Source organism: Streptomyces sp. NPDC001056 (assembly GCF_053598955.1).
Genome location: NZ_JBSFLI010000035.1, coordinates 1 through 55,631 on the forward strand (window position 1 = coordinate 1; position 55,631 = coordinate 55,631).

The window sequence follows — 55,631 nt, forward strand, 5'->3', positions numbered from 1 at the left end:
CTCCACCGAACTCCAGTCGACCATCGGCATGCAGCGCCTGACCAACTACGCCTGCCAGCCCATGGACCAGGACACCTTCGTCCGCCTCGTCACCGACGGCCAGTCCGCCGCCCCCGGCTACTTCTCCTACGACGCCGACCTCAACCGCCGCAACCGCGACCTGTTCGAGCCGCAGGAGGGCGCTCCCGCGCTGGACGCGACCGAGTTCGCCCGCCTGCTGACCGCCGGCGCCGTCGTCCTCGACGCACGCGACCAGTTCGAATTCGCCGCCGGTCACCTGGCCGGCTCGGTCAACGTCCCGCTCGACGGCCGCTTCGCCGAACAGGCCGGCAGCGTCCTCACCCCCGAGGACGAGATCCTCATCGTCGCCCCCGAGGGCCGCGCCGAGGAGACCGTCACCCGCCTCGCGCGTATCGGCTTCGACCGCGTCCACGGCTACGCCGCCGATCACGAGCAGCTCTTCCTCGCCCTCCCCGACGAGACACGCCAGGCAGGCCGGCTGACCGCCGAGGCACTGCGCGAGGAACTCACCTCCGACCAGCCGCCGCTGGTCCTGGACGTGCGCAACTGCGGCGAGCGCGCGGACGGCCGCTCCATCGAGGGCGCTCTGCACATCCCCCTGGCCGAACTGGCCAAGCGCCTCGACGAGGTCCCGGCCGAGGGCCGTCTGGTGGTCCACTGCGCCGGCGGCCACCGCTCCTCCATCGCCGCCAGCCTCATCCGGCACAGCGGCCGCACCGACGTCTACGACCTCCTCGGCGGATACGGCGCCTGGGAAACCGCCGCCTGACGCATCCGAGCTGCCGCGGGTCCGGGCGACAGAGCGGCCGCCCGGGCCCGCGGCGATTCCATGTGTGTGCCTCCCCGCCGCGCCAGCGGCGCCACGGGATCACACCGCGCCGGTGCGACTGCCGGCCGGCCCTTGGCGTGCGGGCTCGGTCCGTGATCGTCGCCGATGGTGGAGGGGCGCCCCTGACGGTGCGCGAGAGGCCGGCCCTCCCCCACCGACGTACCCGCTCTGCCCGCGGCGTGCGCGGGCGGAGCCGTTCAGCCGGAACGCCGTCCGGGGTCCTCCGGGCCGGCCAGGGACTCCGGCGTCCGCGGGCATGGGTGACTTCGGGGCTTGCCGGCCTCCGACGATCTCGGCCCCGGCAACTCGTCGACGTGGTCGGCCGGTTCAACGGTCCGGCGCAGTGCTCCCCCGACGGGACGCACGTCCGGCCTCGTCGTCCTGCCCCCGGTGACCCGCGTGGCCTCAGGAGGCGCGGTTCCCGCGGAGCGCGCGCGCGTGGTTCATGAAGGCCGCCAGGCCCACCTCGAAGGCCCGGTCGGCGCGGTGGTCGCCCACGGCGGCGAGGGCCGCGGCGAGACGGGGGGTGGCGGCGCGGTCCGTCACCCACATGGTCTCGGGGGCGGCGAGGTCGAGGGCCGAGCCCAGGACCAGGTTCTCCAGCGCGGTGATCAGCGCCATGATCCCGGCCGGCTCGAACCCGGCGTCCAGCAGCCGGGTCACCGCCCGTTCGTACTGGTCCAGGACCCGGGGCGCACGCACCGGTGAGGTCATGAGCAGCGGGATGGCGCGGGGGTGCGCGGCGAAGGCGGCCCGGTAGGAGCGGGCCCAGGCCTCGACGGCCGCGTCCCAGGGTTCGAGGTCGAGGGTGGCCGTCTCGATCGCGGAGGCGACCCGTTCGCGCAGCAGCTCCACGATGCCGTCCCGGCCGTCCACGTGGTGATAGACGGACCCCGTCTGCGCGCCGAGCCGCCTGGCTATCTGCGGGACGCTGAAGTCGCCGCACTCGTCGACGAGTTGGAGCGCGGTCGTGGTGATGCGCTCGCGGTCGAGGAGCGGGGTGCGCGGCCGTCCCATGATCGGTGTTCTCCCTGAGGTCTTCCCGGATACCCAACGGCAGGTTACATTGCGGAAACCGAGAGCCTTTAGGTTTACGACGCCGGGCGCCCCGCCATCCCCTCCGGGCACCCGGAAGCCCCGTACGTCCGGGCGCGCCTGCGCGGGTCGCCGATCCCGGTCCGGACCGCCCGCGCCCCCGTCCACCGATCGCCCCCATCGCCGGGACCCCCTCCCCTCCGCTGCCAGAAGGGCTCCCCTCGTATGTCCGTCACCACCTCCGAACTGCCCGAGGAGAAGGCGCCGTCCGACGCGGCGACCCTCCGCTCCGGTTCCCTCGGCACGGCCGACATCGCCTTCTTCGTCGTCTCCGCCGCGGCCCCGCTGACCGTCATGGCCGGGGTCGCGCCGCTCGCGATCCTGCTGGGCGGCATCGGTGCCCCGGTCGGCTATCTCCTCGCCGGGCTGACCCTCGCTATCTTCGCCGTCGGTTTCACCACCATGAGCCGCCATGTCACCCATGGCGGCGCCTTCTACGCCTTCATCACCCGGGGCCTGGGCCGCCCGGCTGGCATCGGCGCCGCCCTGCTCGCGCTGCTCGGCTACAACGGCATGGAGATCGGCGTCTACGGCCTGCTCGCCTCCGCCTGCCGCGACACCCTGCACGCCCTGTCCGGCTTCGACGTGCCCTGGCTGCCCATCTCGCTGGCCGGGCTGCTGCTCATCGGCTACGGCGGCTTCCGCTCCATCGACTTCGGCGCCAAGCTGCTCGGCGTCCTGCTGGTCGCGGAGACGGGAATACTCGTCCTGCTGGCCGGCGGGGTGCTGCTGAAGGGCGGCGCCCATGGGCTGTCCCTGGCTTCCCTGGCCCCCTCGCATGTGTTCGTGCCGGGCACGGCCGCCGTGCTCGCCTTCGCGTTCGCCGCGTTCACCGGCTTCGAGTCGACCGTCATCTACCGCCGCGAGGCCCGCGACCCGGGGCGCACCGTGCCGCGCGCCACCTATCTGGCCGTCGGATTCCTCGGCCTGTTCTACGCGTTCGTCGTGTGGATCGCCATTCAGGCGTTCGGCGACGACCAGGTGGTGCGGGCCGCCGGGAAGGACCCGGTCGGGCTGTTCTTCACCGCGATCACCACCTACGTGGGCGGCTGGGCCGCGGATCTGATGCACGTCTTCATCGTCACCAGCGTCATCGCCTCCCTGCTCGCCTTCCACAACGCCATCAACCGCTACGCGCTCGCGCTGGCGGAGGAGGGCGTACTGCCCGCCCGGCTCGGCCGGATCCACCCGCGCCACCGCTCCCCGTACGTCGCCGGCATCGCCCAGACCGTGCTCGGCGCGGTGGTCGTCCTCGCCTTCTGGGCCGCCCACGCCGACCCCTACCAGCAGCTGCTGCTGTGGGTGAACACCCCGGGAATGATCGGCCTGTTGCTGCTCCAGCTGCTCGCCGCGCTCGCCGTGCCCTGCTACTTCCGGCGGGTTCGGCACGGCGAGGGGAGCCTGCGCACGGTGGTGGCGCCGGTCCTCGCCACGGTGCTGCTCGCGACCGCGATCGTCCTGGTGGTGGGGCACATCGACCTGTTCACCGGTGCGTCCCCGGCCGTGAACGCCCTGCTCGTGCTCGCGGCGCCGGTCGTCTTCCTGCTCGGGCTGCCGTTCGCGTGGTGGCTGCGGCGCAGCCGACCGCGGGTGTACGAGGCCTTCGCCACGGAGCCCGCGCCGCCGACCGAGCCCGTCGGATGACCGGACGGGGCCACCGAAAGACCACCGAACGACCACCGCAGACAAAGGAGTTCATGGCATGCCCGCCGCAGACCTCGTCCTCACCGGTGCCCGGGTGCGCACCCTCGACCCCGACCGTCCCACCGCCACCGCGGTCGCCGTGCACGAAGGGCTGATCACCGCGGTCGGGGAGACGGCGGACGTACGGGACTGGCGCGGCCCCGGCACCGAGGTGGTCGAGCTGGGCGGGGCGCATCTGGTGCCCGGCCTGGTCGACTCCCACAGCCACCCGGTGTGGGGGCTGGAGATGGCGACCGGCGTGGACCTGTCGGGCGTACGCGATCTGGCCGGACTGCGCGCGGCGTTGGCGGGGGCCGAGCGGCTCGGGGGCTGGGTGCTCGGGCACGGCCTGGACCACAACGCCTTCGAGGGCCGCCCGATCCACCACGACCTGGTGGCCGACCTTCTCGGCGACACGCCCGCCCTTCTCCGCCTGTACGACGGTCACTCCGCCCTCGCCAACGCCGCCGCTCTGGCCGCCGCCGGGGTGTCCGGGCCGCGCTCCTTCGAGCAGCGCGCGGAGGTGGTCTGCGACGCCTCGGGCCGGCCCACCGGGCACCTGGTCGAGCATGCCGCGATGGACCTGGTGACGGCCGTCGCGCCCCGCCCCTCGGACGCCGAACGCCGTTCGCGGCTGCGGGAGTTGCTGTCCGCGATGGCGGCCACGGGACTCACCGGCGCCCATGTGATGGACGGCGGGGACCCGGAACTGGTGGCGGCGGTGGCACGGGAGACGGTCCTGCCGGTACGGCTGCGGTTCGCGCCCTGGTGCATGCCGGGCGCGGACGCCGGTGCGCTGCGTGAGCTGATCGCGCTCCAGGGCCGGGGCGGGCGGCACTGGCGGGTCGGCGGAGTGAAGTTCTTCATGGACGGCACCGTGGAGGGCGGCACGGCGTGGCTGGAGCACCCCGACTGTCACGGCCGGGGCACGGACGCGTTCTGGCCGGACCCGGAGGCCTACGCCGAGGCCGTACGCACCCTGCACACGGCCGGGGTGCGCACCGCCACGCACGCCATCGGGGACGCGGCCGTACGACACGTCCTGGACACCGTGGCCTCGCTCGGGCCGGGCGGGCACGGGGCGCACCGGATCGAGCACATCGAGACGGCGCCCGACGAACTCCTCCCCCGTTTCGCCCAGCTGGGTGTCGCGGCCTCCATGCAGCCGCCGCACACCGGGTACACCCGCGACGACGGCAGCGACGAGTGGTCCCGCCGCCTCGGCGGCGAACGGGCCGCCCGTGCCTGGCGGTTGCGGGAGCTGCGGGACGCGGGGGCCGTCGTCGCGCTCGGCTCGGACTGGCCCATCGCGCACTACGACGCCCGCGCCGTACTGGCGACCGCGCGCCACCCCAAGGGCGCCGCCGCGCGCCGCGCGGGCCTGACCCCGTTGCAGGCGCTGGAGGGCTGCACGAGCCACGCGGCCGCGGCCGCGGGCGAGTCCACGGTCGCCGGCCGTGTCGCACCCGGTTTCCGCGCCGACCTCACGGCTCTGGGCGTGGACCCCGTGCACGCGCCCGCGGACGAACTGGCCGATGCCCCGGTGGCGTTGACGGTGACGGGCGGGCATGTGGTGCACCGGGCCGCCGCCCGGTGACCGTTGGCCGAGGTCAGCCGTGCGTCAGTCCCCGGTCAGCACCTCCTGGCACTGTTGTTCCTGTGAGCGGCACGGGAAACCGGAACCGGTCACAGGGAGAGGTGCCCGGAGTGGCTGATCGGGGACCAGCGAGCTCGGCTCACGGTCGGGCCCTTCGGGGCCCGCGCAGGTTCGAATCCTGCCCTCTCCGCCCGCCACCGGTCTCCGGCGTGCTCGGTGCGGTGCTCAGTTGTGCGGGACGACCGCGACCGGGCACTCGGCGTGCTGGACGACCGCGTGGGCGACATGGCCGAGGCGTTCGCCGAGCCTGCTGCCGGTGACGCGGCGGCCCACCACGACGAGTCCGGCGCCGTCCGTGGCCCGCACGAGTTCGTCCCCGGCCCGGCCCTCGGTGACGGTCGTCGCCACGGACACGTCCGGGTACTTCTCGTGCCACGGCCGCAGGAGCGCGATCACGGCGTGTTCGGCGGCGGCCGCCCCCTCGGGACCGGCGTCGTCCTGCTCGTACACATGGCACACCCGCAGCTCGGTGGTGCGCCGCCGGGCGGCCTCGAAGGCGAACCCGATCGGCTCGTCGCAGGGGCTGCCGATGTCCAGGCCGAGTACGACGGCGCGGTACGGGATGCTCGGGATCTCGTCCGGCGCCAGCCCGGGAGCCGTCGGCAGATGCTCGTCGGCGGCGCTGCGGCCCGCTCGCACCAGCACCACCGGGCAGGGGGCGCGGCCCGCGACCCGCAGCGAGACCGAGCCGACGAGGACCCCGGCCGCGCGGCTGAGCCCGAGCGTGCCCACGACCAGCGTGTCGGCCTCGGCGGCCGCGGACAGCAGCGCGGGAACGGGCGACTCGGCGATCAGCGTCGCGGTCACGGCCAGCGTCGGATGCGCCGCCCGCACACTGTCGACCGCCTCCCGCAGCACGCGCTCCGCCCAGCCGCGCTCGGTACTGTCCTTCGTCGCCAACGGCGCCGGCTGCACATGCGCGACCCACGCGTGCGCCACGACCAGCTCCGCCCCCCTGCGTACCGCCTCCTGCGCGGCCCAGTGAGCGGCGGCAACACTCTGCGGCGACCCATCGACTCCCACCACGATCCGACCAGCCATGACGTGTCCCTCCGGATCCGAACCGCCACCACGCACTCCGTAGGACAAGCGTGCCTCGCGGAGGTGAGCCGCGCCCGTGGGCCGCCCGGCCCCTCAGGAGGGCCGGGCGGGGTCACCGGGGTGGGCGCCCGGTACCTCATGGACCCGGGAGGGCCCCAGGACGACGGGGGCGCCCACCGCGGACCCATCCGCACCCGGCCGAGTCGGCAGGCGCCCGGAATCAGGACCAAAGGTCCCGTTTCCGGGGGCGCCCGGCCCTCGGCCCCCGGGCGGCGGACGCGGCACGCTGGTGGTACCGGCTCGGACGGACAGTGGGGACAACGCCTGGCCGGGGCGTCGAGCGGGACGAGGGCGACGGGAGACCACCGCGACCCACCGGAGGAGGCCCGCGCACCCCAGAAGGAGGAAGGGCCGTGACCCACAGCACGATCGGCGAGGTGATGACCGGTGACGTCGTCACCGCGTCGGAGACGACATCGTCCGAGGTCCTCGCCCGGATGCTGGAACGGCACGGGATCAGCGGGCTGCCGGTGATCGACCAGGACGACAAGGTCCTCGGCGTCGTCTCGGCCTCCGACCTCGTGCGCGAACGGGCCGCCCGGCGACCGCAGGCCCCGGGCGAGCCCGTGCGGGAGCCGCCGGCACGGGAGCTGATGTCGACACCCGCGGTCACCGTCCACCCGGAGCAGCGCGTGTCCGACGCCGCCCGGCTGATGGAACGACGCGGTGTGGAACGCCTGCCCGTCGTGGACGAGGAGGACCGGCTGATCGGCATCGTCACCCGCCGTGACCTGCTGCGGGTCTTTCTGCGCGGGGACGACGAGATCCGCCGCCAGGTCTCCGAGGAGATCGTCGCGGGCGAGCTGGGCCTGCCGCCGGAGGCCGTCACCGTGTCCGTCCGGGACGGCGTCGTCACCCTGGCGGGCCGCGCGGAACTGCGCGGCGCCATCGCCCGCGCCGGTCTCGCGGCCTGGCGGCTGGACGGGGTCGTCGGCGTCGTCAGCCTCGTGCCGTCCGCCACCCCGGAGGGGATGGCACGACCGGGGTGATCCTCGTGGACCGGCCGATTCCCGTCGGTCTCATCCCGCTTCGATCCGACGGCCCGTGTACGCCATGGGCTCGATCCGCACCCACAGATCGCGCCCCCCGCCCGCCCAGGGGGTGCTGTACGCGCGCCGGATGAGCCGCTGTGCCTCATCGGGGTCGGTCACCGCCCGGGCCGTCCCCCGCACGAGTACGCTCCAGCCCTCGCTGAACGCGTCGTCCACCCGGTCCACCTGGAAGGCCACCTCGCGGTCGAAGCCCTGCGTGATCGCCGATCCCTCGCGCGTGCGGAACACGATCGCGCCGTCCACGACGCTGTAGTTCACCGGGAGCACCAAGGGCGCGCCCTCGGTGCTGATGGCGAACCTCCCGATGCCGTGGGTCGACAGCAGCTCCCTGCAGTCCTGTTCGCTGAGTTCGACGAACCGGGGGTCGCGGGATGCCTGCCCGAGTCCGGACGGCAGCCCGGCGAAACCGCCGCCGAGTGCCTGAGGGCTGGTACGCAGCGCCCCGGCGAGCCTGAGCAGGGTGCCGGAGTCGGGAGCGGCGGTGCTGTGCTGCTCCAGATGGGCGATGTACGCCTCGGCCATGCCGGCGCGGCCGGCCACCTCTTCCCGGCTGAGACCGAGTTCCGCGCGGCGCCGCCGGAGCCTGCGCCCGAGGTCGCCCCGCGGGGGGCCGTCCGCCGGAGCCGGAGGACGGTCCCCCGGCTCCGGCGCGCCGCTCTGGGGTGTGGGGCCTTCTGCCATGCTCGCTCACTCCTCGCCGGGATCCCGGACCGCCGGTGTGCACGGTGTTCGTCCCTCGGACTGCCGGGGGCCCTGGCTCGTACCACGTGTACCACCGGGGCACCCCGCCTACCACTTGTGTACGCCGAGGCAGCCGATCGCAGCCCGTCGTGTTCGGTCTCCCCCACTGGAGGCCGAACACCACGTCGGCACGACCGGAAACCCTGGAAGCGCCGGGCCCCGCGCGCCTCGGGCCGAACGGCCCCGCCCCGGCGGGCCGGGCCGGTGGGCCTCGCGGAGGCGTCGCCTACGGGCGGACGTACGGCCTGGTCATGATCTCCATGTTGTGGCCGTCCGGGTCGGCGAAGTACGCACCACGTCCGCCGAACAGGTGGTTGGTCCGACCGGGTTCGGTGTGCGCGGGGTCGGCGTAGTAGGTGACCCCGACCGCTTCCAGGCGGGCGAGCATGGACGCGAACCGCTCGTCGGGGACGAGGAACGCGTAGTGCTGGGACTGGATCGGCTCGTCGCGCTTCTCGTAGTAGTCGAGCGTCACGCCGTTGCCGAGGTCGACGGGGAGGAAGGGCCCGAACGGGGCGCCGACCCGCAGCCCCAGTATCGCGGCGAGGAACTCGGCCGACAGATACCGGTCGCTGGCGTAGACGGCGGTGTGGTTCAACTGGACGGTGTGCATGGGAGGTCCTGTTCTCCGGGATCGCGGGGACGGGCGCCCGGTGAACGGGCGCGGGACGGTACGTCCCGGAGGGGGCGGGCTCCTTGCCCGCCGCGCGTTCACGACAGGGCCGGAAACCCGATTCGTGCGTGGCCCCTGGCCGATCCGGCGATCACCCGGCCGACTCTACCGACGACGAAGGACCGGGGCAAAACCATGGGGGTGTCGGGGAGTTGCTCGGGTAACCTCGGGGCCGTGTCGAGTCCTGAGTCGGACAGGGTGGGGGCTTTCGGTCACGCCGTCAGCCCCCGGAGCCACTGACCTCACCGCCGTTGCGCTGTATCGTCGTGCGCTACGGCCGGGCGCGTGCGCCCCCGGGTGCTGACCGCGGTGACGAGATGACCCTCTCGCGCTTCTCCTCACCCCGGAGCCACCTTCGATGCGCCTCGCCCTCTATCCGCTCGCCCTTGCCGTCTTCGCCATGGGCACCTCGGAATTCATGCTCGCCGGCCTCGTACCGGACATCGCCGCGGACCTCGGCGTCACCGTCGGCACGGCGGGCCTGCTCACCTCGGCCTTCGCCGTCGGAATGGTCGTCGGCGCCCCGCTGATGGCCGCACTCGCCCGCAACCGTCCCGGACGGGCCGCCCTGCTCGGCTTCGTCCTCCTGTTCGCGGCCGCCCATGCGGTGGGCGCGACCGCCACCGGTTTCCCGGTGCTGTGCGCGACCCGGGTGGTGGCGGCGCTGGCGAACGCGGGGTTCCTCGCGGTGGCGCTCACGACCGCCGCCGCGCTGGTACCGCCCGACCGGAAGGGCCGTGCGCTCGCGGTGCTGCTGTCGGGCACGACGGTGGCCACGATCGCCGGTGTCCCGGCCGGATCGGTGCTGGGTACGCTGCTCGGCTGGCGGGCCACGTTCTGGGCCGTCGCCGCCCTGTGCCTGCTCGCGGCCGCCGGCATTCTCAGGGGCGTCCCCGCGCGCCCCGCGGAGAAGGGCACGGCCGGCGGACTGCGCGCCGAGCTGGCGCAGCTACGGCGGCCGCGGCTGCTCCTGGCGATGCTGCTCGGCGCCCTGGTCAACGCGGCGACCTTCGCGGGCTTCACCTTCCTCGCCCCCGTCGTGACCGGCGCCGCGGGGCTGGGCGAGCTGTGGATCTCGGTCGCCCTCATGCTGTTCGGCGCCGGTTCCTTCGTCGGTGTCGGTGTCGCCGGACGCCTGTCCGACCGGCGTCCCGGCGTCGTCGTCGCGGCCGGCGGTCCGCTGCTGCTCGTCGGCTGGCCCGCCCTGGCCGCACTGGCCCACCGGCCGGTCGCGCTGCTCACGCTGGTGTTCGCGCAGGGGGCGCTGTCCTTCGCGCTGGGCAGCACCCTGATCACGCGCGTGCTCTACGAGGCCGCGCACGCCCCCACCATGGCCGGCTCCTACGCGACCGCCGCGCTCAACATCGGCGCCGCCACCGGGCCCCTCGTCGCCGCGGCCACCCTCGCCGGATCGGAGCTGGGCCCGCTGTGGGCCGGCGGCGCGCTGGTCGCCGCGGCCCTGCTGATCGCCGTCGTGTTCCGCGCCGTGCCGGGCACCGGCTGAGGTCAGCCGTGCGTCAGTCCCCGGTCAGCGCCTGCCGGCACTGTTGTTCCTGTGAGCGGCACGGGAAACCGGAACCGGTCACAGGGAGAGGTGCCCGGAGTGGCTGATCGGGGACCAGCGAGCTCGGCTCACGGTCGGGCCCTTCGGGGCCCGCGCAGGTTCGAATCCTGCCCTCTCCGCCCGCTGCGCCGAACGGCTGACTAGACTTGACGCCGGCATCGCGTGCCGGTCACCGACCGGGTGAGGCATGGAGGTGCCGGGAGATGCCTTCGGAGGCATTCCTTGTCGGTCGATTTGAATCACACCATCGTCCATGCCCGGGACAACCGGGAGTCCGCCCGTTTCTTCACCGAGATCGTGGGCCTGGACATCACCTCGGAGTGGGGCCCGTTCGTGGCCGTCGCCCTGGGCAACGGCGTCACGCTGGACTTCGCCACCGTTCCCGAGGACAAGATCACCCCGCAGCACTACGCGTTCCTGGTCTCCGAGGAGGAGTTCGACGCCGCGTACGCGCGCATCACCGAACGCGGCATAGAGCACTACGCCGACCCGCACCGGAAGCACCCCGGCACCATCAACCACAACGATGGCGGGAAGGGCGTGTACTTCATGGATCCGGTCGGACACGCCATGGAACTGCTCACCGTTCCCTACGGCGGATGGCCCACCGCGTAGGCGACCGGGCCCCGCGGCCGGCGGTGGCCGGCCGCGGGGTGTCCAGGGGCGGGTGCGGTGTTTCCGGGGGCCGATTCGGTGGCCGCGGACCCTCCGGGTGAGGATGGACCCCATGGTGTGGACGTGTGGGTCGATGGGACGGGCCGAGGCCGGGCCGCAGGGGGCCGGTCGCCGGGCCGGTGAAGGGACGGTCCGGTGAGCAAACCGCTGTACCAGCTGAAGGCCGAGTTCTTCAAGACGCTCGGCCATCCGGCCCGCATCCGCGTGCTGGAACTGCTCAGCGAACGCGAGCACGCGGTCGCGGAGATGCTGCCCGAGGTGGGCATCGAGCCCGCCCACCTCTCCCAGCAACTTGCCGTGCTGCGCCGCGCCAACCTGGTCAGGACCCGCAAGGAAGGCTCGAACGTCTACTACTCGCTGACCAGCCCGCACGTGGCCGAGCTGCTGCGGGTGGCGCGGACGATCCTGTCCGGGGTCCTCGCCGAGCAGGCCGGGCTCCTCGCCGATCTCCAGGCCGCCCAGGGCGAGCCGCCCCGGCGCGCCTGACCTCGCTCCCCGCGGCCGTCACTCGCCGGGCGCCACCGTCCGCGCGACGATGCGGGCCGCTTCCTCGACGAGCGCCTCGTCCACCGGTGCCGTCCGGTCGGGCTTGGTCGACAGGACGGCGAGGACGACGGGCGTGCCCCGGGTCGTCCAGGCCACGCCGACGTCGTGGGCGCTCGCGTAGTCGCCGGTGCCGGTCTTGTCGGCGACGGTCCAGCCACCGGGCAGCCCGGCGCGGAACCTGTGGGCGCTGGTGGTGTTGCCCTTCAGCCAGGTGACCAACCGCTCGCGGTCGGGGGTGGGCAGGGCCCGGCCGAGGGTCAGCCGCTCGACGCTCGTGCCGACGGCCTCGGGCGTCGTGGTGTCCCGCGGGTCCCCCGGGATCGCCGTGTTCAGCTCCGGCTCCCACCGGTCGAGCCGGCTCACCTCGTCGTCGAGCGAGCGGAAGAACCGGGTGAGACCGCCGGGACCGTTCAGCTCGCGCAGCAGGAGATTGCCGGCCGTGTTGTCGCTGTACTGGATCGCCGCCGCGCACAGGTCGGCCACGGTCATGCCGGTGGCCTGGTTCTCCTGCGTGCGCGGCGAGTTGGGCAACACGTCGTGCGGCGGATAGTGGATCACCCTGTCCAGCGGCGCGCGGCGCGCCTCGTCGCGCAGCACGGCGGCCGCCGCGAACGCCTTGAACACCGAGCACATCGCGAACCGCTCCCCCGCCCGGTGGGCGAGCACCTGCCCGGTGCGGACGTTGCGCGCGTACACACCGAGCCGGGCGCCGTAGCGTGCCTCCAGGTCGCCCCACTCGTCGGCGGAAGGGGCGCCCGGTGCGGCGACGGCTCTGCCTGCCGACGCCGCGACGGCGCCGGAGGTGAGGGCGAGTCCGGCCTTCAACAGGCCACGGCGTGCGAGCGGTCGGAAACCGGTCATGGTGAAGTCCTCCCAGGGCAGGCCTTGTCGGCTGGGGTGATCCGTGGGGAACAGCGAAACAGCGGGAAGGCACTCATGTCCAAGAGTGAACCGGGCATGTTCCATGCCTTGTTGATTCGCCACGGCGACCGCGCCCGCACGTGCACGAGGACGTGCGGTGCCTGGGGGTCGTGGCACGCGGCCGGTGGCGGCATCGCCGCCCTGGCCGCCGTGGGCGCCGCGGCGATCTCACCCAGAGCACGCACCTCACCGTGAAGGCCACGGGGCATCGGCGTCGCGGGCGCCCCGTCGGGCGACCTGGACGAGACGTACGCGCGGGCGGGCGCGGCGGCGCCGGCCGCTGACGCGCGCCGGGGACGCCGTACGCCCCTGTCCCTCTGTGCGGACGCCGATGTCCGGGCCCGTCCAGCAGGGGCCCGGACATCGGCTCAGTGGTCCGGCCGGATCGAATGGACCCGGCCGGACCGATGGGGTCAGGCGATGTCGAACCGGTCCAGGTTCATGACCTTGTCCCACGCGGAGACGAAGTCCTTCACGAACTTCTCCTTCGCGTCGTCGCTCGCGTAGACCTCGGCGAGAGCGCGCAGCTCGGAGTTGGAACCGAAGACCAGGTCGGCACGGCTGCCGGACCACTTCAGCTCGCCCGTCGCGGCGTCGCGGCCCTCGAAGGTGGTCTGGTCCTCGGAGGTCGCCTTCCAGGTCGTGCCCATGTCGAGCAGGTTGACGAAGAAGTCGTTCGTGAGGACGCCGGGTGTCTCGGTGAGGACACCGAGCTGCTGGGACTGGGCGTGGTTGGCGCCGAGCACGCGCAGGCCGCCGATGAGCACGGTCAGCTCGGGGGCGCTGAGGGTGAGCAGGTTGGCGCGGTCGAGCAGCAGGTACTCGGCCGGCAGCCGGTTGCTCTTGCCGAGGTAGTTGCGGAAGCCGTCCGCGGTCGGCTCCAGCGCCTCGAAGGACTCGGTGTCGGTGTGCTCCTCGCCGGCGTCCACCCGGCCCGGCGTGAACGGCACCCGGACCTCGAAGCCGCCGTCCTTGGCCGCCTTCTCGACCGCGGCGACACCGCCGAGGACGATCAGGTCCGCCAGCGAGACCTTCTTGGCACCCGAGGAGGCGTTGAAGTCCTGCTGGACGCCTTCGAGAGTGCGCAGCACCTGGGCCAGCTCGTCGGGCTGGTTGACCTCCCAGCCGCGCTGCGGGGCGAGGCGGATGCGGGCGCCGTTGGCGCCGCCGCGCTTGTCGCTGCCGCGGAAGGTGGACGCGGAGGCCCATGCGGTGGTGACCAGCTGGCCGACGCTGAGACCGGAGTCGAGCAGCTTGCCCTTGAGCGCCGCGATGTCCGCGTCGTCGATCAGCTCGCCCTCGCGCTCCGGCAGCGGGTCCTGCCAGACCAGGGTCTCCTCCGGGACCTCGGGGCCGAGGTACAGCGACTTCGGGCCCATGTCGCGGTGGGTGAGCTTGTACCAGGCGCGGGCGAAGGCGTCGGCGAACTCCTGCGGGTTCTCGTGGAACCGGCGGGAGATGGGCTCGTAGATCGGGTCGAAGCGCAGGGAGAGGTCCGTGGTGAGCATCGTGGGCAGACGCTTCTTGGACGGGTCCTGCGGGTCGGGGATCGTGGGCTCGGCGTCCTTGGCGACCCACTGCTTGGCGCCGGCCGGGGACTCGGTCAGCTCCCACTCGTAGCCGAACAGGTTGTCGAAGAAGCCGTTGCCCCACCGGGTCGGGGTGGACGTCCAGGTGACCTCAAGGCCGGACCCGATGGCGTCCCGGCCCTTGCCGGTGCCGTAGGTGCTCCTCCAGCCCAGGCCCTGCTCCTCCAGGCCGGCGGCCTCGGGGTCGAGTCCGACGTGGTCGGCGGGGCCGGCGCCGTGGGTCTTGCCGAAGGTGTGGCCGCCGGCGATCAGGGCGACGGTCTCCTCGTCGTTCATCGCCATGCGGCGGAACGTCTCGCGGATGTCGCGGGCCGCGGCCAGCGGGTCCGGGTTGCCGTTCGGGCCCTCCGGGTTGACGTAGATCAGGCCCATCTGGACGGCACCGAGCGGGTTCTCCAGCTCGCGGTCGCCGGTGTAGCGGCGGTCGTCGAGCCAGGTGGTCTCGGGACCCCAGTAGACGTCCTCCTCCGGCTCCCACACGTCCACGCGGCCGCCGCCGAAGCCGAAGGTCTGGAAGCCCATGGACTCCAGCGCCACGTTGCCGGCGAGGACCATCAGGTCGCCCCAGGAGATCTTCTGGCCGTACTTCTTCTTGACCGGCCACAGCAGACGGCGGGCCTTGTCCAGGTTGACGTTGTCGGGCCAGCTGTTCAGCGGGGCGAAGCGCTGCTGGCCGTGGCCGGCGCCGCCGCGGCCGTCGCTGATGCGGTAGGTGCCGGCGGCGTGCCAGGCCATGCGGATGATCAGACCGCCATAGTGACCGAAGTCGGCGGGCCACCAGTCCTGCGAGGTGGTGAGCACCTCCTCGATGTCCCGCTTCACCGCCGGAAGGTCGAGGCTCCGGAACGCCTCGGCATAGTCGAATTCCTCGCCCAGCGGATTGGCCGCGGGCGGGTTCTTCGCGAGGATCTTCAGGTTGAGCCGGTCCGGCCACCACTGACGGTTGCCACCGCCCTGGGTCGGGTGTGCGGCCCGGTCGTGAACGACGGGGCAGCCACCGCTCCCCTCCTCCGACTTCGCGTCTGTGACGATCGCGTCGTGGTTCTCAGTCATGGCAATCCTTCCGAACTAAGCGGAACCAGTGCTCAGGAACTGCGGCCGGTGGAACAGTCGGGGCACAAGCCCCAGTAGACGACCTCGGCTTCGTCGATCGCAAAGCCCCAGTCGTTCGCCGCGGTCAGGCAGGGCGCTTCGCCGACGGCACAGTCGACGTCGACGACGGCCCCGCACGACCGGCACACGATGTGGTGATGGTTGTCGCCCACGCGCCCCTCGAACCGGGCCGGGTGGCCGGCCGGCTCGATGCGGCGCACGAGACCCGCCGCGGTCAGCGCGTGCAAAGCCTCGTAGACGGCTTGCAGGGATATATGGCCCACGCGGTCACGGACCCCGGAGGCGATCGCCTCGACGCCGAGGTGGTCGCCGTCCCGGACCGTCTCCAGCAGCGCGACGCGAGCCGCCGTCACGCGCAGGCCGGCACCGCGGAGCTCCTCGGCGGTGGTCGGAGTCGGGGAGGCGGTCATGGAGCCGAACCTACTCTCATAAACACGAGGGGTTCAAGAAAACGAACGATGCAATTCTGGTCTTCTGCCGGTGTACGGCTCTCACCTCTGCGGACGCATCATGTGCCCCACCCCACTCTCCCCGGACACGGCGAGCCGAACCGTCCACCGATCGGGTGAGAGGCGTTTTACGTGATGTCGCCGGGCCGATTCCGACGGTGCGTGATCGTCCGGAGGCTTCGGCGGGGCTGCGGCCGCGGACAGGCCACCGGGGAACCGGTGGCCTCACCTCCCGGCCGTCCCGGCCGGACGCCATGTCCGCCCGCCTGGCGGAGTGACCGCCCACTTGCCGATGCGTCGGCCTACTGGAGGACGTTGACGGCGCGGGCCACCACAAGGGCGACGGTCACCAGGGAGACCGAGGACTGCAGCATCATCAGCATCTTGGACCACCTGGACAGGGGCATCACATCGGTCGGGCTGAAGGCGGTGGCGTTGGTGAACGAGAGGTACAGGTAGTCGAGGAACTCGGGTTCCCAGTCCGGGGGCGCCGTTTCCGGGCTCTGCATCTGGACGAAGAGGAAGTCGGCGTACTGCCGCTGCCCGCGCACCCGGGCCATCGGTCCGCCGCGGTCCGACTCCCAGTACCACAGGGCGAAGACGATGACGTTGGTGAACCAGATGACGGCGCCGGCCCGCAGCAGCGGCACCGCGTCCCGGCCGCCGACGCCCTGCACCAGGTCCCACACCAGCCGGGCCGCCGACCAGCCGTTGGCCAGGCTGATGACCCCGATCAGGGCCAGCCCCAGCCACCGCCACCACACCGTGCTGGGCTCGACCCGCCGGGGGTTGCCCGCCACCAGGGCGGCGAGCAGGACCAGTTCGAGCACCGGCAGGACCCAGACGGGCCGCAGGAGAACGAGTCGGTGCGGCAGCACCAGTTGCAGCGCGACCGCCGCCAGCATGACGGTGGTCACGGCCCAGCGCGTCTCGCCCCGGGTCGCCCGGCGCCACGCCGGAACCAGTTCGCGTTCGCCGCTCTGCAGCAGCCGTTCGATCCTGGCCAGGCGGCCTTCGGCATCGTCCTTGTCCTCGCTCATGCGGGCCATTGTCCCGGGCCCGCCGCCGCCTGCGGCGGCGGTGGCGGTGGCGGTGGCGGTGGCGGTGGCGGTGGCGGTGGCGGTGGCGGTGGCGGTGGCGGTGGCGGTGGCGGCCGGGAGGGTACGACGTCCTCGTCAGACGGATCGCTCGTCGTGGCGCACCCGTTCGCCCTGCGCGGTCCGGATCGGACCGACGGGGAGCACGGTGCGCCCGTGCGTCTCGTTGATGACGATGGCCGCCGAGGCGTACCAGGCGGCGAGCCCCGTGAAGATGCCGAACCAGCCGCCCACCTCGGTCATGGCGTACCCGGCGCCGCCCTGGAACGACCCGATGGCCAGGAAGAGGAAGGTCAGGGTCAGCAGCACGAACACCGCGAGCACGGGGAGACTGACGCGCAGGGCGCCCACGGTCATGTAGGCGGTGAAGATCGCCCACCCGAGCAGGAACAGGCCCAGCGCGTTGTGCGCGTCACCGGCGAGCGCCACGCGCGGCGCGATCCACCAGTAGGACAGCCAGAAGGCGGCGAAGGAGACGAACGCCGTCGCGCCGAAGGTGTTGCCCCGGCGGAACTCCATGAGTCCCGCGGCGAACTGGGCGAGACCCCCGTAGAACGCGGCGAGGCCCAGAGCCGGCAGGATACCCGCGGTCTCCTTCAGCAGGTTGGTGTTGACGATCGACAGCAGCAGGGTCGTCAGGGCGAAGGCTGCCAGGCCCAAGGGGGCGGGATCGGCCCAGGCCGACGCGCGCGGAGCCGCCTCGTGCGGCGCTCCCCCGGGCGGGACCGCCCCCGGCGGCGGCTGCTCCGGGTGAAGGCTCCTCGTGTCCTCGTTCATAACCGGCATCCCTTCGACCAATGGTCAGCAGGGCCGGAGGCCCTTGCTCGCCGAGCCCGCAAACATGCTGGTCAGAGCCCCCGAGGCGGGCTGTGACGCTCACGCGCCACGTAAATGCACCTGTACAGAATGTACCCATTCAGCTCGATTCCTCGCATTTGCCGTCTGCGTGGATTCGCCACCGGCGGCGCTCCCCTTCGCCGGCTGGGTGGGGGTGGAGCAGGGTGCGGTGCGGCGCGACCCGGCTCCTCCCACTCGGCCGACTCGGCGCGGCGCGGCCCGGCCCGGCCCTGCTCGGCTGATCGCCTGGCCGCCGGGGGCGCACAGCGGTCGACGCGGCCCTCTTCGGCGGCGCCTTCTTCCGCGGCCACCGTCCCCGCCCTAGGGTGAGCCGTCATGTTCCTCTGCCCCGAAGGAAACTGACGGTGCGTAACGTCCTTGGTCTTCGCCGCCTCGCGGTCTGCGCGGCCGCTCTGCTGCTGTCGGGCGGTACGGCCGCGACGGCCTCCGCGAACGGCGCGACGGCCGGGCCGAACCCGGTCGCCGCCCGGCTCGACGCCTATTGGACAGCGGCCCGTATGACGGCCGCGCTGCCCGCCGACACGGCGACGGGCGCCGCGGCGGGCCCGGCCCCCACCCCCGCGGTGGACGGCCCCCGCCCCGGCGAGTACATTCCGCCCAGCCGGAGCTTCGACGGCATCCCGCAGGCCGGCACCTTCTTCTGGACCGATGCCCAGGGCACCGGCCGTACGTGCAGCGGCTCCGTCGTCCGCAGCCCCGGCCACGACCTGGTCCTCAGCGCGGGCCACTGCCTGAAGGGCTACTCCGGCACCGCCCCGCAGCGCCGCCTGGCCTTCGTTCCCGGATACCACGACGGGGTCAAGCCCTACGGGATCTTCCCCGTCAGGGCGAACGGCGTCTACGTCCCGCAGCAGTACTACGACCTGGGTGAACACACGGGCGCCGCATACGACTTCGGCTTCGCGGTCACCGAACCCGACCAGGACGGCACGCCGTTGCAGGACGCGGTCGGCGGGGTGCTGCTGCTCACCGGGACGGGGTACTACCACGCGCCGGTACGGATGATCGGCTATCCGGCGGGGGCGGAGAAACCGCTGGAGTGCTGGAGCCGGACCACGAGGTGGACCAGCGACGATCCGGCCGACCCGGGAACCTTCGCGCGCATCGCCTGTGACGCCTTCGTCGGCGGCACGAGCGGCGGCCCCATGCTCGTGCCGTGGCCCGGCGGTTGGGCGGTGGTCGGGGTGATCGGCGGGTACCACACGGGTGGCGACACACCGCAGGTCTCGTACAGCGCGTACTTCGGCGCCGCCGTGCGCGCGTTGTACGGCGCCGCGGTCACGGGGGCCCCGCCTGCGGGGGTGGGAGGCGCGCGGGAGTGACGGGACGCGGGGTGTGCCCCGGAGGTCCCGGAATCCCCTACGGATACCCCGAGGGGAAAGACCGGGGCCGGTCCCTGATGTACGGGTGGTGACGAGCCGTCACTCTTGGACCATGACCGATTCACACCCGCGCGTCCGCCGGGGGATCACGGGGCTCCGGACGTTCCTCGCCTGCGTGATCGCCGCACTCTGCGCTCTCGCGGCGGCCCTGCCGGCCGGTGCCGCCGCCGCACCCGCGGCCGGCGCCTCCGCCGCACCACCGGCACAGCGCTTGGCGCCGCCCTCCCCGACGGGACCGCACCTGACCTACCTGGACGGTTCACTGATGCCGGCGGCCCGGCATGGTCCCGACCGGCCGTTCCCCATCGCCACCGCCCTGAGCTCCTTGAGCGAATCCCGCGCCAGCTGGACCAGCGGACGCGTCTCGTCGGCGGTGATCCAGCGCTCGAAGGCCACCTTGAAGACGGCGACGCCGGTCTCGGCGGTGAGGCTGGCGGCCGGCTCGGGGACACCGCGCCCTCGGAGGGTTTCGGTGAGGGCGGTGGCGAGGGAGGCGAGTTTGATCAGTTCGCGCTCACGGAGTTCCGCGTTCGCGGAGATCACGGCATGGCGCTTGCGCGCGAACTCGCGCCGCTCCTCGAAGACCGCGCAGACCGCGTCCAGGCCCAGCGCCACCGCGTCGATCGGCGCGGTGGACGGCGGGGCGTCGGCGACCGCCCCCGCGAACAGCTGCTCAAGTTCGACGGCGCCCGCGAACAGGACCTCGCGCTTGTCGGCGTAGTGCCGGAAGAACGTGCGCTCGGTGAGTCCGGCGCTCTTGGCGATCTCCGCCACGGTGGTCTGCTCGAACCCGCGCTCGCCGTACAGGTCCAGCGCCGCCTTCGCCAGGCGCTCGCGCGTGTTCGGCTCCCATCTGCCCATGACCCGCATCCTACGCGATGACATCGACTGACATCAGTGCTAGCGTCGATGTCAGTAACTGACATCAAACTGTCTGGGGATCTCTCATGCGCATCTTCGTGACCGGGGCGTCGGGCTGGATCGGTTCGGCCGTCGTTCCGGAACTCATCGGCGCGGGTCATCAGGCCGTGGGCCTGGCCCGTTCCGACGCCTCCGCCGACGCGCTCACCGCGGTCGGCGCGGAGGTCGTCCGCGGCAGCCTGGACGATCTCGACGTGCTCGGTGCCGCGGCCGCCGATTCGGACGGGGTGATCCACCTCGCCTTCAAGCACGACGTGGCCTTCTCCGGCGGCTTCCAGAGCGCCGCGGAGGCCGACCGCAGGGCGGTCGACGTCCTCACGGAGGCGCTCACCGGCAGCGACCGCCCCTTCGTCCTCGCGTCCGGCCTGGCCGGGCTCGCGCCGGGGCGGGTGGCGACGGAGCGGGACATGCCGGTGACCGAGGGCGACTCGCCCATCCTGATCCGGGGGATCACCGCGCAGGCCGTGCTCGCGTCCGCGGAGCGCGGTGTGCGCTCGTCCGTGGTGCGGCTCTCCCCCACCTGCCACGGCGACGGGGACAACGGCTTCATCGCCTCCCTCGTCGGCATCGCGCGGGAGAAAGGCGTCTCCGGTTACCCCGGCGACGGTGCCAACCGGTGGCCTGCCGTCCATCGGCTGGACGCGGCGCGGCTGTTCCGTCTCGCGGTCGAGAAGGCCCCGGCCGGCACGGTGCTGCACGGGGCAGCCGAGGAGGGCCTGCCGCTCCGCGAGATCGCCGAGGTGATCGGCCGCCGGCTGAACCTGCCGACGGCCTCGATCGGTTCCGAGGACCTGGCCGGGCACTTCGGCTGGATGAGCGGCTTCGTCGGCCTCGACGCCGCCGCGTCGAGCGCCGCCACCCGCACCCTGCTCGGCTGGGAGCCGACCGGGCCCGGCCTCCTCGCCGATCTGGCGGAGGGCCACTACTTCAGGGCCGCGGAGGAGAAAGCCGTCTGACCGCGCGGGCATCGGGCTCGGGCCGCCGGCCGGACCCCGTGCACATCCCCTTTGCGGGAGCGGGGTTCGGGGGCCAGGGCTCCCCCGTGCTCGGCACGTCCGTGCGCACCGAGGCCCGTGCTCTCCTCGCGCCGCCGAGGGCGCGGGTCCATGACGTGAGTGCGGCGGTCCGGGAGGAGGGGGGCCGGTTCGCCCCGGGCTGCGGCGTCCGCCGGCGGACCGGGCCGCACGTGCCCGGAAACTCCTAGCGGAGTGACGTGGTGGGCGCGCCGAACCACCTCGGCAGTGTGGCGGCGAGGTCCGAGGGGTCCTCGCCGGCCCAGACCACGTGGCCGTCGGGCCTGAGGAGTACGGCGGGGACGTCCAGTTCGTCGCTGCCGTCGACGACATGGTCGACCCGGTCCGCCCAGCCGGTCGCCGAGAGGCCCCCGGTCCGGTCGAGCAGCAGACCGCGGCCCTGGTGCAGAAGCCCGTACAGGCGCCCCCGCTTCAGGGGCATGTCCGGCAGGCGGCGGCCGAGCAGGTCGTGGCCGTCGCCGACGTCGTAGCGGATGCCGGTCGCGATGATCTTCTCCGTCAGACGGCGGCTCACCTCCTCGATGTCCATCAGTTCCGCCAGCAGCCGGCGCACCGCCCGGGCTCCCGGTTCGAGGGAGACCAGTTCCATCTGGGCCCGGGTGTTGTCGAGCACGTCGGCGGCGACGGGGTGGCGTTCGCGGTGATAGGTGTCGAGGAGCCCCCGCGGCGCCCAGCCGGCGATTTCGGCCGCCAGTTTCCAGCCGAGGTTGAACGCGTCCTGGATGCCGAGGTTGAGCCCCTGTCCGCCTATCGGCGGGTGGACGTGCGCCGCGTCGCCGGCCAGCAGGACCCGGCCGACCCGGTAGCGCTCGGCCTGCCGGGTGCCGTCGCCGAAGCGGGAGAGCCAGCGCGGCGCGTGGATGCCGAAGTCGGTGCCGGCCACCGCCCGCAACCGCTGTCGTACCTCTTCGAGGGTCGGCGGGACGGCGCGGTCCTCGGCCACCGCGTCGGCCGGTACGACGAAGCGGTACACGCCCTCCCCGAGCGGTCCGACGCCGAACCGCAGCTGGGTCCGTCGGACCTCGGTCACCACGTCGGCCACCTCCTGCGGCAAGGCCGTCAGCCGCGCCTCGCCGAGCAGCGTGTCGGCCCGGGACGGCTCGCCCGGGAAGCCGACGCCGAGCAGCTTGCGCACCGTACTGCGGCCGCCGTCGCAGCCGACGAGGTAGCGCGAGCGCAGCCGTGTGCCGTCCGCCAGTTCGACGGTGACCCCGTCCTCGTCCTGGCTCAGCCCGGCCAGTTCGCGGCCGCGGCGGAGCTCGGCGCCCAGTTCCCCGGCGTGCTCGGCCAGCAGACGGTCGGTGACGGGTTGCGGGATGCCGAGGACGTACCCGTGCGCGGTGTCCAGCCCCCGCGGCGTCGGCTTGGGGATGCCGGCGAAGAAACCGCCGAGCGGGTGCTTCTCGCCCCGCTGGAGGAAGCGTGCCAGGAGGCCGCGCTGGTCCAGCACCTCGATGCTGCGCGCGTGCAGGCCGAGCGCCCGTACGATCTTGGTCGGCTCCGTCTCCTTCTCCAGCACGACGGTGTGGACGCCGTGCAGGCGTAGCTCGGCGGCCAGCATCAGGCCGGTCGGCCCGCCGCCCGCGATGATCACGTCGATCATGAGAGTCCCTCACGTACCCAGGCGCCCCACCAGCGGTTCGCCGTCCAGGCCGGAGATTGTGCGGGACGGGAGGGGGCTTGCCGCAAGGCCCCCCACCGGCTATACGTTGAGAGTGGCAGGGAGTGCGCGCTCCTTGCCTTTTCCATGGACGTACAGCCGTACGAGTGACGTCCCTTCGGGTGAACTCCGGCCAGGGAGAAGCGTCATGGCCGGGCCCGTGACGCCGAACCGCGGCCTTCCGCGCCAAGGCGCTCGCGCGGGCGCATCGGCGGGACGCTCTGTCAACATGGCGGACCGTAACGAGGCGGCGGGGTCGTGGTTCCGCGATAAACGGGAGGCATGAGACCGTTCCGCATCCAGTCCTGGGCCACCGCCGTGCTGCTCGCGGGCGCCTGCACCCTCGCCGGTCCCGCCGCCGCGCCTGCGGCGCCGAACAGGGCGGCCCTGGACTACGTGGCCCTCGGGGACTCCTACTCGGCCGGCGTCGGCGCCGGCGACTACCTCACCGAGGGCGCGAACTGTCTGCGCAGCAGCCGGGCCTACCCCGCGCTGTGGGCCGCGGCCCACGCCTCGTCCTTCGCCTTCGCCGCCTGCAACGGCGCCAAGACCGGGGACGTGCTGACCAAGCAGCTCGGCGCGCTGAGCGGCCGTACCGACCTGGTCAGCATCACCGCCGGCGGCAGTGACGCGAGCTGGGCCAAGGTGATGGGGCTGTGCGCGCTGCCCGGCACCACCGGGTGCCTCAGCGCCATCGCCACCGCGCGCGACTACGTCGACAAGACGCTGCCGGCGAACCTGGACCGGCTCTACGCGGCCATCAGCAGCAAGGCGCCGGCCGCCCGCGTCGTGGTGCTCGGGTATCCGCACTTCTACCAGCTCCACGGCAGCTGCTCGCGCGGCCTCGAAGACTCGGAGCGGGCCGCGCTCAACGCGGCGATCGACCACCTGGACGGCATGATCGCCCGGCACGCCACCGGCCACGGGTTCGCGTTCGCCGACGCCCGGACCGCGTTCACCGGGCACGAGATCTGTTCTGCGGGGCCGTGGCTGCGCAGCGTCGAGGTGCTGGACCTCACGGAGTCGTACCACCCCAACGCCTCCGGGCAGTCCCTCGGCTACCTGCCCCTCTTCACCCGCGCGGCCTGAACCGGGCCACCCGGAGGCGCCGCAGGCCCCACGTGGGCCCCGGGGCCCACAGGAACCACCAGCGCCCCCGCGGCACCGGCGGCCTCAGCGGTCGTCCGCCGCCCGGTCCGGGCGGCCGCGGCCGGCTCCGAAGCCGGTCTCGTGGTCCCAGACATGGGTGCAGGTCGGGCACTGGAGGTGGAGCATGCTGCCGGTGTTCGACAGCAGGTAGCGCCAGTGCCGGGTGCACCTGCGGCGTTCCTCGCAGGTGGCGCAGCCGCGGTGGTCCGCGCAGTTGGGGCAGGTCACCCAGGCGCGACGGCCGATGTCCGCCTGGGGATCAAGCGGTAGCACGGCCGTCTCCGCGCTCGGGCAGCACACCGGCGGCCGCCAGCTCGTCGTAGATGCGCTGCTGCTCCGCGTCGAGGCCGGAGTAGAGCAGTTCGTGCGCGGCGTCCTCGTCCCGCAGCGCCTTGACGGGGTCCCACGTGGGACCGACGGCGTCCATGACGTGGGCGCGCCGGAGCATCTCGTGGGCGGTGAGGTCGACGGAGAACTCGACCGGCTGGGCGGGCTGGGCGGGCTGGGTGGGGTCATACGCGGACATACACACGAACTTAGGTAGCCCTTCCCTACGACGGCAAGGGCGGGTGGGGGACATCACAGGCGGGACGCCGCTGATCACAGGCCGACGGTCGCCCTGCGCTGCGCCTGCTCGTACTCCGCGAGCGGCTCGCCGCCGGTGTTCCACGGCCAGAAGGTGACGATGCCTCCCAGGGCCTCGAAGGCCGGCGCGGCGTCGCGGCGGCGGTCGGCGGCCATCAGGGCGTAGGCAAGCAGGTTGAGGTCGGCGAGTGCCCTGGCGTGGCGCAGGAATCCCGGCTGGGGCCAGGTGTGGGCCACTCGGTCGAGGGCCTGGGCGGCCATGGCGTGGGACCAGTGGTTGCGGGCCACCAGGGCCTCGAATCCGCCCCGGCCGAGGACGGAGTGGTACTGCAGGACCTGGGCGGTGAGTTCGATGCCGGCGCAGGGCGCGTTCGCGGGCATGCGGGCGGCCAGGCTGTCCACGAAATCCAGCACCTGGATGCGTGAGCCGCCCTCCTCGGGGCTGAGGTAGCCGAGCATGCTGAGGTAGGCCTCGCGGTTCCAGCGGTCGCGGGCGAGCACCTCGTTCCACACGCCGAACGCCTGGGGCTGCTCCCAGCGCTGGAGGCGGGCCACCGCCAGCAGGGCGACCCAGGGGGTGGGGTCGTCCGGGGCGAGTTCGGCGGCCCGCAGACAGAGGTCGGTGGCCTCGGAGGCGTCCTCCGGGCGGCCCTGGGCGCGGGCGTCGGCCACCTGGGTCCAGGCGTGCAGCACGAGCGCGTCGGCGCTGCGCGGCTCGCGCGCGACCCAGGAGCGGGGCAGGTGTGACTCCGTCAGAAAGCCCGCGAGGACGTCGATCCGGTGGGTTCGGCGGTCCCAGTCGCCCGGGTCCTGGTCGAGGAGGCGGGTGATCTGCGCCGCGCACAGGTCCGTCGTCGCGATCGTGCCCGTCCTGGTCGTCGCCCTCAGGGACTTGAGAAGTCTGCCCAGCTCCTGATCGTCCAACTCCGGGGCCAGACGCGTTCTTCGGCGGCGACTTGAAAGAAAAGCCATGCAGGGAGGCTAGGGGCGTCCGCCGATCGCACAAGTCCTTCGCCAAGATCGTTATGGTTTCACCTGCTTACCCGGGGTTACTTCTCCCTTCGCCCGGCGTACCGCGGTCCGGACGTCCGCCCCCGGCGCGGCCCGCCTTCCGCACGGCCGCCGCGGGTGGCCGCTCGCGCAGGGCGCCGTACGCGATGAAGTACGCGGGCAACCGCCGCAGCCGCCGTGACCCGGCGAGCAGACGGGCGACCCGCCGGGCCCGGTCCGCGTCGCCGAGCGGCGGCCGGCCCTCAAGCACGGGGCGGATGACGCGGGCGTGGGCCAGCCGCTGGAGCGCCTGCGTGGCGACCGTGGTGGGCCGGCGGCGGCGCTGCACCCCGCGCAGGTCGCGCTCGCGCACGGCGTTCCGGCGCAGCGGTCCGGCGAGATGGCGGGCGGTGGCCACGGCGTCCTGGACCGCGAGGTTGATGCCGATACCGAAGACCGGCGACATGGCGTGGGCCGCGTCGCCGATGCACAGCAGTCCGGGGCGGTGCCAGCGGCGCAGCCGGTCCAGGCGTACGTCGAGGAGTTTGACCTCGTCCCAGGAGCGCAGGGCGTCGGCGCGGTCGGCGAGCCAGGGCACGGCGGCGGTGAACTCGGCGCGGAACCGGTCGAGTCCGGCGGCGCGGCGGCTGCCGTCGGTGCCCTTGGGGATGAGCGCGGCGCACTGCCAGTAGTCGCCGCGGTCGATCATCGCGGCGAGGAAGCGGTCGCCCGCGCCGCCGACCAGTCCGCGTGGATCGCCCTCGCGGCGCGGCAGCCGGAACCACCAGGCGTCCATCGGGCAGTCGAAGCCGCGCAGTCCGAGTTCGGGCCGGGTGCGGGCGAGCGAGCCGCGGCCGTCGCAGGCGACGGTGAGCGGGGCGCGCAGCTCGCCGGTGCGGCCGTCGCCGGTGCGGTAGCGCACCCCGGCGACCCGGCCCGCCTCGGTCAGGAAGCCGGTCGCCTCCGTGTTCATCCGCAGGCGGAAGGAGGGTTCGCGGCGGGCCTCGTCGGCGAGCAGGTCGAGGAGGTCCCACTGGGGGACCATCGCCATGTAGTCGTAGGGGCCGCGCAGCACCGACAGGTCGGCGACGGTGACCTGCGGGCGGCCGGCGTCGACGGGCAACCGGACGGTGCGCACCCGGCGCTGCGGCAGCCGGGCGAACCGCTCGGCCAGGCCCAGCTCGTCCAGCAGGGCCAGGGTGGAGGGGTGGACGGTGTCGCCGCGGAAGTCGCGCAGGAAGTCGGCGTGTTTCTCCAGCACCGTCACCTCGACGCCGGAGCGGGCCAGCAGCAGCGCGAGCACCATGCCCGCGGGGCCGCCGCCCACCACACAGCACGTGGTCCTCTCCACCGTGTCCATCGCGGTCCTGCCCTTCGCCGGAGCAGTGATTCATCGATCGACGAACAGCCGTCTCCACTGTACTCGTCGACCCGGGCTCACACCCCCGCCACGGCGGGCGGCCGGTCCCGGTGGATCGGCGCCCGCCCGCCGGTCAGCGGGGTGCCGGTGCCGCCCCGCCGGGCGGCCACGATCTCCGCCGCGATCGACAGGGCGGTCTCCTCGGGCGTACGGGCGCCCAGGTCGAGGCCGATCGGCGAGCGCAGCCTGGCCAGTTGCCGCTCGCTCACGCCCTCCGCGCGCAGCCGCCGCTCCCGGTCCTCGTGGGTGCGCCGCGAGCCCATCGCGCCGACGAACGCCACCGGCATGCCGAGGGCCACCTTGAGCAGCGGTACGTCGAACTTCGCGTCGTGGGTGAGCACGCACAGCACGGTCCGCGCGTCGGTCGCGGTGCGCCGCAGATAGCGGTGCGGCCAGTCGACCACCACCTCGTCGGCGTCGGGGAAGCGGGCCGGCGTGGCGAAGACGGGACGGGCGTCGCAGACGGTCACATGGTGGCCGAGGAACTTGCCGGCCCGCGCCAGCGCCGCGGCGAAGTCCACCGCCCCGAAGATGATCATCCGCGGGGGCGGCACGTCGGACTCGACCAGCAGGGTGAGGCCACCGGGGCAGTGCGAGCCGTCCGCGGAGATCTCCACCGTGCCGGTGCGGCCCGCCTCCAGCAGGGCCCCCGCCTCGGCCACCGCCGTCCGGTCGAGGTCGGCGTGGCCGCCGAGCGTGCCCTCGTGCGCGCCGTCGGGGTGCACCAGCAGGGCCCGGCCCAGGAGGTCGTCGGGGCCGCGGGCGACCCGCGCGAGGGCCGCCGGCGCTCCCCCGGCGGCGAGCGCGAGGGCCGCGGCGAGGACCGGCCTGGCGGGCGCCTGCGCGCCCACCGGCGTGACCAGGACGTCGATCACGCCGCCGCAGGTCAGCCCCACGGCGAAGGCGTCCTCGTCGCTGTACCCGAACCGCTCGACCACGCTCCGCCCGCTCTCCAGCGCCGCCTGGCACAGGTCGTAGACCGCGCCCTCGACACAGCCGCCGGAGACCGAGCCGATGACGGTGCCCGCGCGGTCGACGGCGAGGGCGGCACCGGGCTCACGCGGGGCGCTGCCACCGACGGACACCACGGTGGCGACGGCGAACTCCCTTCCCTCGTCCACCCATCGGGCCAGCTCCGCGGCCAGGTCAAGCATCCGGCGCTCCCGCCGCGAGCACGCGGTCCGGGCTGATCGGCAGCCGGCGGTGGCGGGTGCCGGTCGCGTGCCATACGGCGTTGGCGACGGCGGCCACGGCGCCCACGATGCCGATCTCGCCGATGCCCTTGATGCCGACCGGGTCGTCGGGGTCCGGGTCCTCGATCCAGTCGGCCTCGATGCGCGGCACGTCGGCGTGGGTGGCCACGTGGTAGCCGGCGAGGTCGGCGCCGACGAGGCCGCCCGAGGCGCGGTCGCGCAGCGCCTCCTCGTGCAGGGCCATCGAGATGCCCCAGATCATGCCGCCGAGTAGCTGGTTGCGGGCGGTGAGCGGGTTGATGATCCGGCCCGCCGCGAAGATGCCCAGCATCCGCCGCACGCGCACCTCGCCGGTGGTGACGTCCACGGCCACCTCGGCGAACTGGGCCCCGAAGGAGTGCCGTTCGGCGGCGGCGAGCGCGCCGACGGCCGCGGTGGTGTCCGACCGGACCGTGATCCCCTCGGCCGGGATGTCGGCGCCGAGGGCGAGCCGCTCGCGCAGTTCCTCGGCCGCCGCCTTGACCGCCCAGGACCACGAGCGGGTGCCCATGGAGCCACCGGCGATCATCGCCGGTCCGAAGGCGCTGTCGCCGATGCGGACCCGGACCCGCTCGGGGGCGACGCCCAGCGCGTCGGCGGAGACCAGGGTGAGGGCCGTACGGGCCCCGGTACCGATGTCGGCGGCGGCGATCCGGACGGTGAAGTCGCCGTCCGGGTGGGCGGTCACGGTCGCCGTGGAGGGTGCCGCGCCCGCCGGGAAGGAGGCCGCGGCGGTGCCGGTGCCGAGCAGCCAGCGGCCGTCCCGGCGCACCCCGGGGCGCGGGTCGCGGCCGGCCCAGCCGAACCGGCGGGCGCCCTCGCGGAAGCAGTCGGCCAGCCGGCGGCCCGCGAAGGGCAGGCCCGAGACCGGTCCGCGCACGGCGTCGTTGCGCAGGCGCAGTTCGATCGGGTCGAGCCCGCACTCGACGGCGAGTTCGTCCAGCGCCGACTCCAGCGCGAACGAGCCCGGTGCCTCGCCCGGGGCGCGCATGAAGGTCGGGCTCGGCACGTCGAGCCGTACCACGCGGTTCTCGGTGCGGTGGGCGTCGGCGTCGTACATCACCCGCGCCACCCCGGCGCTCGGTTCCACGAACTCGTACACGGTGGAGGTGTGGTTGAGGGCGCGGTGCTCCAGGGCGCGCAGTCGTCCGTCGGCGTCGGCGCCGAGCCTGATCCGCTGGACGGTGGGGCTGCGGTGGCCGGCCAGCGTGAACATCTGACGGCGCGTCATGACCACTCGTACGGGGCGCCCGAGCACGCCCGCGGCCATCACGGCGGCCACCTGGTGGGCGCGCACGCCCTTGCTGCCGAAGCCGCCGCCGACGTGTTCGGAGCGCACCCGCACGGTGGCCGGGTCGAGCGAGAAGAGGTTGGCGAGGTCGCCCACGACCCAGGTGGCGCCCTGGTTGGAGTCGACCACTTCGAGGCGGCCGTCGTCCCAGTGGGCGGTGGCCGCGTGCGGTTCCATCGGGTTGTGGTGCTCTTCGGGGGTGGTGTACTCGGCGTCCACCACCACTGCGGAGGCGGCGAGTTCGGCCTCGATGTCGCCCTTCTGCGTCACCGCGGGCATGACGCCGTCCAGCGGGTAGGCGTCGGGGTGCCCGGCCGTGAAGTCGGTTTCGTGGGGCTCGGGTTCGTAGTGCACCACGAGCGACTCGGCGGCCTCCCGGGCCTGTTCGGAGGTCTCGGCCACCACGAGCGCCACCGGCCAGCCCAGATGCGGCACCCGGTCGTGCTGGAAGACGGCACAGGTCGCGTCCGGCCGCATGCCCAGCAGGCTGGGGAAGTCGGTGTTCAGGCGCGTCGCGTTGCGGTGGTCGAGGACGGCGAGGACGCCGGGCATCGCGAGGACCGCGTCGGTGTCGAGTGCGCTGATGCGGCCGCGGGCGACCGTGGACAGCACCAGCCAGCCGTGGGCGAGGCCGGCGAAGGGGATCTCCCCCGCGTACCGGGCGGCTCCGGTGACCTTCTCCACGCCCTCCACACGGGTGCGGGCGGTGCCGACGGACGGCGCGCGGGTCTCCGTCTCGGTGGTAGTGGCGGTGGTCATCGGGCGGCCTCCTCGGCGAGTTCGGTGAGCACGGCCACGACGAGGTTGCGCATCAGGGTCACCTTGTATCCGTTGTGCGGCAGCGGTCGGGCCGCGGCCAGTTCGGCGTCCGCGGCGGCGGCGTAGGTGTCGGGTCCGGCCGGCGCCCCGGTCAGCACGGCTTCGGCGGCCAGGGCCCGCCACGGCCGGGAGGCGACCGCGCCGAGGGCGAGGCGCGCCTCGTGCACGACGCCGTCCCGGACGTCCAGCGCGGCCGCGAGGGAGCCGATGGCGAACGCGTACGAGGCGCGCTCGCGCACCTTGCGGTAGCGGGAGCGGGCCGCGACCGGCGCGGGCGGCAGGACGACGCCGGTGATCAGCGCGCCGGGCGGCAGGGCGGTCTCGCGGTGCGGGGTGTCACCGACCGGCAGGTAGAACTCGGCGAGCGGCAACTCCCCCGGCCCGTCCGCGGTTTCGTACCGGACGACCGCGTCGAAGGCGGCCAGCGGGACGGCCATGTCCGAGGGGTGTACGGCCACACAGTGGTCGGAGGCGCCGAGGACCGCGTGGTTGTGGTGCTCGCCCTCGACGGCGGGGCAACCGCTGCCCGGGATCCGCTTGTTGCAGGGCTGGGTGACATCGGTGAAGTAGCCGCAGCGGGTGCGCTGGAGCAGGTTCCCGCCGACCGTGGCCATGTTGCGCAGTTGCCCGGAGGCACCCGCCAGCACCGCCTGGGCCAGCGCCGGGTAGCGGCGGCGCACCTCGGGGTGGGCGGCGAGGTCGGCGTTGGTGACGGTGGCGCCGATGCGCAGGCCGCCGCCGTCCGTCGTCTCGATCCGGTCGAGCGGGAGTTCCCGGATGTCGACGAGCCGGGTGGGGCGTTCGACGCCCGTCTTCATCAGGTCCACGAGATTGGTGCCGCCGCCCAGGAAGCGGGTGTCCGGGTCGGCGCCGAGCAGGGCGACGGCGCCCGCGACGTCGGTGGCCCGTCGGTAGTCGAACTCCCTCATGCCACGGCCTCCTCGGACTCGGTCGCGCCGTCCGCCGCCGCCCGGGCCACGGCCTCGACGATGGCGACGTAGGCGCCGCACCGGCACAGGTTCCCGCTCATGCGCTCCCGGATCTCCTCGGCGGTCAGCGGGGGTGGTCCGGCCTCCGGCCGGATGTCGTCGGTGACGGCGCTCGGCCGGCCCTCCGCGTGCTCCCGGAGGACCCCGATCGCCGAACAGATCTGCCCGGGGGTGCAGTAGCCGCACTGGTAGCCGTCGAGTTCGAGGAAGGCCCGCTGCACGGGATGCAGCCGGTCCCCCTCGGCGACGCCTTCGATCGTGGTGATCTCCCGCCCCTCGGCGGCCACCGCCAGTTGCAGACAGGCGACGGCGCGGCGCCCGTCCAACAGGACGGTGCAGGCACCGCACTGCCCTTGATCACAGCCTTTCTTGGTGCCGGTCAGGGTGAGGCGTTCACGCAGGGCGTCGAGCAGGGTCGTGCGGTGGTCGACGGGCAGTGTGAACTTCTCGCCGTTGATGTGCAGGGTGATGACACTGGACGTCGAGGAGGCCATGTCAGCTTCTTTCGCATTTCCAGAGCAGATGGTTTGCCAGGCCGTGGGGTGCCGGGTGGATCATGTGCAAAACGGTTGCGCGGAGTCGTCGAGCGAGTGAGGGGGGACCGGGGCGCCGGTGGTGGCGGGGCGGGTCGCGGAGTGCCGCCGCCGAAGGGCGCCGGCCGGTGACTGCCGCTGTGGTGGTTCCGCGGCTATCGTGGACATCAACCGGACAACTGTCCGTTACCCCGGAAACGTAACGGACAGCTGTCCGCTTAGCAAGGGCGAGGTTCGGCCACGCCCCTCGGGGAGGACGAGTGCCGCACATGAAGGACTCGGGACGGCGCTCGGACGCGCAGCGCAACCGGGAACGCATCCTGGAGGTGGCCCTCGCCGAGCTGTCGCGCTGTGCGGACGCCCCGCTGAGCGCGATCGCCCGTAAGGCGGGCGTCGGCCAGGGGACCTTCTACCGCAACTTCCCGAACCGCGAGGCGCTGGTCCTGGAGATCTACCGCCACGAGATGGGGCACGTCTCGGCCAGCGCGGCCCAGCTCCTCGCCACCCTGCCGCCCGACCGGGCCCTGCGCGCCTGGATGGACCGGCTCGCGGAGTTCGCCATGGCCAAGGCCGGTCTGGCCGACGCGATCCGGCAGGTCACCGGCGCGCCCGGCGGCCCGGCCAAGCCCGCGCACACCCCCGTGACCGACGCGGCCGACCTGCTGCTGCGGGCCAACGAGGAGGCCGGCACCATCCGGCCCGGCGTCACCGCGGACGACTTCCTGCTCGCCATCGCCGGCCTGTGGCAGCTCGATCCCCACGAGGACTGGCGGCCGCGCGCCACCCGGCTCCTCGACCTCGTCATGGACGGTCTGCGCCGGGGCGCGCCCGGAAGCTGAGCAGCGGTCCGCGCGGAGACGACTCCACCGGATCCGCCCCACCGGGATCCCCACCGGGATTTCGCATCCCGCGTGATGATTCGGCGCGCTTCGGGGCACCCGCATCCCAGGAACATCTGTCGACAGGAGGCGGGTCATGATCGCCCTCGGCATCATTTTGCTCATCGTCGGATTCCTCACCGGGATATCCATTCTGTGGACCATCGGGATCATCCTTCTGGTGGTCGGCGCGGTGCTGTGGATCCTCGGGTCGATGGGGCACGCCGTCGCCGGCCGACGGCACTACTGGTGAACCGTTCCCCCGGCCGGACACCTCGCGTCCCCGGTGCGGCCCGCAGGCCCCCGGTGACCGGAACATGCCGCTGAGTGGAGCAATGACCGGTGCGGCGTGGACCCGCGCACCAGGCTGGATCCTTGTCCAGCCCGTGTGACAGGAGTCCCGTGTGCGAAGTCCACGTCGCCAGCCGGAGGTCGGTGCCGCCGCACGGACCGGACCACCGGCGCCTCCGGCCTGGATGCGCTGGCTCCCAGTGCTCTACGTGGCGGCCGTACTGCTCCTGGAACCGATCACTCCCGTCGACTGGCCCGTGAGCTTTCTGCTGGTCGCCCTGCCGCTGGTGGCCGCGTTCGCGCACGGGCCCGTCTTCGTCGCGGGCGCCACGGTGTTCGCGGTCCTCATGGAGGGGGTGCTCGCCGGGACGCCGTGCTGCGCGGGGCGGTCGGTCGGCTATCTGTGGGACCGGCACTACGTCGCCGACTACGTCTGCACCGCCCTGGTGGGCGCCCTCGGCACGATCCTCGCCGCCCACCGCACCCACCGTGAACGCACTCTGGCCGACGTGCGGTTCGTGGCCGAGATCGCGCAGCACGTGCTGCTGCGGCCGCTTCCGCAGCGGATCGGCAACCTGCTCCTGGAGAGCCTCTACCTGTCCGCCGCCGCGGAGGCCCGCATCGGCGGCGACCTCTACGAGGCCGTGCCCACGGCGTTCGGCGTACGGCTGCTCATCGGCGACGTGCGCGGCAAGGGTCTGCTCGCGGTGGAGACGGCCGCCTCGGTGCTCGGCGCGTTCCGCGAGGCCGCGCACGACGAGCCCGATCTCGCCGCCCTGGCCCGCCGCATGGAACGCAGTGTGTCCCGCCGGGCCGAGCACATCGGCGGCAGCGACACGGCCGAGCGGTTCATCACCGCGGTCTTCGCCGAGATCCCCGCCGACGGGCGGCTCGTGCGCATCGTCAACTGCGGCCATCCACCGCCGCTGCTGATCCGCGCCGACGAGGTGCGGGAGCTGGACAGCGGATGTTCGGGTCCGCCGCTGAACCTCGGCATGCTGCTCATGGAGCCGCACCGGGTGGACAGTTACCCCTTCGAGCCCGGCGAGCAGCTGCTGCTGTACACCGACGGCGTGACCGAGACCAGGGACGCGTCCGGCACCTTCTACCCCCTGGCGGAGCGCCTGCGCTCCTTCGGCCCGCTGGCCCCGCACGCGCTGCTGGAACGGCTCCACCACGATCTGCTGGAGTACAGCGGCGACCATCTCCAGGACGACACGGCCGCGCTCGCGGCGTGCCTGCTCGCCGACGACGAGATCCGCGCCGTGGACGATCCGTCCGTGCCCCAGCCGAGCCATCCGTCCCCTACGGGATCTTCTGCTCGGCCCAGATGATCTTTCCGTCGCCGGTGTAGCGGGCGCCCCAGCGCAGGGACAGCTGGGCGACGAGGAACAGCCCCCGGCCGCCCTCGTCGGTGCTGCGGGCGTGCCGCAGGCGCGGTGCGGTGCTGCTGGCGTCGGCGACCTCGCAGGTCAGGCGGGCGTCACGGAGCAGTCGCAGGCGGATGGGCGGGGCCGCGTAGCGGATGGCGTTGGTGACGAGTTCGCTCACCAGGAGCTCCGTCGTCATGGCCAGCTCCCCGAGGCCCCACTCCGTGACCTGGCGGGCGGCCAGGGCGCGGAACTCGCCGACGGCGGACGGGTCGTCGGGGACGTCCCAGGAGACGACGTGGCCGGCGCCCAGGGCGTGGGTGCGGGTCAGCAGCAGGGCGATGTCGTCGGGCTGCGGCCGCCGGACGAGATCGTCCACCACGGCGGTGCACAGCCTCTCCAGGTCCGGCTCGGTGCGGGTGAGGGCCTCGGTGAGCCGGACCATGCCGCGCTCGACGTCGTCGCACCCCTGGATGAGGCCGTTGGTGTACAGCCCCAGCAGGCTGTGCTCGGCCAGTTCGATCTCGGTGGCCTCGAAGGCCATGCCGCCCAGGCCCAGCGGGGGCCCGGCGGGGATCTCCGGGAAGTGGGCGGGCCCGTCCGGGGGGACCACGACGGGCGGCGGGTGGCCGGCACGGGCCATGGCGCACCGCCGGGTGACCGGGTCGTACACGGCGTAGAGGCAGGTCGCGCCGGTGAAGGCGGCCGTACCCCGGGCGTCGGAGACGGCCTCCTCCCCGCCCAGCCGGAGGACGAGGTCGTCCAGGTGGGCGAGGAGTTCGTCGGGGGGCAGTTCCATGTCGGCGAGGGTCTGTACGGCGGTGCGCAGCCGCCCCATGCTCGCGGCGGCGCCGATGCCGTGGCCCACCACGTCCCCGACCACGAGCCCGACCCGCGCCCCGGACAGCGGGATCACGTCGAACCAGTCGCCGCCGACCCCTCCGGTCGGGTCGGCCGGGAGGTAGGAGGAGGCCACGTCGAGGGCGGTGCCCCCGCTCAGGGCGGTGGGCAGCAGGCTGCGCTGCAGGGTGAGGGCGGCCGTGTGCTCCCTGGTGTAGCGGCGGGCGTTGTCCAGGCATACCGCCGCCCGGGCCACCAGTTCCCGGGCCAGCAGGACGTCGTCGGACGCGAAGGGGACCGGGTTGGTCGTGCGGACGAAGGTGGCGACGCCGAGGGCGGTGTTGCGGGCCCGCACGGGTACGGAGATCAGCGAGTGCATGCCGAACTCGCGGACGCGCTCGGCCCGCGGCGGCTCGGCGGCGACCCACGGCCCCTGCTCCGCGTCGAGGAACGGGATGAACAGCGGGTCGCCCCGGACGAGGGTCGTGGCGTCGTGCGGCGGGGAGCGGAAACCGATCCGGTCCCCGACCCGGTGGACGGCCTCGGGGCAGCCCTCGCGCACCGAGCGCAGGGCGGCGCGGCGCATCGCGGGCCGGGCGGGCGCGGGCCCGGCGTCGCTGAGCCACGTCCCGTGGTCCTCGCGGCTGAGCACGGATTCGAGCAGGTCCACGGCGACGAAGTCGGCGAAGCGAGGGACGGCGAAGTCGGCCAGTTCCTCGGCGGTGCGCAGCACGTCGAGGGTGGTGCCGATGCTGGTGCCCGCCTCGTTGACCATCGACAGGATCCGGCGGGCGGCCCAGCGCTCGGTGACGTCCAGGACCATGTAGCAGATGCCGGTGACGGTGTCGTCGGCGTCCAGCAGCGGGAAGAACGACGACGAGTAGGCGTGTCTGCGGTGCGGGTCGGCCCAGACCCATCCGGCGTACTCGTAGTCGGTGACGGGCACACCGGTGGCGAGCACCTTGCGCATCAGCTTCTCCAGGGCCTCCCCCTGGAGCCCCGGCAGCAGTTCGCTCAGCCGCCGCCCGAGCCGCTCCTCCCGGGGCACCCCGCTGAGCCGTTCCAGGGTGTCGTTCAGCCACACGTAGCGCAGGTCGCGGTCCAGGACCGCCATGCCGACCGGTGAGCGGGTCAGGAACCCGTCGAGGACGGACTGGGCCATCGTCCACTGCTCGTGCTGTTCGCGCGCCGACACCAGGAAGCACTCCCGTCCGCCCATGCGGAAGGCGGCCGAGATCCGCAGCTGGACCTCGAACTGGTGGCCGTCCCGGTGCCGTACCCGGATCGTCCCGCTCCAGCCGCTGCCGGCACGGCAGCGCTCCGCGACGCCGCTGACCCGTCCGGGGTCCTCGGGCATCGCGAGCAGGCGCCCGGCACGGGTGCCGACCATCTCCGGCGCGGAATAGCCGAGCAGGGCCTCTGCGCCGCGGGTCCAGCCGAACACCGTGCCGTCCTGTGAGATCACCGCGGCCGCGTCCGTGGACGCGTCGAAGAGGTCCGCCGCCCCCACGGGCGTGGCTGCGGTGTCGCTCTCGCGCGCTGGTTCCATCAGTCTCACTTTTACACCAGTATCGTCCCCTTTAATCGTCCGACGGCCGGGGCGGTGGCGCCGCCGGACCGGTGGGTCCCGCCGCGGCGGATTTTTTGAGCGGTCCGCCTTGACATTCCGGTAACGATCCCGACGTGGCCGCCTCGTTACTTCATGGAACGTACATACGATCCGGCGCATGAACAGAGCTGTGAAGATCGGCATTGCCGGTACGTCCACCGCGCTGCTCGTTCTGGGGGGAATCGGGACCTACAACCTCCTGCACGGGCTGACCGGCGGTTCGGCCGGAGACCGGGCACAGGACGCGGGTTTCGACCCGTCGACGGTGTCGACCACACCGCCCTCCGGAGCCGAGGCGGTGAAGCTGACCCGGACGTTCCTCGACCACTGGTCCGGGCAGAACCTCGACGGCGCGGCCGGGGACACCGACGCGCCGGACACGGCGGCGCAGGCGCTGCGGCAGTACAAGGACGGCCTGCGTCTGACGCAGGTGACGTTCGGCGAGGTCCTCGCGGCCGGTCCGTCGAGCGTGACCCCGGGGGCCACGAAGGTCACCTTCACCGTCACCGCGCGGGTGGCGGGCGGCAGTTGGAGCTACCCGAGCGCGGTGGCCGTGCGCAAGAGCACCAATGGCGCGGCGGCGGTCCACTGGAACAACTCGGTGCTGTACCCGGGCCTCGGGGACGACCAGTCGCTGACCGCGGGCACGCTGCCCGCGGGCACGAGCGACGCGAAGGTGGTGGCCAGCGACGGCAGGACGGACCTGGCCGGGTTCGACTCGCTGCGGGACATCGCGGGGACGATCCGGCAGAACGGCACGGCCACCGGCGGCCGCCCCGGCACCGGCGTGGCCGTCGTGGACGGCGAGGGCGCGGGCGTCAGGACGCTGAAGACCTTCAAGAAGGGCAGCGCCCCGGTCATCAGGACGACGATCGACGCCCGGCTCCAGACGGCGGCGGAGAGCGCGGTCAAGGACCCGCACGTGCAGGGCATGCCCGCGGGTACGGTGGCCCTCGACTGGAGCAACGGGCACATCCTGGCGGTCGCGCACACGGGCGCGGACGGGGACATCGCCATCAACGGGATCAAGTCCCCCGGCTCCACCATGAAGATCATCACGTCGGCGGCCCTGTTCGACAGGGCGGGCCTCACCCCGGCCAGTCCGGCGCCGTGCACCCCTTCGCTGATGGCCAACAGCCAGCTGTTCCACAACGATCCGGGGGTGAGACCGAATCCGAAGTCCGACCTCGCACAGGCCTTCGCCGTGTCGTGCAACACGTCCTTCATCAAGGACGGTTTCCACTACCTCGTGCACGACGGTGACGCCTCCGCCCTGCACGACGAGGCCGTGGACGTCTTCGGCATGGGCAGCTGGTCCATCGGCGGCGGGGTCGCCACCACGGACCCCAGTATTCCGACGGACGCCCAGGGCGGCGACCAGGCGGCCCAGTTCATCGGGCAGGGCAGGGTGACGGCCACGCCGCTGTTCATGGCGTCCGTCGCGGCCACCGTACGCAACGCCGGTTTCCGGCAGCCCGTCATCCTGCCGGGGCAGCGACAGGAGAGCGCGCCGCGGCCCATCTCGCCCCGTACGGCGGGCTATCTCCGGTCGATGATGCACGCCGCCGCCACCGGTGGCACCGCCGCCCCGCGCCTCGGCGGCCTCGCCGGTGTCGGTGCCAAGACGGGTACCGCCGAGGAGGGCGACCACACCAACGGCTGGCTGACCGCCTACAACGCGCACATCGCGGTCGCGGCCCTGGTCGAGGGCGGCACCTCCGGCGTGGACTCCGCCGGGTATGTCGTACGGCGCCTGCTGACCACCGGCTGACCAGTGCCCCGGCGACGTCACCGGGGCCGGGTTCGCGGAGCCTGCCGCCGAAGGGACCAGGTCACCATCGCGGGGGGCCGCCGGCCGTCGCCGCCCCGCTGATGGCGTTCGGGCCCCTCGGGCTCTCCGACCGGGCACCCGCCGCCGGACGCAGGACTCCCGGCGGATTTACGCAGGAGCGACACACCGACTGCACACAGCCTTTCGAAAGCCCCGTCAGCGTGACTGGCCGCTCGATCCTCCGCACGAACGCGACCAGGCCGTGGCCCCGGCGGGCCGACGGCACAGCCGAACGCCGAACAGGGAAGACCGGAAGACACAGATGGACTACTGCTCCGAGTGCCGTCGGCACCTCAACGGCGCGCTGGTGTGCCCCGGCTGCGGCGCCTACGCCCCGGACATCGCCCCGCGCGGCACCGGCCGTTCCCCGGCGCCCGCCGCCGAGATGCCGGCCGCCACGGGGAGTCGGGGATCGGCGCCGGTGGACGGGTGGTACGGCGGTGCGGTGTCCGCCGGGGCCCACGGGGCCGCGTCCCGGCCGGAGTTCGAGTGGAACGGGGGTGCGTTCCCGCCCGCGTTCGACCCGGCCTCGGACCCCTTCGCGGAGGAACCGGTCGCGAGCGCCGAGGCGCCCGCCGACGCCGTCGGCGTCGAGGACGCGCCGCCGGTGCGCGAGGGCCGGGCGGCGCGCCGGCGTCAGATGGCCCGCTGGAGGAAGAACCAGCGCCGGGCCGTGGTCGCCACCGCCGTCGCCCTCGTCGGCGGTGGTCTGACCGTCGCCTCGATGGACCGGCACACCGCCGACCGGGCGCAGGCGGCCACGGTCCCGAACGACCGGAGCATGGGCCTCGCACCACGAGACGAGGCCCCCGCGCAGACCCCCGAACCGTCGGCCACGCCCGGCACGCGCCAGGACCACCACACGGCCCCGGCGCCCCGCACCCCGGGCGGCACGGGCACCGTGCGGCAGACCCTCGTGACCCACCCCCACGCGGCGCCGGCGATCCCGCACCCGGACGCCGCCGCTCCCGCGGCCCCGGTCACGCGGCCCGCCGCCGCTTCGCAGGCGCGCACCGCCTCCGCCGCACCGGCGACCGACGGGGCCGGCACCACCGCCCCGTCGACGCCCTCCGCCCCCGCGCCCGCCCCCACCACCGGCGGCTCGGACCAGAGCACCGCCCCCGGCGCCCCCGCACGGGCCTCGACCTCGCCGGAACAGCTCTGCGTGCTGGTGCTCTGCATCGGCTGAGGCGAGGTCTTACGGACCCGTGACATGACCCGCGCGCCCCGCAGGCGCGGCGCCCGCCGCGGATAGCGTGACCGTATGCGCGTACTGGTCACCGGCGGAGCCGGGTTCATCGGGTCCCATGTCGTGGAGGCGCTGCGGGCGCACGGGCACGAGCCGGTGGTGTACGACGTCCGCTCGGATCCCGGCGCGGACGTGCGGGACGCGGCCGCGCTGACCCGCGCGCTGGCCGAAGTGGACGCCGTGTGCCATCACGCGGCGATGGTCGGCCTCGGCAACGGTGTCGCCGACGCCGCGGAGTACGTCTCGCGCAACGACCTGGGTACGGCCGTGCTGGTCGCCGCGATGGCGCGGGCGGGGGTGGAGCGCCTGCTGCTGGCCGGGTCCATGGTCGTCTACGGCGAGGGCCGGTACACGTGCCCCCGCCACGGTGTCGTACGACCGGGCCCGCGCGCCGCGGCCGACCTCGACGCGGGCCGGTTCGAGCCGCGCTGCCCGGCGTGCGGGGCGGAGCTGTCCCCCGGTCTGGTGGGCGAGGACGCACCGGCCGACCCCCGCAACGTGTACGCGGCGACCAAGCTCGCCCAGGAGCACCTGGCCGCCGCCTGGGCCCGCTCGACGGGCGGTACCGCGATCTCCCTGCGCTACCACAACGTCTACGGCCCGCGGATGCCCCGCGACACCCCGTACGCCGGCGTCGCCGCCCTCTTCCGCTCCGCGCTCGCCCGCGGTCAGGCTCCCCGGGTCTTCGAGGACGGCCGGCAGCGGCGGGACTTCGTGCACGTCCGGGACGCGGCGGCGGCGAACGTGGCCGCGCTGGAGGCGGCGGCCGCACCCGGCGCGCTCACGGCGTTCAACACCGGCAGCGGTGAGCCCCGCACCGTCGGCGAACTGGCACGGGCGCTCGCCGAGGCGTGCGGCGGACCGGAGCCGGTGGTCACCGGGGAGTACCGGCTGGGGGACGTACGGCACATCACCGCCGACTCCTCCCGGCTGCGGGCCGCGCTGGGCTGGCGGCCCCAGGTCGAATTCGACGAGGGAGTACGGGAGTTCGCGCGGGCCGGGCTCCGGCGGTGAGGTTCCGCGGGCCTACGGCGCGGTCGGCAGCGTCACCTCGAAGCGGCAGCCGCCGGGGATGTTACGGACGGCGGCCCGGCCCCGGTGGGCCTCCACGATGCCCCGGACGATGGCGAGGCCGAGGCCCGCGCCCGCCGGAGGTGTGCGGGCGTCGGTGCCGCGCCAGCCGGTGTCGAAGACGCGCGGCAGGTCCTCCTCGGGGATGCCGCCGCAGCCGTCGGTGACGGACAGCACCACGCCCTCGTCGGTGCGTTCGGCCGCGACGGCGACCGTGCCGTCGGCGGGGGTCCGGCGGATGGCGTTGACCAGCAGATTGCCGAGCACACGGCTCATCTCCCGGCCGTCCACCTCCACCGGCACGGGCGCGACGCGCTCGCCCACCAGACGTACCCCGTGCTCCCGGGCCAGCGGGTCGGCGCCGGCCAGCGCGTCGCCGACCAGGTCGTACAGGGAGATGCGGGACAGGCTCAGCGGGAGGGTGCCCGCGTGGATGCGGGAGAGTTCGAAGAGGTCGCCCACCATGCCGTCGAGGCGTTCCACCTCGGCGCGGATCTGCCGCAGATAGCGGTCGGGGTCGGCGGCGACGCCGTCCTCCAGGGCCTCCGCCATGGCGCGCAGTCCGGCGAGCGGGGTGCGCAGGTCGTGCGAGATCCAGGCGACCAGTTCCCGCCGTGAGGTCTCCAACGCCCGCTCCCGTTCGCGGGATTCGGCGAGCCGGGCACTGGTGGCCGCCAACTCCCGGCTGAGGTCCTCCAGTTCGGCGGTGGCGGGGCCGTCGGGCGCGGCGTAGGTGCCGCCGTCGCCGAACGAGCGGGCGGCGTCGGCGAGTTCGCGGCTGCGGGCGACCACCCAGCGGCCGAGCAGCAGCGCGGTGACCAGGGAGACGACGGCCGCCATGGCGACGACGGTGGTGACGGCGGTCAGGTCGTGCGGGGACAGGAACATGGCCCAGGCGACGGCGAGGGTCCCGGCGAGCATGGCGAGGACCCCGACCGCGGCGACGACGGCGAGGGACGCGGTGAGCGAGCGCCGCCGGATCAGCCGCAGCACGCCCGCCCCGGCGAGGCCCGTGGCGGCGGCTGCGGCGAAGGCGTAGAGGGCGATGAGGAGGAGGTCGCGCACGGTCAGTCCCCCGCGCCGTCCGGCTCGAAGCGGTAGCCGACCCCCCACACGGTCCGGATCAGCCGGGGCCCGGCCGGGTCGTCCTCGATCTTGCCGCGCAGCCGCCGGACGTGCACCGTGACGGTGGACAGGTCGCCGAAGTCCCAGCCCCAGACCTCGCGCATCAGGTCCTCGCGGGCGAAGGCCCGGCCGGGGTGCCGCAGGAAGAACGCGAGGAGGTCGAACTCCCGGAGAGTGAGGGCGAGTTCGCGGCCGCCCTTGGTGGCGCGGCGGGCGTCGGGGTCGACCGTGAGCCCGGCCGCGGCCAGTCGGTGACCGGTGGCGGAGGGGCGGCTGCGGCGCAGTACGGACTCCACGCGCAGCACGAGTTCGCGGGGACTGAAGGGCTTGGTGACGTAGTCGTCGGCGCCGACCTCCAGGCCGAGGACGCGGTCCTCCTCGTCGCCGCGGGCGGTGAGCATGATGACCGGTACGGGCCCCTGCTCCCGCATCCGCCTGCACACCTCCAGGCCGTCCATGCCGGGCAGCATGAGGTCGAGGACGACGAGGTCGGGCCGGTGGACGTGGGCGCGGCCGAGGGCGGTCGGGCCGTCGTCGGCGCGCTCGACCGCGTACCCGGCGCGGTCCAGGTATCCGGCGACGACCTCGGAGACGGTGGGGTCGTCGTCCACGACCAGGACCCGGGCTCGGCCGCGCTCCCGGTCCGGGTCCGGGTTCCCGGCCGCCGGGTCGGGGGCGCCGGCCCGGTGGGGCTCGTACTGCTGCTGCATGGCTCAAGCGTCGCACCGCGTGCGGCACGGTGGTGCGGCGGTCGGGGCGGTGTCCGCGTTTCGTAAGGAGTGGAAGTCCGAAACGCCCGGTTTCCGTTCGTAGGGTGAACGGCGTGACGACCACTTCTTCGGACGTCGACGTGGTGCTGCCCTGTCTGGACGAGGCCGAGGCGCTGCCCTGGGTGCTCGGGCGGATCCCGGCCGGGTGGCGGGCCATCGTCGTCGACAACGGTTCCAGGGACGACTCGGCCCGGATCGCCCGCGCGCTGGGCGCGACCGTGCTCGACGAGCCCCGGCGCGGCTTCGGCGCCGCCTGCCACACCGGGCTGACCGCCGCCACGGCCGGCATCGTCTGCTTCTGCGACTGCGACGCCTCCCTCGACCCCGCGCTGCTGGTGCCCTTCGTGCGGGAGATCCGCGAAGGACGGGCGGACCTGGTGCTCGGCCGAAGGCGGCCGGTGAGCCGGGACGCCTGGCCGGCGCACGCCCGCGCCGGGAACCTCGCGCTGGCCCGGCTGCTGCGCCGCCGTACCGGGCTGCGGCTGCACGATCTGGGGCCGCTGCGGGCCGCCCACCGGGAGGCGCTGCTCGCGCTGCGCCTCACCGACCGGCGCAGCGGCTATCCGCTGGAGATGGTGGTGCGGGCCGCCGACGCGGGATGGCGGATCAGCGAGCGCGACGTGCCGTACCTGCCGCGCACCGGGCTGTCCAAGGTGACCGGGACCTGGGCCGGGACCTGGCGCGCGGTGCGGGACATGCGCCGGGTGCTCGCCGCTCCCCGGGCGGCCCGGTGACCACGCTGCTCGTGATCGCCAAGGAGCCGCGCCCGGGGCGGGTCAAGACGCGGCTGACCCCGCCGTTCACGCCCGTCGAGGCGGCGGGCCTCGCCGAGGCGGCGCTCGCCGACACCCTGCACGCGGTGGCGACCGCGCCCGCGTCCCGGCGGCTCCTCGTCCTGGACGGCGCGCCGGGCCCCTGGCTGCCGCCGGGCTTCGAGGTGCTGCCGCAGTGCGCGGGCGGCCTCGACGAGCGCCTGGCGGACGCCTTCGCCCACTGCGACGGCCCGGCCCTGCTGATCGGCATGGACACGCCTCAGGTGACCCCGGACCTGCTCACCGTGGACTTCGCGGACTGCGACGCGTACCTGGGCCCGGCGGAGGACGGCGGCTTCTGGGCACTCGGTCTCGCCGCCCCTGATCCGGCGCTACTGCGGGGCGTGCCCATGTCGACGCCCGTGACCGGTGCCGTCCAGCGGGCACGGCTGACGGACGCGGGGCTGCGGGTGCGGGAGTTGCCCCGGCTGCGGGACGTCGACGTGGCCGACGACGCCCGCGCGGTCGCCGCGCTGTCCCCGCACGGGAGGTTCGCCGCCCGGCTGGCCCGGTACGCCTCACGCTGAGCCGGAGCCCCCGCGCCGCACCCGCCACACCAGCAGCGACGCCGACCCCCCGAACAGCACGGCGGTGATCAGCAGCCACCGGGCGGCAAAGCCGTCCGGGGACAGTCCGGTGGTCAACCGGTACCGCTCCGCCGCCCTCCCGCTGATCAGCGGGAACCAGACGAGCAGCAGCAACCCGGACAGCGCGGCGGGCACCCGCACGTACGGCGTCCACGCGCGCCGCCCGACCGCGTCGAGCCCGCGCACCAGCGTCCGGTCCGCGACCGAGTACAGCGGCAGCAGCACCAGGTCGTGCAGCAGGGCCGCGCCCACGATCCACAGCGCCACCGCGAGCCGGTCACCGGCGAACAGCCGGACTCCGGCGTACGCGGCGAGCGCGAACGAGCAGGCGAGGAGCAGCAGCGGGAAGGGGCTGCCGAGCGGCGGACGCGGTCGAGGCGGCTTCATCACAGGTCTCCGAAGGTCAGCCGTGCCACCCACTTGGTGTTGAGCACGCCGGGCGCCGCGGGCACGATGACGCGCGCCGGGTGACCGTGGTCGGGGGAGAGTTCCTCGCCGTTGACGTAGAGGGCGAGCAGGGAGCGCGGATCGGCCACCTGGTCGGCGCGCAGGGCTGCACGCCGGAACGCGCCGTGCCGTTGCAGGGACTCCACGAGCACGTCCGGCACACCGGCGGCGTGGCCGTCGTACCCCACGAGCCCGGCGAGATCGCGCAGCCGCACACCGCGCCACCACTGGTCGGCGGTGGACCAGCCCTCGACACAGGCGATCGGCAAGGACACGCTGTGCAGCGGGAGTCGGAGCAGCCGGGCGCGGCTGAGCCGGACGGTGCCGGTGCGGCCGGTGACGACGAGGCGCCAGGCGTCCTCGTGGGTGTCGGCCCGGGTGATCCCGGCGTACGCGGCGGTCTTGTTGATCTGGAAGCCGTTCGGGCCGCCGCCCGGGTCGGCCGGGCCGCGCGGCGCGAGCAGGGCCGTACGGCGCAGGGGCCCACCCAGGCTCTGCCCGACCGTGGTGAGGAACAACAGCAGCGCGCCGCCACCGACCAGGCCGAGGGCGCCGCGCCGGGACACGGTGGGCGGGGCGGGGTCCGGGGAGACCAGGGAACCCGGGCCGAAGTCCTCCCCGTCCGGCCGACGTCGTACCGCCCGCACCGCCGTCGGCGCTTTCAGGACCGCGTGGGCGACGAAGGCCGCGAAGAAGACCCAGGCGCCGTAGAAGTGCAGCGGGTAGAAGGAGCCCGGGAAGACGTAGTCCAGCTGGATGTTGAGCACTCCGGTGGTGAACTCGAACAGCCCGCCGCCGACCAGCAGCAACAGCGAGATCCGTTCCAGCGCGTGGGCGACGGAGCGGGCCGGCGGCAGGGTGAAGAGGCGCGGCACCACCGACCACAGCTTGGCCAGCAGGACCGGGATCAGGGTGATGCCCAGGGTGACGTGGACGCCCTGGGTGAGCCGGTACAGCCACACCGGGTCGGTCGGCCACGCGAAGAGGTAGAAGCCGAGCAGGCCCTTGTCCGGGGTCGTGTCGTTCACCGGGGACAGGTTCGGGTTGTACGCGGCGTACGACACCAGGCCGGTCACGAACAGGACGGTGACGCCGACGAGCAGGGCGAGGCCGAGGACCGAGGTGAGCCACGGGCCGCGCAGGGGGCTGCGCCAGAAACTCGGGGACGACGGGATCCGATGAGGGTCGCGCATGATCCGACGGTAGGCCGCCGCAGGCCCGCGGCAGGGGACACGACCGGTGACGAAACGCTGACGTCCGGCCCGGACGGCGGCCTCCCACCGCCCGCCCGGCCTAGCGTGCCCGTGTGACCCGCCACCGCCCCGGCCCCGCCGCCGCCCGTGCCACCCGCCGCGACGCGCACGCCGCCCGTGCCACCCGCCGCGATCTGTACGCCGCCGGTGCCGCCGCCCTCCTGGTCACGGCGGCCGTGCTGGTCGGGCGGCACATCCAGTCCACCCGGCACACGCTGTTCGTGCACTGGCCCCCGCTGCTCGCACAGTGGGACCCGCACCTCGGCCCCGGCACGCCCGCCGCCCTGCTCCTGGCCGCCGCCGGGGTGGCGTACGGCCCCGGGCTCGCGGCCCGCCTGCCCTGGCGCGGGCTGCTCGCGTCCGCGTGGGCGTCCGCGCTGGCCTGGATCACCTGCCTGGCACTGGTGGACGGCTGGCGACGGGGCATCGCGGGCAGGCTGACCAGCCGCAACGAGTATCTGCGGGTGATCGGCAGGTTCGCCGACATCCCGGCCGCGCTGCGCGACTTCACCCACCACATCGTCAGCGGCTCCCCCGCGCCCTGGCCCGCCCATGTCGCGGGGCATCCCCCGGCGGCCACGCTGGTCTTCGTCCTGCTCGACCGGACCGGGCTGCGGGGCGGCGGGTGGGTCGGGATGTTCTGCGTGGTCGTCGGTGCGACCGGGTGCGTGGCGGTGCTGGTCGCCGTGCGCGCCCTGGCCGACGAGGCGCTCGCGCGGCGGGCGGCGCCGTTCGTGGTGCTGGCCCCGGCCGCGGTGTGGCAGGGCACCTCGGCCGACGGCCTCTTCGCGGCGGTCGCCGCCTGGGCGGTGGCCCTGCTCGCCCTCGCCCTGACCCGCCCCTCCCCGTGGGCGGCCGCCGGGGCGGGTCTGCTCTTCGGACTGACCTGCTATCTCTCCTACGGCCTCACCCTCTTCGCCCTCATCGGCGCGGCGGTGCTCGTGCTCGGCCGCCGCCGACCACGGGACCGGCGCTCCCTGTTGATCCCGCTGCTCGCCGGACTCGCCGTGTTCCCAATGGTGTTCGCGTTCGCCGGCTTCGACTGGCTCGACGGATACCATCTTCTGACGATCCGTTACCGCCAGGGGGTCGGCGGCATCCGCCCCTACGGCTACTGGCTGTGGGCCGACCTCGCCTGCGCCGTGCTCATCACCGGCCCGGCCACCGCGGCGGGCCTGCGCCGCGCGGGCGCCCTGCTCCCGCACCGCCGTACCGGCTCCCGGGCCCGGCTCGCCGTCCTCGTCGGCGCCGCCCTGCTCGCGCTCCTGGTGGCCGACCTGTCCGGGATGAGCAAGGCCGAGACCGAACGGATCTGGCTGCCCTTCGCGCTGTGGCTGCTGCCCGCCTGCGCGCTGCTCCCCCGGCCCCGCCCCTGGCTCGCCGCCCAGGTCGTGCTCGCCCTGCTCCTCAATCACCTGCTGCTGACCGGCTGGTGATGGCGGCCCGAGGGCCCCTGCGGGTGCCGGGTCCGGGCCCCGTGGGCATGATGGGAAGTGGACATCCGGGCCGTACTGATCGGCGGGAACGGCGCCCCGGGAAGGGTTGAGGCCGATGATCTCCGAGATGGTTCTCGTCCGCATGGACGATGCCGCGCTCCATGGTGACCTGGTGGTCTCCGCTCCGTCGCGGGCGGTGGTGCTCTTCGTGCACGGCAACGGCAGCTCCCGGCACAGCACCCGCAACCGCGCCGTGGCCGCCGAGTTGCGCGTGGCAGGGTACGGCACGCTGCTGCTCGACCTGCTCAGCGAGCGGGAGGAGCGGCACGACGCGCTGGGCGCCGGGCACCGCTTCGACATCCCGCTCCTCGCGCACCGGCTGGTGGGGGCGATCGACTGGCTCGCGGAGCAGCCCGACACCCGCGGGATCCCGGTGGTGCTGTTCGGCGCCGGCACGGGCACCGCCGCCGCGCTGACGGCCGCCGCCGAGCGGCCGGACCGGGTGCTGACCGTGGTGTCGCGGGACGGACGGCCCGATCTGGCGGGCGACGCGCTGGAACGGGTGCGGGTGCCGGTCCTGCTGGTGGTCGGCGCGCAGGACCGCGAGGCGCGGCGGCTCAACGAGGAGGCCGCCCGGCGGCTGCGCGCCCCGCACTCCCTGCACCTCGTGCCGAAGGCCACCCATCTGTTCGAGGACCCGCGCGCGCTGGCCCAGGTCACCGACGCGGCCAGGCGGTGGTGCGACGAGCAGTTGCGGGCCACGCGGGAGGAACCCGAGCCGCACGGTCAGCAATGACGGGCGCTCCCGGGGCGCCCGGGGGCTCACCCGCGTCCCGGCCGCCCGAACAGCTCCGCGTAGCTGACCGGCAGCCGGGACAGCAGTTCGTCCAGCTCGCGCCCGGAGACCGTGTCGGCCACGGTGGACAGCACCGCGCCCGCGTCCCACTCCGCCGTCCGCGGCCTGGCACCCGTCTGCTGCGCCACCCGCCGCAGGAACTCCTCCCGGCCGAAGGACTCGGCGCAGCCCCGGTCCCGGTGCAGCGCCTCGTCCAGCGGCGCGGGCAGCCGCGCCGCCAGTTCGTCGGCCTCCTCCGGGGTGATCCGGGTGGCCAGCGTCCACAGCACGGCCTCGCTCACGTGCTCGGCCTCCTCCTGGCTCCGGTACTCCCCGCGGTCACGGACCCGGGTAAGAAACTCCGCCAGTCGCACGGTGACCTCCCTGTCGTACGCGGCCCCCTCACCACCGTACGGCCGTGAAGTCCACGGGACGCGGGCGCAGGGTGCGGGCGTGCTCGGTCAGCGCGCGCAGGCGGCGGGCCATCTCGTCGGCGGGCAGGTGCCTGCGGTCGCCGTGGCCCGGCAGGACCCACTCGAAGCGCAGCCGACCCGCCGTACGTGCCAGGGAGGCGGCCAACTCCTCGATGGAGTACCAGGTCACGCTGTGCGCGACGGTGAGATCCCCGAGCGAGCGCGACCAGTAGAAGCTGTCGCCGCTGAAGCAGTACCGGTCGTCCGCGAGGTACAGCACGCTGCCCCGGGTGTGGCCGGGCAACGGATGCACGGTGACGCCCTCGTCGACGTCCAGGGGGGCGAGGCCCCGGATGACCCGGTCCGCGTCGGGCGCGGCGTCGAGGTCGCCCTCGTGGATCCACAGCCGGGCGCCGAGGCGGTCGGCGTAGCGGCGGCCGTGGGCGGCGTGGTCGCGGTGGGTGAGCAGCACGTCCGTGATCCGTCCGAGGGCCGTGTACCGGTCGGCGAGGGCGGGGCTCCAGCGGGGCGTGTCGATCATCATGAGGGTGCCGGAGGGGCGGCGGAGCAGGTAGGAGTTGGCGCCGGCGGTGCGCCGCGAGTTGTGGCCGCACAGCAGGACGTTGTCGTCCAGGGCCAGCGGGAACGGGTCGAGAGCCTCGTCGGCGCGCCCGGTGGTGGGGCGGATCGAGCGGGTGTGGCAGGCGAAGACGGCGGCGTGCAGACGCCGGTTCTCCTCCTCGGTCTCCGGCCGGCGCACGATGCGGGACCGGCCGTCCTTCTCGTCGATCAGGTCCGGCGCCAGCTGCCGGGCGACATCGCAGTTGGTGCAGCGGTCGTCGACGTACCAGCCGTCCACAGGGGCTCCTTCCGCGGGGTGCGGACCGGGCGGGCCCGCCGTTCCAGGATGACCCGCCCGAACCGGGACCGGTAGGTGCGAGCCGGTCTTGTGTTTTCCCGGATACGACGCTCTGACCAGCAGATAAAACAAGCCAGAAGTGGCTTGATCGGCGTGGTCCCATTGCACGGACGTGCGGCTCCGATCAAGGTCGGAGGGTGAGCACGTTCTCCCCGCAGCGCCGTGACGCCTCCGCCCTCGAACGGCCCGGTCCGCCCCCGGAAGGGCGCGAGCGCCGGGCCTGGCCGCCCGGCGTCCAGCGGGCGCTCGTCCTCTTCGGCGCCGTGCGGGTGGCCGGGGCGATCCTCGTCGTGCTGGTGAACCTGCTCACCGGACGCTCGATACTCAAGGGCCTGGCCCACTCCTGGGACTCCGTCTGGTACCTGCACATCGCCACGCACGGCTACGGCTCCCGGATACACATCACGGACACCGGCTCGGTGCAGACCGACTGGGCCTTCTTCCCCCTGTACCCGGGGCTCATCCGGGCACTCGACCGGATCCCCCTGATCTCCCCCGCCGTGGCCGCGCTGCTGATCGCCTGGACCGCGATCGCGCTGGCCGCCGTCGGCGTCTACGCGATCGGGCACCGGCTCTACGGCCGCTCGGTCGCCACCGCCATGGTCGCCCTGTGGGCCGTCCTGCCGCACTCGGTGGTCCTCACCCTCGCCTACACCGAGCCCTTGTTCATCGCCCTCGCCGTCTGGTGCCTGTACGCCCTGCTGGACGAACGCTGGCCGGCGGCCGGCGCGCTCGCCGCGCTCGCGGGCCTGACCCGGCCGAACGGCTACGCGGCCGCCGCGGCCGTCCTCGGCGTGGCCGCCTTCGAGGCCGTACGGCGCCGGGGCCGGGTCCCGCCCGGTCTGTGGGCCGGTGCCCTCGCGGCACCGCTCGGCTGGACGGCGTACCTGCTGCTGGTGGGGCATCGCACGGGCGCCCCGCTGCACGGCTACTTCCAGGTGCAGAGCGCCTGGGAGTCGCGCTTCGACGGGGGCCTGGGCACGCTGCGCTTCCTCGCGACGCTGCCGCTGTCCGACGGCGTCATCTACCCGGTGGCGCTGGTGGTCGTGGCGGCGGGGGTGTTCCTGTTCGTGCGGCTGTGCCGGGAGCGGGTGCCGCTCGCGCTGCTGCTGTACACCGCCGCGCTGTTGCTGCCGGTCGTGCTGGTCTCGGGCCCCTTCGAGTCCAAGCCGCGCTTTCTGCTGCCGGCGTTCCCGCTGCTCATCCCCGCGGCGCGGGCACTCGTGCACAAGTGGCGCACCGACCCCGACACCGCCCGCCGGGTGTGCGGGTACCTCGCCGGCTTCTCCCTGCTCTACGGCACGTACCTGGCGACCTTCGCCAACCACTCCCCCTGAGCCTCGGCCCACTGCTCCGAACGAGGTATCCGAATGCTCCGTTCGGGTACCGACGTCAGCCGTTCGGCCGTGTCCCGGCCGCCGTGGGTGCCGGTGCCCGCCCCGCTGCCGCGAGGATGTCGGATGACTGACGTCGGCGAACCTGCGAGCGCCGGGAGGCGTACCAGCTGTGAGCATTCTGAACGAGCCCAAGGGGCCGACCGGCACCTACGACGCCGAGGTGCCGGTGCGGCGCAAGCAGCCCGGCAATGTCGTGGTGAAGTGGCTGACGACCACCGATCACAAGACGATCGGCACCCTGTACCTCATCACCTCGTTCGCCTTCTTCCTGATCGGCGGCGTCATGGCGCTCCTCATGCGCGCCGAACTGGCCCGCCCGGGCCTGCAGATCATGTCGAACACGCAGTACAACGAGTTGTTCACGATGCACGGCCTGATCATGCTGCTGGTGTTCGCGACACCGCTCTTCGCCGGTTTCGCGAACTGGATCATGCCGCTCCAGATCGGCGCCCCGGACGTGGCCTTCCCCCGGCTGAACATGTTCGCCTACTGGCTGTACCTGTTCGGCTCGCTCATCGCGGCGGCCTCCCTGCTCACCCCGCAGGGCGGCCCCGACTTCGGCTGGTTCATGTACCCGCCCCTGTCGGACGCGATCCACACGCCGAACGTCGGCGCCGACATGGGCATCATGGGTCTGACCCTCTCCGGCTTCGGCACCATCCTCGGCTCGGTCAACTTCCTCGCGACGATCCTGTGCATGCGCGCCCCGGGACTCACCATGTTCCGCTTGCCGATCTTCTGCTGGAACGTGCTGCTGACCGGTGTGCTGGTCCTGCTGGTGTTCCCGGTCCTGGCCGCCGCCCTGCTCGCCCTGGAGGTGGACCGCAAGTTCGGCGCCCACATCTTCGACGCGGCCAACGGCGGCGCACTGCTGTGGCAGCACCTCTTCTGGTTCTTCGGCCATCCCGAGGTGTACGTCATCGCGCTGCCGTTCTTCGGGATCGTCTCGGAGATCGTCCCGGTCTTCTCCCGCAAGCCGATGTTCGGCTACATGGGCCTGATCGCCGCGACGATCTCCATCTCGGGCCTTTCGATGACCGTGTGGGCGCACCACATGTACGCCACCGGTGGTGTACTGCTGCCGTTCTTCTCCTTCATGACCTTCCTGATCGCGGTGCCGACCGGGGTCAAGTTCTTCAACTGGATCGGCACCATGTGGAAGGGCTCGCTGTCCTTCGAGACGCCGATGCTGTGGACGGTGGGCTTCCTCGTCACGTTCCTCTTCGGCGGTCTGACCGGAGTCATCCTGGCCTCGCCGCCGATGGACTTCCACGTCACCGACTCCTACTTCGTCGTGGCCCACTTCCACTACACGATCTTCGGCACCGTGGTGTTCGCGATGTTCGCCGGGTTCTACTTCTGGTGGCCGAAGTTCACCGGGAAGCTGCTCGACGAGCGCCTCGGCAAGATCCACTTCTGGACCCTGTTCTTCGGCTTCCACCTCACCTTCCTGGTCCAGCACTGGCTGGGCGCGGAGGGGATGCCCCGCCGGTACGCCGACTACCTGGCGGCCGACGGGTTCACCGCCCTCAACACCCTGTCCACGATCGGCTCCTTCCTGCTCGGCGCGTCGATGCTGCCGTTCCTCTACAACGTCTGGAAGACGGCCAAGTTCGCCCCGATGGTCGGTGTGGACGACCCCTGGGGCTACGGCCGCTCGCTGGAGTGGGCGACCTCCTGCCCGCCCCCGCGGCACAACTTCACCACCCTGCCGCGGATCCGCAGCGAGTCCCCGGCGTTCGACCTCCACCACCCGGACATCGCGCTGGTCGAGGCAGAGGCGCACGGCGCGGTATGAGCGACCCGAGTCTGCGGCAGGGGGCCACCGAGGGGGAACTGAGCAACGAGGTGGAGGGGTACCTGCTCTGGCAGGCCCGCATCGCGGAGGCCGAGCAGCGTGCCCAGGAGTTCGTCCGGCCCATGGACTGGCTGACGACCGCCCAGCGCACGGAGATCGAGCAGAGTTACGTCGAGGACTCCCTGCGCCGGGCCCGCGGGGACCTGGAACGCATCGCCGCCCGCTGCACCTCGCTGCGGGCGGAGTACGAGAACCGGTACCAGGAGCTGAAACGGCGGTGCGTGGCCTGGACGCTGGGCGTCTGCGCGGGGCTGGCCGCGGTGGCGGCGCTGCTGATGCTCCTCTGAGAGCGCCGCCCCCTCGACCGCAGACGGTCAGCCGTCCCGGTGGGCCGCGGTGATCAGCTCGTGGGTGACCAGGCCGTGGTGCGAAACGCCGCGGAACTGGTCGGTCCGGTCAGCGGGAGAAGCGCGAGGCGCCCAGGTTCACCAGGTGGCCGACCATGTCGATCCGTACGCCGTCCGGTGTGGACCGGGCGGCGCTGAAGCCGACGTTCTCCGGGAGGTCGACACGCCAGGTGGCCGTGGCCTGTTCGGTGCCGGGGACGGTGAGGGAAAGCTCGTTGCCCTGGGCGAGCAGGGTGCCGGTGCCGTCGGCCTGCCGGCCGCCGACGGTGCCGCTGATCCTGAGCCGCGCCGCCTGACCGTCCGAGCCCGGCGCCTGCGACACCTTCACGGGTCCTCCGGTACCGGCCAACCGGGAGAGGACGCCGGACAGTTGGTCGTACGACAAGGTCAGGGTGCCGGTGACGAGGTTCGCCTCGGCGCTGCGGGCCGTCAACGAGGTCACCGTCACGCCGCGCAGGTCGAGTCGGAGCTGCCGGACACCGAGGTAGCCGCCCTGCGCGTTGCCCGTGGTGTCGACGGTGAAGTTCCGCGCCGTCAGGGCGACATGGTCGAAGTCCTGGCCGAACGCCTGGGTCAGGAAGGGGAAGCCCTTGATCGACACGTCGAGGTGGCTGTCGGTGGAGTTGCCGTAGCCGTACTTCTGCTCGACGAGCCGGGCGGCCTCCTTGTCCGCGTAGTGCAGGGCAATCCGGTCCGCGACGGTGAACAGTACGGCCAGGATCACGACCGTGATCGCCAGCACCTTGACCCGACGACGTCTCATCCCGATCTCCCCCATGCCGCGTCGAGTTGGTCCGCACGCGCCCCGCGCGCGCCCCGATCATGCACCACGTGCGGCCCGCCGAAGGCAGCGGGGGCACGCCAGGGCCGTACGCCCTGGCGTGCCCCCGTGCGGAGCGGTGCCCGGTGTCAGCGGCCGTGGCCCGCCGGGTCGCGGTCGTCCATGGCCGCGGCCTGTGCGGGGACCGTGCCGGCCGCCTGCTGCACGCGGTCGCCGTGGCCCGGCCACCACGCCGCGTGGCCGATGAGCGCGGTGAGGCTCGGCGTGAAGAACATCGCCATGACGAACGCGGCGATCGCGATGCCGAAGGAGACCGCGAAACCCATCTCCGTGAGCAGCGAGTTGCCGGCCAGCATCATGGTGGCGAAGGTCGCCGCCAGGATGAACCCGGCCGCGGCCACGGTCGGCCCGGCGTGCCGCAGGGCCATGCCGGCCGCCTCGCGCGGATCGCGGCCCTCGCGGGCCTCCTCGCGCAGCCGCGCGATCATGAGGATGTTGTAGTCGGTGCCGATGGCGACCACGAAGAGATACATGATCACCGGGAGCATGAACATCAGGCCGGAGTGCCCCTCCCCCTTCTGGAAGATCCACACCGTGGCACCGAGGGTGGCACCGAAGCCGAGGCCCACCGAGGCGATCAGGTACCAGGGCGCCACGACGCTGCGCAGCAGCAGGCCGAGGATGACCATGATGAGGACGGCGGCGAGGGGGAACACCGTGCGGTAGTCGTGGTTGACGGCCGCGTTGATGTCCTTGTAGATCGAGGACATGCCGCCGACCAGCGCCTCGGTGCCGGCGGGCGCACCCGCGTGCGCGACGTCGCGCACCCCTTGGACGGCGTCGATCGCGCGGTCCGTCGACGCCTCGTACTTGAGGGTGACGGTGAAGTCCGCGGTGGTGCCGTCCTTGTTGAGCTGGCTCATCCGGGCGCTCGCGACGCCGTCCACCGCGCCGAGCTTCCGTGCGTACCCGGCGAAGGCGCTCTTGTCGAGCGGCTTGCCGTCGGTGCTGGAGAGGTACACGTCCGTGGGCGCGGCGGCACCCGCCGAGTACGCCTTCTGCATCCGGTCCTGGACGACCATCGACTCCTTGGTCTTGGGCATCGAGCCCGAGGCCAGGTCGAAGGTGGCCTTGTAGCCGAGCGTGCCGACCGACAGCGCGAGCAGGACGAGGCCGGAGGCGACGGCGGTCAGCGCCGGGCGGCGCCGCACCGCGCGGCCGAGCGCGGCGAACCGGGCGTTCTCCGGCTCCTTCTGCCAGGACTTGGAGGGCCAGAAGACCTTGGGGCCGATGAGGGAGACCACGGCCGGGATCAGGGTCAGGCCCGCGACCAGGGTGGCCGCGACCGCGATGGCGAGCGCCGGGCCCATCTGCTTGAGGAAGCCGAGGGTGGACAGGACCAGCGCGAGGAAGGCGATGATGACCGCGCCGGCGGCCGAGGCGATGGCTTCGCCGACCCGGCCGACCGCGTTGATCATGGCTTCCTTGGGCTCGTCACCGGCCCTGAGGCGTTCGCGGTAGCGGAACATCAGGAACAGGAAGTAGTCGGTGCCCACGCCGAAGAGCACCACGATCAGGATGGACGAGATCGAGCTGTTGGCCTGGAGCCCGAACAGCTTGGTGGCGTAGGCGATCAGCCCGTTGGCCACGGCCGAGACCAGGCCGATGAGGACCAGCGGCAGGACGGCCAGGATCGGCGCCCGGAAGATGATCAGCAGGGTCACCAGGATGATGGCGAAGGTGCCGAAGCCGATCAGCGCCTGGCCGCGTTTGGAGGAGTCCTGCTGGTCGAGGGCCTGCGCGGCGGAGCCGCCCAGTTTGACGTCGAGATGAGTGCCCTTGG

General features: G+C 73.4%; 50 protein-coding genes and 4 pseudogenes (1 of these 54 running past the window's edge). 26 read left to right on the forward strand and 28 right to left on the reverse strand.

The genetic code is table 11. The features are described from left to right. Positions 1–790, forward strand: a 790-nt coding sequence (locus tag ACWDD7_RS30665) for a rhodanese-like domain-containing protein (RefSeq protein WP_450459798.1), incomplete at its 5' end; no start/stop codon positions are given. A 465-nt stretch (positions 791–1,255) separates the two neighbouring features. Here the strand turns inward: ACWDD7_RS30665 and ACWDD7_RS30670 are convergent. Continuing rightward, on the reverse strand, positions 1,256–1,867 hold the full coding sequence (locus tag ACWDD7_RS30670; RefSeq protein ID WP_450459799.1) for a TetR/AcrR family transcriptional regulator: 612 nt from the start codon (positions 1,865–1,867) through the stop codon (positions 1,256–1,258). A 243-nt stretch (positions 1,868–2,110) separates the two neighbouring features. Between ACWDD7_RS30670 and ACWDD7_RS30675 the strand changes: the two genes are divergently transcribed. The 3 genes and pseudogenes from ACWDD7_RS30675 (at position 2,111) to ACWDD7_RS30685 (ending at position 5,415) form a co-directional block, all read left to right on the forward strand. Beyond that, positions 2,111–3,589 carry an APC family permease gene (locus tag ACWDD7_RS30675; protein WP_450459800.1) on the forward strand — a complete coding sequence of 493 codons (1,479 nt, stop codon included), beginning with the start codon at positions 2,111–2,113 and terminating at the stop codon, positions 3,587–3,589. A 58-nt stretch (positions 3,590–3,647) separates the two neighbouring features. Next, positions 3,648–5,225 carry an amidohydrolase gene (locus tag ACWDD7_RS30680; RefSeq protein ID WP_450459801.1) on the forward strand — a complete coding sequence of 526 codons (1,578 nt, stop codon included), beginning with the start codon at positions 3,648–3,650 and terminating at the stop codon, positions 5,223–5,225. Between the two features lie 95 nt (positions 5,226–5,320). After that, a pseudogene (locus tag ACWDD7_RS30685) lies at positions 5,321–5,415 on the forward strand. Positions 5,416–5,450: 35 nt separating this feature from the next. On the opposite strand, the gene ACWDD7_RS30690 reads toward ACWDD7_RS30685, so the two are convergent. Further along, a complete protein-coding gene (locus ACWDD7_RS30690; RefSeq protein WP_450459802.1) occupies positions 5,451–6,326 on the reverse strand; it encodes a universal stress protein in 876 nt (291 codons plus the stop codon). 413 nt (positions 6,327–6,739) lie between these two features. On the opposite strand from ACWDD7_RS30690, the gene ACWDD7_RS30695 reads away from it, so the two are divergent. Then, on the forward strand, positions 6,740–7,375 hold the full coding sequence (locus ACWDD7_RS30695) for a CBS domain-containing protein (RefSeq protein ID WP_450459803.1): 636 nt from the start codon (positions 6,740–6,742) through the stop codon (positions 7,373–7,375). A gap of 30 nt (positions 7,376–7,405) precedes the next feature. Here ACWDD7_RS30695 and ACWDD7_RS30700 read toward each other — a convergent pair whose 3' ends face one another. Next, positions 7,406–8,119: a pyridoxamine 5'-phosphate oxidase family protein gene (locus ACWDD7_RS30700; RefSeq protein WP_450459804.1), complete on the reverse strand. Its 714-nt coding sequence runs from the start codon at positions 8,117–8,119 to the stop codon at positions 7,406–7,408. 286 nt (positions 8,120–8,405) lie between these two features. After that, entirely contained in the window at positions 8,406–8,792 is a 387-nt protein-coding gene (locus ACWDD7_RS30705; protein WP_392214079.1) for a VOC family protein, read from the reverse strand. 418 nt (positions 8,793–9,210) lie between these two features. On the opposite strand from ACWDD7_RS30705, the gene ACWDD7_RS30710 reads away from it, so the two are divergent. The 4 genes and pseudogenes from ACWDD7_RS30710 to ACWDD7_RS30725 all read left to right on the forward strand — a co-directional run bounded on the left by ACWDD7_RS30710 (position 9,211) and on the right by ACWDD7_RS30725 (position 11,577). Continuing rightward, entirely contained in the window at positions 9,211–10,356 is a 1,146-nt protein-coding gene (locus ACWDD7_RS30710) for a Cmx/CmrA family chloramphenicol efflux MFS transporter (protein ID WP_450459805.1), read from the forward strand. A gap of 84 nt (positions 10,357–10,440) precedes the next feature. Beyond that, a pseudogene (locus ACWDD7_RS30715) lies at positions 10,441–10,535 on the forward strand. Positions 10,536–10,638: 103 nt separating this feature from the next. Then, the gene (locus ACWDD7_RS30720; protein WP_450459806.1) at positions 10,639–11,031 is read left to right on the forward strand and encodes a VOC family protein; all 393 of its coding nucleotides are present in this window, start codon (positions 10,639–10,641) and stop codon (positions 11,029–11,031) included. A 195-nt stretch (positions 11,032–11,226) separates the two neighbouring features. Next, the gene (locus ACWDD7_RS30725) at positions 11,227–11,577 is read left to right on the forward strand and encodes an ArsR/SmtB family transcription factor (RefSeq protein ID WP_351881547.1); all 351 of its coding nucleotides are present in this window, start codon (positions 11,227–11,229) and stop codon (positions 11,575–11,577) included. Between the two features lie 18 nt (positions 11,578–11,595). Here the strand turns inward: ACWDD7_RS30725 and bla are convergent, their stop codons facing one another. Beyond that, a complete protein-coding gene (gene bla / locus ACWDD7_RS30730) occupies positions 11,596–12,498 on the reverse strand; it encodes a class A beta-lactamase (RefSeq protein WP_450459807.1) in 903 nt (300 codons plus the stop codon). 264 nt (positions 12,499–12,762) lie between these two features. Here bla and ACWDD7_RS30735 point away from each other — a divergent pair. Then, positions 12,763–12,837: pseudogene (locus tag ACWDD7_RS30735) on the forward strand (heme-binding protein); the annotation flags it as partial. Between the two features lie 134 nt (positions 12,838–12,971). Here ACWDD7_RS30735 and katG read toward each other — a convergent pair. The 4 genes from katG to ACWDD7_RS30755 all read right to left on the reverse strand — a co-directional run bounded on the left by katG (position 12,972) and on the right by ACWDD7_RS30755 (position 17,583). After that, positions 12,972–15,200 carry a catalase/peroxidase HPI gene (gene katG / locus ACWDD7_RS30740; protein ID WP_450459808.1) on the reverse strand — a complete coding sequence of 743 codons (2,229 nt, stop codon included), beginning with the start codon at positions 15,198–15,200 and terminating at the stop codon, positions 12,972–12,974. A 32-nt stretch (positions 15,201–15,232) separates the two neighbouring features. Then, positions 15,233–15,670, reverse strand: coding sequence for a Fur family transcriptional regulator (locus tag ACWDD7_RS30745; RefSeq protein WP_351870161.1), 438 nt, complete (start codon positions 15,668–15,670; stop codon positions 15,233–15,235). Between the two features lie 341 nt (positions 15,671–16,011). Next, complete coding sequence (locus ACWDD7_RS30750; RefSeq protein ID WP_351870163.1) at positions 16,012–16,749, reverse strand: hypothetical protein; 738 nt, start codon at positions 16,747–16,749, stop codon at positions 16,012–16,014. A gap of 135 nt (positions 16,750–16,884) precedes the next feature. Further along, a complete protein-coding gene (locus ACWDD7_RS30755; protein ID WP_351870166.1) occupies positions 16,885–17,583 on the reverse strand; it encodes an acetate uptake transporter in 699 nt (232 codons plus the stop codon). 425 nt (positions 17,584–18,008) lie between these two features. Here ACWDD7_RS30755 and ACWDD7_RS30760 point away from each other — a divergent pair, with 425 nt between their 5' ends. Then, positions 18,009–18,986: a trypsin-like serine peptidase gene (locus ACWDD7_RS30760; protein WP_450459809.1), complete on the forward strand. Its 978-nt coding sequence runs from the start codon at positions 18,009–18,011 to the stop codon at positions 18,984–18,986. A 306-nt stretch (positions 18,987–19,292) separates the two neighbouring features. On the opposite strand, the gene ACWDD7_RS30765 is transcribed toward ACWDD7_RS30760, so the two are convergent. Next, the gene (locus tag ACWDD7_RS30765; protein WP_450459810.1) at positions 19,293–19,907 is read right to left on the reverse strand and encodes a TetR family transcriptional regulator; all 615 of its coding nucleotides are present in this window, start codon (positions 19,905–19,907) and stop codon (positions 19,293–19,295) included. Positions 19,908–19,993: 86 nt separating this feature from the next. Between ACWDD7_RS30765 and ACWDD7_RS30770 the strand changes: the two genes are divergently transcribed. Then, positions 19,994–20,923: an SDR family oxidoreductase gene (locus tag ACWDD7_RS30770; RefSeq protein WP_351870173.1), complete on the forward strand. Its 930-nt coding sequence runs from the start codon at positions 19,994–19,996 to the stop codon at positions 20,921–20,923. 244 nt (positions 20,924–21,167) lie between these two features. Here ACWDD7_RS30770 and rox read toward each other — a convergent pair whose 3' ends face one another. Then, positions 21,168–22,604: a rifampin monooxygenase gene (rox, locus tag ACWDD7_RS30775; RefSeq protein ID WP_450459811.1), complete on the reverse strand. Its 1,437-nt coding sequence runs from the start codon at positions 22,602–22,604 to the stop codon at positions 21,168–21,170. A 339-nt stretch (positions 22,605–22,943) separates the two neighbouring features. Between rox and ACWDD7_RS30780 the strand changes: the two genes are divergently transcribed. Beyond that, a complete protein-coding gene (locus tag ACWDD7_RS30780) occupies positions 22,944–23,750 on the forward strand; it encodes an SGNH/GDSL hydrolase family protein (RefSeq protein WP_351870178.1) in 807 nt (268 codons plus the stop codon). A gap of 84 nt (positions 23,751–23,834) precedes the next feature. Here the strand turns inward: ACWDD7_RS30780 and ACWDD7_RS30785 are convergent, their stop codons facing one another. From ACWDD7_RS30785 to ACWDD7_RS30820, 8 genes are all read right to left on the reverse strand, one after another. Continuing rightward, positions 23,835–24,083 carry a hypothetical protein gene (locus ACWDD7_RS30785; RefSeq protein WP_351870181.1) on the reverse strand — a complete coding sequence of 83 codons (249 nt, stop codon included), beginning with the start codon at positions 24,081–24,083 and terminating at the stop codon, positions 23,835–23,837. Continuing rightward, positions 24,070–24,336 (reverse strand): DUF6400 family protein, encoded by a 267-nt coding sequence (locus ACWDD7_RS30790; protein WP_450459812.1) that lies wholly within the window; start codon positions 24,334–24,336, stop codon positions 24,070–24,072. Before ACWDD7_RS30790 ends, ACWDD7_RS30785 begins: the two co-directional genes overlap by 14 nt. Before the next feature lie 74 nt (positions 24,337–24,410). Then, entirely contained in the window at positions 24,411–25,367 is a 957-nt protein-coding gene (locus ACWDD7_RS30795) for a hypothetical protein (RefSeq protein ID WP_450459813.1), read from the reverse strand. Between the two features lie 67 nt (positions 25,368–25,434). Further along, positions 25,435–26,736: an FAD-dependent oxidoreductase gene (locus tag ACWDD7_RS30800; RefSeq protein ID WP_450459843.1), complete on the reverse strand. Its 1,302-nt coding sequence runs from the start codon at positions 26,734–26,736 to the stop codon at positions 25,435–25,437. Positions 26,737–26,822: 86 nt separating this feature from the next. Next, positions 26,823–27,959, reverse strand: a complete 1,137-nt coding sequence (locus ACWDD7_RS30805; protein WP_450459814.1) for an XdhC family protein — start codon at positions 27,957–27,959, stop codon at positions 26,823–26,825. Continuing rightward, entirely contained in the window at positions 27,952–30,087 is a 2,136-nt protein-coding gene (locus tag ACWDD7_RS30810) for a xanthine dehydrogenase family protein molybdopterin-binding subunit (RefSeq protein WP_450459815.1), read from the reverse strand. The genes ACWDD7_RS30805 and ACWDD7_RS30810 overlap by 8 nt, the downstream gene beginning before the upstream one ends. Further along, positions 30,084–31,076 (reverse strand): FAD binding domain-containing protein, encoded by a 993-nt coding sequence (locus ACWDD7_RS30815; protein WP_450459816.1) that lies wholly within the window; start codon positions 31,074–31,076, stop codon positions 30,084–30,086. The genes ACWDD7_RS30810 and ACWDD7_RS30815 overlap by 4 nt, the downstream gene beginning before the upstream one ends. Beyond that, positions 31,073–31,630 (reverse strand): 2Fe-2S iron-sulfur cluster-binding protein, encoded by a 558-nt coding sequence (locus ACWDD7_RS30820; RefSeq protein ID WP_351870198.1) that lies wholly within the window; start codon positions 31,628–31,630, stop codon positions 31,073–31,075. Before ACWDD7_RS30820 ends, ACWDD7_RS30815 begins: the two co-directional genes overlap by 4 nt. A 308-nt stretch (positions 31,631–31,938) precedes the next feature. Here ACWDD7_RS30820 and ACWDD7_RS30825 point away from each other — a divergent pair, with 308 nt between their 5' ends. From ACWDD7_RS30825 to ACWDD7_RS30835, 3 genes are all read left to right on the forward strand, one after another. Further along, entirely contained in the window at positions 31,939–32,508 is a 570-nt protein-coding gene (locus ACWDD7_RS30825) for a TetR/AcrR family transcriptional regulator (protein WP_450459817.1), read from the forward strand. Positions 32,509–32,644: 136 nt separating this feature from the next. Continuing rightward, positions 32,645–32,800, forward strand: a complete 156-nt coding sequence (locus ACWDD7_RS30830) for a DUF6131 family protein (protein WP_086807291.1) — start codon at positions 32,645–32,647, stop codon at positions 32,798–32,800. A gap of 223 nt (positions 32,801–33,023) precedes the next feature. Then, positions 33,024–34,172, forward strand: coding sequence for a PP2C family protein-serine/threonine phosphatase (locus ACWDD7_RS30835; RefSeq protein WP_450459818.1), 1,149 nt, complete (start codon positions 33,024–33,026; stop codon positions 34,170–34,172). Here the strand turns inward: ACWDD7_RS30835 and ACWDD7_RS30840 are convergent. Next, a complete protein-coding gene (locus tag ACWDD7_RS30840; protein WP_450459819.1) occupies positions 34,144–36,597 on the reverse strand; it encodes a SpoIIE family protein phosphatase in 2,454 nt (817 codons plus the stop codon). The genes ACWDD7_RS30835 and ACWDD7_RS30840 overlap by 29 nt on opposite strands. Positions 36,598–36,775: 178 nt before the next feature. On the opposite strand from ACWDD7_RS30840, the gene ACWDD7_RS30845 reads away from it, so the two are divergent. From ACWDD7_RS30845 to ACWDD7_RS30855, 3 genes are all read left to right on the forward strand, one after another. Next, positions 36,776–38,428, forward strand: coding sequence for a penicillin-binding transpeptidase domain-containing protein (locus ACWDD7_RS30845; RefSeq protein WP_450459820.1), 1,653 nt, complete (start codon positions 36,776–36,778; stop codon positions 38,426–38,428). Positions 38,429–38,750: 322 nt separating this feature from the next. Further along, the gene (locus ACWDD7_RS30850) at positions 38,751–39,677 is read left to right on the forward strand and encodes an SCO2400 family protein (RefSeq protein WP_450459821.1); all 927 of its coding nucleotides are present in this window, start codon (positions 38,751–38,753) and stop codon (positions 39,675–39,677) included. A 75-nt stretch (positions 39,678–39,752) separates the two neighbouring features. Beyond that, on the forward strand, positions 39,753–40,751 hold the full coding sequence (locus tag ACWDD7_RS30855) for an NAD-dependent epimerase/dehydratase family protein (protein ID WP_450459822.1): 999 nt from the start codon (positions 39,753–39,755) through the stop codon (positions 40,749–40,751). A 12-nt stretch (positions 40,752–40,763) separates the two neighbouring features. Here the strand turns inward: ACWDD7_RS30855 and ACWDD7_RS30860 are convergent, their stop codons facing one another. Both ACWDD7_RS30860 and ACWDD7_RS30865 read right to left on the reverse strand, forming a co-directional pair. Further along, complete coding sequence (locus tag ACWDD7_RS30860) at positions 40,764–41,873, reverse strand: sensor histidine kinase (RefSeq protein ID WP_450459823.1); 1,110 nt, start codon at positions 41,871–41,873, stop codon at positions 40,764–40,766. Between the two features lie 2 nt (positions 41,874–41,875). Beyond that, on the reverse strand, positions 41,876–42,643 hold the full coding sequence (locus tag ACWDD7_RS30865) for a response regulator transcription factor (protein ID WP_450459824.1): 768 nt from the start codon (positions 42,641–42,643) through the stop codon (positions 41,876–41,878). A 104-nt stretch (positions 42,644–42,747) separates the two neighbouring features. On the opposite strand from ACWDD7_RS30865, the gene ACWDD7_RS30870 reads away from it, so the two are divergent. Both ACWDD7_RS30870 and ACWDD7_RS30875 read left to right on the forward strand, forming a co-directional pair. Further along, the gene (locus ACWDD7_RS30870) at positions 42,748–43,437 is read left to right on the forward strand and encodes a glycosyltransferase family 2 protein (RefSeq protein ID WP_450459825.1); all 690 of its coding nucleotides are present in this window, start codon (positions 42,748–42,750) and stop codon (positions 43,435–43,437) included. Next, positions 43,434–44,042, forward strand: a complete 609-nt coding sequence (locus ACWDD7_RS30875) for a TIGR04282 family arsenosugar biosynthesis glycosyltransferase (protein ID WP_450459826.1) — start codon at positions 43,434–43,436, stop codon at positions 44,040–44,042. The genes ACWDD7_RS30870 and ACWDD7_RS30875 overlap by 4 nt, the downstream gene beginning before the upstream one ends. On the opposite strand, the gene ACWDD7_RS30880 is transcribed toward ACWDD7_RS30875, so the two are convergent. Both ACWDD7_RS30880 and ACWDD7_RS30885 read right to left on the reverse strand, forming a co-directional pair. Beyond that, the gene (locus ACWDD7_RS30880) at positions 44,034–44,489 is read right to left on the reverse strand and encodes a hypothetical protein (RefSeq protein WP_351870221.1); all 456 of its coding nucleotides are present in this window, start codon (positions 44,487–44,489) and stop codon (positions 44,034–44,036) included. The two genes, ACWDD7_RS30875 and ACWDD7_RS30880, sit on opposite strands and share 9 nt — an antisense overlap. Continuing rightward, the gene (locus ACWDD7_RS30885; RefSeq protein ID WP_351870224.1) at positions 44,489–45,742 is read right to left on the reverse strand and encodes a molybdopterin-dependent oxidoreductase; all 1,254 of its coding nucleotides are present in this window, start codon (positions 45,740–45,742) and stop codon (positions 44,489–44,491) included. The genes ACWDD7_RS30880 and ACWDD7_RS30885 overlap by 1 nt, the downstream gene beginning before the upstream one ends. Before the next feature lie 194 nt (positions 45,743–45,936). Between ACWDD7_RS30885 and ACWDD7_RS30890 the strand changes: the two genes are divergently transcribed. Together ACWDD7_RS30890 and ACWDD7_RS30895 are read left to right on the forward strand one after the other, a co-directional pair. Further along, the gene (locus ACWDD7_RS30890) at positions 45,937–47,238 is read left to right on the forward strand and encodes a hypothetical protein (RefSeq protein WP_450459844.1); all 1,302 of its coding nucleotides are present in this window, start codon (positions 45,937–45,939) and stop codon (positions 47,236–47,238) included. 115 nt (positions 47,239–47,353) lie between these two features. Next, entirely contained in the window at positions 47,354–48,034 is a 681-nt protein-coding gene (locus tag ACWDD7_RS30895) for a dienelactone hydrolase family protein (RefSeq protein WP_450459827.1), read from the forward strand. Positions 48,035–48,060: 26 nt separating this feature from the next. On the opposite strand, the gene ACWDD7_RS30900 is transcribed toward ACWDD7_RS30895, so the two are convergent. After that, entirely contained in the window at positions 48,061–48,447 is a 387-nt protein-coding gene (locus tag ACWDD7_RS30900) for a DUF2267 domain-containing protein (protein WP_450459828.1), read from the reverse strand. Positions 48,448–48,475: 28 nt separating this feature from the next. Next, positions 48,476–49,345, reverse strand: a complete 870-nt coding sequence (locus tag ACWDD7_RS30905; RefSeq protein ID WP_351870231.1) for an MBL fold metallo-hydrolase — start codon at positions 49,343–49,345, stop codon at positions 48,476–48,478. Between the two features lie 197 nt (positions 49,346–49,542). Here ACWDD7_RS30905 and ACWDD7_RS30910 point away from each other — a divergent pair, with 197 nt between their 5' ends. The 3 genes and pseudogenes from ACWDD7_RS30910 to ACWDD7_RS30920 all read left to right on the forward strand — a co-directional run bounded on the left by ACWDD7_RS30910 (position 49,543) and on the right by ACWDD7_RS30920 (position 52,947). Next, entirely contained in the window at positions 49,543–50,742 is a 1,200-nt protein-coding gene (locus ACWDD7_RS30910; protein WP_450459829.1) for a glycosyltransferase family 39 protein, read from the forward strand. 169 nt (positions 50,743–50,911) lie between these two features. Continuing rightward, positions 50,912–52,638 (forward strand): annotated as a pseudogene (ctaD, locus tag ACWDD7_RS30915) (aa3-type cytochrome oxidase subunit I); the annotation flags it as partial. Positions 52,639–52,650: 12 nt separating this feature from the next. Beyond that, on the forward strand, positions 52,651–52,947 hold the full coding sequence (locus ACWDD7_RS30920) for a cytochrome C oxidase subunit I (protein ID WP_392214236.1): 297 nt from the start codon (positions 52,651–52,653) through the stop codon (positions 52,945–52,947). A 109-nt stretch (positions 52,948–53,056) separates the two neighbouring features. Here ACWDD7_RS30920 and ACWDD7_RS30925 read toward each other — a convergent pair whose 3' ends face one another. Both ACWDD7_RS30925 and ACWDD7_RS30930 read right to left on the reverse strand, forming a co-directional pair. Further along, entirely contained in the window at positions 53,057–53,770 is a 714-nt protein-coding gene (locus ACWDD7_RS30925; RefSeq protein ID WP_450459830.1) for an LmeA family phospholipid-binding protein, read from the reverse strand. Positions 53,771–53,916: 146 nt separating this feature from the next. Next, on the reverse strand, positions 53,917–55,631 hold the 3' portion of the coding sequence (locus ACWDD7_RS30930) for an MMPL family transporter (RefSeq protein ID WP_450459831.1). 448 nt of this gene lie beyond the right edge of the window; the window shows 1,715 of its 2,163 coding nt (coding positions 449–2,163); its start codon lies beyond the right edge, outside the window — the gene reads right to left on this strand; it ends in the stop codon at positions 53,917–53,919.

What these genes read in the sequence shown, in the direction of transcription:
- ACWDD7_RS30670 (WP_450459799.1), bottom strand. Translation starts at nt 1,867, where the DNA reads ATGGGACGGCCGCGCACCCCGCTCCTCGACCGCGAGCGCATCACCACG.
- ACWDD7_RS30675 (WP_450459800.1), top strand. Translation starts at nt 2,111, where the DNA reads ATGTCCGTCACCACCTCCGAACTGCCCGAGGAGAAGGCGCCGTCCGAC.
- ACWDD7_RS30680 (WP_450459801.1), top strand. Translation starts at nt 3,648, where the DNA reads ATGCCCGCCGCAGACCTCGTCCTCACCGGTGCCCGGGTGCGCACCCTC.
- ACWDD7_RS30690 (WP_450459802.1), bottom strand. Translation starts at nt 6,326, where the DNA reads ATGGCTGGTCGGATCGTGGTGGGAGTCGATGGGTCGCCGCAGAGTGTT.
- ACWDD7_RS30700 (WP_450459804.1), bottom strand. Translation starts at nt 8,119, where the DNA reads ATGGCAGAAGGCCCCACACCCCAGAGCGGCGCGCCGGAGCCGGGGGAC.
- ACWDD7_RS30705 (WP_392214079.1), bottom strand. Translation starts at nt 8,792, where the DNA reads ATGCACACCGTCCAGTTGAACCACACCGCCGTCTACGCCAGCGACCGG.
- ACWDD7_RS30710 (WP_450459805.1), top strand. Translation starts at nt 9,211, where the DNA reads ATGCGCCTCGCCCTCTATCCGCTCGCCCTTGCCGTCTTCGCCATGGGC.
- bla (WP_450459807.1), bottom strand. Translation starts at nt 12,498, where the DNA reads ATGACCGGTTTCCGACCGCTCGCACGCCGTGGCCTGTTGAAGGCCGGA.
- katG (WP_450459808.1), bottom strand. Translation starts at nt 15,200, where the DNA reads ATGACTGAGAACCACGACGCGATCGTCACAGACGCGAAGTCGGAGGAG.
- ACWDD7_RS30745 (WP_351870161.1), bottom strand. Translation starts at nt 15,670, where the DNA reads ATGACCGCCTCCCCGACTCCGACCACCGCCGAGGAGCTCCGCGGTGCC.
- ACWDD7_RS30750 (WP_351870163.1), bottom strand. Translation starts at nt 16,749, where the DNA reads ATGAGCGAGGACAAGGACGATGCCGAAGGCCGCCTGGCCAGGATCGAA.
- ACWDD7_RS30755 (WP_351870166.1), bottom strand. Translation starts at nt 17,583, where the DNA reads ATGAACGAGGACACGAGGAGCCTTCACCCGGAGCAGCCGCCGCCGGGG.
- ACWDD7_RS30765 (WP_450459810.1), bottom strand. Translation starts at nt 19,907, where the DNA reads ATGGGCAGATGGGAGCCGAACACGCGCGAGCGCCTGGCGAAGGCGGCG.
- ACWDD7_RS30770 (WP_351870173.1), top strand. Translation starts at nt 19,994, where the DNA reads ATGCGCATCTTCGTGACCGGGGCGTCGGGCTGGATCGGTTCGGCCGTC.
- rox (WP_450459811.1), bottom strand. Translation starts at nt 22,604, where the DNA reads ATGATCGACGTGATCATCGCGGGCGGCGGGCCGACCGGCCTGATGCTG.
- ACWDD7_RS30780 (WP_351870178.1), top strand. Translation starts at nt 22,944, where the DNA reads ATGAGACCGTTCCGCATCCAGTCCTGGGCCACCGCCGTGCTGCTCGCG.
- ACWDD7_RS30790 (WP_450459812.1), bottom strand. Translation starts at nt 24,336, where the DNA reads ATGTCCGCGTATGACCCCACCCAGCCCGCCCAGCCCGCCCAGCCGGTC.
- ACWDD7_RS30795 (WP_450459813.1), bottom strand. Translation starts at nt 25,367, where the DNA reads ATGGCTTTTCTTTCAAGTCGCCGCCGAAGAACGCGTCTGGCCCCGGAG.
- ACWDD7_RS30805 (WP_450459814.1), bottom strand. Translation starts at nt 27,959, where the DNA reads ATGCTTGACCTGGCCGCGGAGCTGGCCCGATGGGTGGACGAGGGAAGG.
- ACWDD7_RS30810 (WP_450459815.1), bottom strand. Translation starts at nt 30,087, where the DNA reads ATGACCACCGCCACTACCACCGAGACGGAGACCCGCGCGCCGTCCGTC.
- ACWDD7_RS30815 (WP_450459816.1), bottom strand. Translation starts at nt 31,076, where the DNA reads ATGAGGGAGTTCGACTACCGACGGGCCACCGACGTCGCGGGCGCCGTC.
- ACWDD7_RS30820 (WP_351870198.1), bottom strand. Translation starts at nt 31,630, where the DNA reads ATGGCCTCCTCGACGTCCAGTGTCATCACCCTGCACATCAACGGCGAG.
- ACWDD7_RS30825 (WP_450459817.1), top strand. Translation starts at nt 31,939, where the DNA reads ATGAAGGACTCGGGACGGCGCTCGGACGCGCAGCGCAACCGGGAACGC.
- ACWDD7_RS30830 (WP_086807291.1), top strand. Translation starts at nt 32,645, where the DNA reads ATGATCGCCCTCGGCATCATTTTGCTCATCGTCGGATTCCTCACCGGG.
- ACWDD7_RS30835 (WP_450459818.1), top strand. Translation starts at nt 33,024, where the DNA reads ATGCGCTGGCTCCCAGTGCTCTACGTGGCGGCCGTACTGCTCCTGGAA.
- ACWDD7_RS30840 (WP_450459819.1), bottom strand. Translation starts at nt 36,597, where the DNA reads ATGGAACCAGCGCGCGAGAGCGACACCGCAGCCACGCCCGTGGGGGCG.
- ACWDD7_RS30845 (WP_450459820.1), top strand. Translation starts at nt 36,776, where the DNA reads ATGAACAGAGCTGTGAAGATCGGCATTGCCGGTACGTCCACCGCGCTG.
- ACWDD7_RS30850 (WP_450459821.1), top strand. Translation starts at nt 38,751, where the DNA reads ATGGACTACTGCTCCGAGTGCCGTCGGCACCTCAACGGCGCGCTGGTG.
- ACWDD7_RS30855 (WP_450459822.1), top strand. Translation starts at nt 39,753, where the DNA reads ATGCGCGTACTGGTCACCGGCGGAGCCGGGTTCATCGGGTCCCATGTC.
- ACWDD7_RS30865 (WP_450459824.1), bottom strand. Translation starts at nt 42,643, where the DNA reads ATGCAGCAGCAGTACGAGCCCCACCGGGCCGGCGCCCCCGACCCGGCG.
- ACWDD7_RS30880 (WP_351870221.1), bottom strand. Translation starts at nt 44,489, where the DNA reads ATGAAGCCGCCTCGACCGCGTCCGCCGCTCGGCAGCCCCTTCCCGCTG.
- ACWDD7_RS30885 (WP_351870224.1), bottom strand. Translation starts at nt 45,742, where the DNA reads ATGCGCGACCCTCATCGGATCCCGTCGTCCCCGAGTTTCTGGCGCAGC.
- ACWDD7_RS30895 (WP_450459827.1), top strand. Translation starts at nt 47,354, where the DNA reads ATGATCTCCGAGATGGTTCTCGTCCGCATGGACGATGCCGCGCTCCAT.
- ACWDD7_RS30925 (WP_450459830.1), bottom strand. Translation starts at nt 53,770, where the DNA reads ATGAGACGTCGTCGGGTCAAGGTGCTGGCGATCACGGTCGTGATCCTG.